This is a genomic window from Streptomyces sp. NPDC026417, from assembly GCF_055567695.1.
On sequence record NZ_JBVHPY010000001.1, the window covers coordinates 564839 to 621935 of the forward strand.

Here is a 57097-nt window from a genome sequence, read left to right on the forward strand (position 1 = left end):
CACGCGGCGCCGGGTTCGCCGACCGGCCTGGCGTGCGCGGGGTCGCCGGGTGCCGTGGAGGCGGTGGGGGGTGTGCCGTGCGGGACGGGGGCGCCTGCGCGGCGCCGGGTTCGCCGACCGGCCTGGCGTGCGCGGAGTCGCCGGGTGCCGTGGAGGACGGTGGGCGTGCGTGCCGGACCGGAGTGAGCGCCGGGTGCAGCCCCGGCGGTGGGGGTGCGTGCCGGGCGAGGCCGGCGACCACCGCCTCGGCCCGCCGGCGCCCGGCGACCGTAGAATCGCCGGGTGAACGCCCCCGCCTCCCCCGCCGAAACCCTGCGCACCGCCCTCGCCGGGCTACTCGACGGCCTGCCCCCGAAGGCCGCCGCGCAGTCGGTCGAGCGGCTGATCGCGAACTACCGGGGCACCACCCCCACCCACGCCCCGATCCTGCGCGACCGCTCGGACGTGACGGCGTACGCCGCCTACCGGATGCCGGCGACGTTCGAGGCGGTGCGCGCGGCGCTCGACGCGTTCGCGGACGCCGTGCCGGGGTGGACTCCCGAAAGCCACGTGGACGTCGGCGGCGGCACCGGCGCGGCGACCTGGGCGGTCAGCGCGACCTGGGAGGGCGACCGCCCGGTGACCGTGCTCGACTGGGCGGAACCGGCGCTCGCGCTGGGCCGCGACATCGCCGCGGCGAACCCGGCGCTGAAGTCCGCCGAGTGGCGCCGCTCTCGTATCGGAGCGGCGCTCACCATCGAGAGCACTGATCTCGTCACCGTCTCCTACGTCCTCGGCGAGCTCACCGAGACCGACCGCGCCTGCGTCGTGGACGCCGCCGCGACCGCCGCCCGAACCGTCGTGATCGTCGAGCCGGGAACCCCCGACGGGTACGGGCGCGTCATCGCGGCCCGCGACCGCCTCGTCGCCGCCGGCTTCCGGATCGCCGCGCCCTGCCCGCACAGCGCCGCCTGCCCCCTCGTCCCCGGCGAGGACTGGTGCCACTTCTCCGCCCGGGTCAGCCGTTCGTCCCTCCATCGCCAGGTCAAGGGCGGCTCGCTGGCATACGAGGACGAGAAGTTCAGCTACGTCGCCGCCACCCGGCTCCCGGCGGCTCCGGCCGCCTCCCGTGTGGTGCGCCGGCCCCAGATCCGCAAGGGCCAGGTGCTTCTCGACCTGTGCGGGCCGGACGAGTCCCTGCACCGGGAGACCGTGACCAAGCGCCACGGTTCCCTCTACCGCGCCGCCCGCGACGCGGACTGGGGAGACGGCTGGCCCCCGGCCGAGTAGACCGACGGGCCCCGGCCGGCAGACCCCCGACGGGCCTCCGCCGAGGGCCCGCCACCGTGCGCCCCCGACGGGCCGCGCCCGAGCCCGGCCCACGCCCCGAGCCCGGCCCCCATCGATCGGGCCGGGCTCGGGCGTCACCCCCGTTCACTTCTCCGGCGCCCCTACTCCGCCGGGTCCCCCCGCTCCTCCGCCCCGGGCCCTCCCCGGTCCGGGGCCGGCTCTCCCGGTCCCTGTGCCGCCGGGTCCCCGTCGCGGCCTTCCTGCAGCCTGCGGAGCAGCTCCCGCTTCTGGGCCTGTGGGTCCGCCCCGCCGCCGATCCGGCCGCCGCGGCCGCCGCCGCGCAGCGCCGTCCGGCCGAGCTTCCGCCGGGCTCCGCCGACGCCCAGCATGTTCCCGTCTCCACCTCGCGCCATCACCGGCTCCTCACTCGTCGATCACCGTGGTCGTACCGCCTCCAATACGAGACGTTCCGTCTCGCAGAGACACGCCTTCACTGTCCGGCGAGACGTACCGTCTTGTCAACCTGTTACATTCGACCCATGGTCCAGAAGCCCGCCCCCGACGCCACCCGCCGCAGCGAGAGGTCGCGCCGCGCGATCTACGACGCCGCCCTCGCCCTCGTCGCGGAGGTCGGCTACCCGAGGACGACGATCGAGGGCATCGCCGCCCGCGCCGGGGTCGGCAAGCAGACCATCTACCGCTGGTGGTCCTCCAAGGCCGACGTCCTGCTGGAGGCCTTCCTCGACCTGAGCGACCAGGCCGCCCGGGCCGCCACCCCGCCGGGACAGGACCCGCGGCAGCCGTACGCGATCCCGGACACGGGCGACCTCGCCGCCGACCTCAAGCTCGTCCTGCGGGCCACCGTGGACGAACTGCTCGACCCCCGGTTCGACGCCCCCTCGCGCGCGCTCGCCGCCGAGGGCCTCGTCGACGAACAGCTCGGCGCCGAGTTCGTCGGCAAACTGCTCGAACCGCAGCTCCAGCTCTACGTGCAGCGCATCCGCTCGGCACAGGAGCAGGGCGAGGTGCGCCCCACCGTCGACCCCCGGATCGCCCTCGAACTCTTCGTCTCCCCGCTGGCCCAGCGCTGGCTCCAGCGCACCGGACCGATCAGCCACGCGTACACGGACACCCTCGTCGACTACGCCCTTTACGGAATCGCCCCGCGCTGAGCCGTCCGCAGCACCCGCAGGGTGTGCCGCGCGCCGAGCGCCCTCGCGGTCCTCGCCGCCCGGGCCGCCCGGGCGGCGCTCACCGGGTGGCGGGCCAGCCGTCCCGGCGCGTCGGTGATGATCCCGTTGCAGCCGAGGCCGAGGGCCCGGTCGCGCTGCGCCGGGGTCACCACGGTGTGCGCCCACACCCGGGGGATGCCCGACCTCGCCGCCCGTACGAGATCCGCGGCACGCGCCTTGTGGTCCACGTCGAGCAGATCCACGAACGGTGCCCAGCGCTCCGGCCGGTCCCGGCGCATCTGGTCCGCCGAGCGCCAGAGCTGGGCGATCAGGCCCAGGCGGTGGGCGCGGAGGGCGACCTCGGGCCGGTTGGAGTTGACGAACACCGAGCGGGTCAGCCCCCTGGCCCGCAGCAGTCCGGCGAGCGTGCGCAGACTCTCCGGGTCCTTCGCCTCCAGCATCAGCACGATCCGGCCGCCGAACCGGTCGAGCACCTCGGCGACCGTCGGCGGCCGTTCCGAGCGCCAGCTGCCGGGCAGGACGTCCTTGGGCCGCAGCCGCACGCCCTGCCAGTCCCGCAGGCTCAGGTTCCGCACCGGGCCGCCGAGATAGGTCGTGCGGTTCAGGGTCTCGTCGTGCATGACGACCAGGTGCCCGTCCCGCAGCCTGCGGGTGTCGAAGTCGAGGACCTGGGCCGTACCGCGTTCGTAGGCGGCCATCAGACCCGACATGCTGTTCTCCGGGACCTCGCGGGCGCCGCCGCGGTGGGCGGCGTAGACGACGCGGGGGAGTGCGTCCACCGTCAGCGGGCGGGCGCCCCACTCCAGCGGGGCCAGGGTGCCGCCGTGCGCGGCGAGGGCCAGCGAAGTGAGACCGGCGATACCCGTGAGCGCAGTCCGTGTGACCATGGCGACCACGGTAGGGGGACAAATCCCATCAAAGTATGCAATGACACTCGATCCGGGTCGGAGGTCGGGCTGCGCCGTCCACCCCGGATGCGGGCTCCGGCCACCCAGGGCGCAGGATGGTGGGACCATGAAGCAAAGCTGTCCGCACCACAGCGAGGCGAGGGGATAGATGAGCGCGGAGTTCGGCGGCCGTTCCGGCCGGCAGGGCAGGATCTCCCAGTGGCTGCGCGGACGTCGCCCCAAGGAGGCGGTGGCCGACGCGGGCAGCCGCGAGGATCTGCTGCTCGCCGCCGCCGGTGCCGGACTGCCGCTCGCGCCGGCCGCCCACCCCGCCGGCTACCGGTGCTCCTGCGACCGCGTCGGCTGTCCCACGCCCGCCCGGCACCCGGTCTCCTTCGCCTGGCAGACGCAGTCCACGACCGACCGCGGCCAGATCGAGCGCTGGGCCCGGCATGAGCCGCAGGCCAACTTCATCACCGCCACCGGCATGGTGCACGACGTCCTCGACGTGCCGCTGGAGGTGGGGCGCGAGGCCCTGCAGCGGCTGCTCGCCGCCGGTGTCGAGGTGGGCCCCGTCGCCGAGACCGGCGACGGACGGATGCTCTTCTTCACCCTCACCCGCGGCACGCCCGAGGACGAGGACGAGTGGTGGCCCTGCGAGCTGGACTGCCACCCGGAGACGGCGGACGAGCACCCCGGACTGCGGTGGCACTGCCGTGGTTCGTACGTCCTCGTGCCCCCGGCGCAGCTGCCGGGCGGCCTGTCCGTCGACTGGCTGCGCGGCCCGGAGCACGCGCTGCCCGACCCGCTCAGCCTCCTCGAAATCCTGACCGACGAATGCTCCCGCTCCGCGGCGGACGGCTCGGGTCAGCTGGCCGCCTGGCCGCACGGCGGCTGAGCCCCGCGGGTCGGCCGCACCGGAGGCCGAGCCCTCGCGGACCCGGCCGGGCACTGCCCCGCGGGCGTGGCTACTCGCCGTGGGCCGCCGTCAGCCCCTGGATCCGGCTGACGAACTCCACCTTCCGGTCCGGCGCCGTCCGCGCCGGGTCGAGCACCGCCTGGTTGGAGACGAATTCGAGGGTGAGGGACTGCTTGACCTCGCCGTTCAGCAGGGCCTTGATGTTCGGGTCGGCGACGTTGAGGTCGACGCCCTGCGCCGCCGTCTGCTTCTCGAAGTGCCGCGTGCTGAAGAACACCAGCGCGCCGCCGTCCGTGGTGCGCAGCCCCACCGGTGCGTAGTCGCCGGACGTCAGCGACTCGTCGACGTACTGCCGGGCCAGACCGGGCTTCACCGCGTTCTTCTTGCGCAGGGCCCGCCAGTCGGACGTGTGCGTGCCGGGCGCGAAGCTCTCGCCGCCGTCCTTCAGGTACGTGGCGTAGGACGCGCTCAACTTGTCGGGCCGCACGGCCAGTCGCGCGTCGTCGGCGGTGACCGGCTCGGCCCAGCCGTCGCGGTCCTTCGCGAACTGCGGCACGTCGTCGGCGGCCACCACGGTCAGATACGCGACCTGCCATGCGTCGTCCGCGTCGCCACGGGTGAAGACCAGCAGCCAACGGGACTCCGCCGCGCCCTTGTTGGCCTTGGTGTCGGCGACGAACCAGCGCGGCCAGCCCGCCTTCTTCGGAATGGCGAACTTCGCGTCGGTCAGCTTCAGCGGCCGGTGTCCCGGGTTGCCCGAAGGGTGGTTCGCGTGACCGGCCTTGAGCTTCGCGCCGTCGATGTCGGCGAGCGGCCCGGTGACCCGGTCGGCGTCCAGGGACGCGTCGTAGGCCTTGTCGGCCTTGTTGTACGCGGACGTGAAGTCGTCGAGAGCGCGCGCTGCTTCGGACTTCTTCGCTCCGGGGAGGACCTCGCGCTCCCCGTGCACCACCACGCATCCGCTGACCGTCACGGTCAACGCGATCCCGGCCGCCACGACCGGCACGGACCGCCTCAGCCTTCCAAGCCTGCTCATCGGGTCCCTTCACCTTCCCCGTTCCCGGGCCCGAACCCTACCGGGGAGCGGCCGGGCCCCGGGCGCGGGTACCCGGAACCGGGCCCGCATCGTGACCTCGGCCGGCTCGGCTCAGCCCCGGTCGGCCACCGGACCGCCGGCCGCCGGCTGCGGCTGCTCGGGAGTCCGCGCGGCCTTCTTCGCGCCGGGACGGGGCGGCCACAGGAAGATCAGCAGCGTCGGCACCAGGTACAGCGCCCACACCAGGACCTGCAGGACGGTCGGGTCCGGCTGGAAGTTGAAGACGCCCTTCAGCAGGGTGCCGTACCAACTCGTCGGCTCGATGGTGCCGCTGATGTCGAACGCCAGGTTCGTCAGGCCCGGGATCCAGTCGGCCTCCTGCAGATCGTGGACTCCGTACGCGAGCACGCCCGCGGCGACCACGACCAGCATGCCGCCGGTCCAGGTGAAGAACCTGGCGAGGTTGATCTTCAGTGCGCCCCGGTAGAAGAGCCAGCCGAGCAGGACCGCGGTGGCCAGGCCCAGGGCGACGCCGACCAGCGGGCGCGGCGTCCCGTCGCTCGCGGCGTGCACCGACGCCCAGACGAACAGCGCCGTCTCCAGGCCCTCGCGGCCGACCGCGAGGAACGCGGTGGCGACCAGCGCGCCCGTGCCCATCGCCAGTGCCGCGTCCAGCTTGCCGTGCAGCTCGGCCCTCAGGTGCCGGGCCGTGCGCCGCATCCAGAAGACCATCCACGTCACCAGGCACACCGCCACGATGGACAGCGAACCGCCCAGCGCCTCCTGCGCCTGGAACGTCAGCTCCTGCGAGCCGAACTCCAGCGCGCAGCCGAAGCCCAGCGCAAGCACGACCGCGACACCGATGCCGGCCCAGATGGGCTTCAGGGCGTCCCGGCGGCCGGTCTTCACCAGGTACGCGATCAGGATGCAGACGACGAGGCTGGCTTCCAGCCCCTCGCGCAGGCCGATCAGATAGTTGCCGAACACGGCTACGCCTCCTCGGAGAACAGCGCCCGGCCCCACCAGTCGTCCTTGTCCCGGACGCCGGGGGGAACCGCGAAGACCGCCGAACCCACGTGCTGGATGTACTCGTTGAGCGCGTCGGTGCGCGACAGATTGCGCTGCACGGGAATGAAGCCCTTGCGGACGTCGCGCTGGTAGGCGAGGAAGAACAGCCCCGCGTCCAGGCGGCCGAGGCCGTCCGTGCCGTCGGTGAAGGAGTAGCCCCGGCGCAGGAGCGTCGCCCCGTCGTTGGAGTGGGGGTGGGCGAGCCGGACGTGCGCGTCGGGCTTCATCGCCTTCAGGAACGGTTCGTCGCGCTCCTTCGCCTTGCCGACGGGGGCGCCCTCGCCCTTGTCGCGGCCGAAGACGTCCTCCTGCTCCTGCAGCGAGGTGCGGTCCCAGGTCTCGATGTTCATCCGGATGCGGCGGGCCACCAGGTACGAGCCGCCGGTCATCCAGTCGGGCCCCTCCCCGTCCACCCACACGAACTTCTTCAGCCGGTCGGTCTCGGTGCCCGCGATGTTGCGGGTGCCGTCCTTGAAGCCCATCAGGTTGCGGGGGGTCTGCGCGTCGGGCGTCGTCGAGGACGTCTTGCCGAAGCCCAGCTGGGACCAGCGGACGGCGACCTTGCCGAAGCCGATCCGGGCGAGGTTGCGGATCGCGTGCACCGCGACCTGCGGGTCGTCCGCGCAGGCCTGGATGCACAGGTCGCCCCCGCTGCGGGCCTTGTCCAGGTTGTCGCCGGGGAACTTCGGCAGGTCCACGAGCGCCTCGGGACGCCGGTCCCGCAGGCCGAACCTCTCGAAGAACGAGGGCCCGAACCCGATCGTCAGCGTCAGCCGCGACGGCTTGAGGCCCAGCGCCTCGCCGGTGTCGTCCGGCGGGGCCTCGGCGAGCCCGCCGTACGCGCCCTCGCCGACCGCGTGCCCGGCGGTCATCCGGGCGGCGGCCTCGGTCCAGTCCTTCAGGAGCTGGACGAAGGCGGCCCGGTCGTCCGTCTTCACGTCGAACGCGGCGAAGTGCAGCCGGTCCTGGACCGCGGTCGCGATGCCGGCCTGGTGCGTGCCGTGGAAGGGGACCGCGGCCCCCGTCTCGGCGCCGGCCGGATCCACGTCGTTGCCGGCGCGGCTCATCGCCACCGCGCCGCCCGCCGCGACGGCGCCCAGTGCGAGCCCGGCACCGCCCCAGCCGATCAGGGAACGGCGGGACGGGGCCTGCGCGCCGTCGTCGGCGGCGGTGGGAGTGGTCTCGGTGGTGTCCGTCATGGGGCCCCTCGCTACTTCACGACGGCGGCGGCGAGCTTGGACAGGGGCTCGGCGAGCGCGTTGACCGCGTCCTGGAGGTCCTTGACGTCGGACTTGCCGAGCTTCTCGTACGAGACGAAGTCGTACGAGGTCTTGTCCGAGCGGTACTTGTCGAGCAGCGTGTCGAGCGCGGCGAACTGCTTGTCGAGCTCCTTGGTCAGCGCCGCGTCGTTCTCCGCGGCGACCGGCTTCAACAGCTCGTAGGCCTTCTGGGCGCCCTCGACGTTGCCCTTGAAGTCGACGAGGTCGGTGTGCGAGTAGCGCTCCTCCTCGCCGGTGACCTTGCCGGTGGCGACCTCGTCGAGCAGTTCCTTGGCGCCGTTGGCCATGGAGGTCGGGGTGATCTCGGCCTTGCCGACGCGCTGCTGCCAGTCGGTCAGGTCGGCGACGAGCCGGTCGGCGAGCTTCTTCTCGGTCGCGCCGATCTTCTTGTCCTGCCAGAGCGACTTCTCCAGGCGGTGCCAGCCCGTCCAGTCCTTCTCCGGGTCCTGGCCCTCCTCCAGGCCGTCCTCGCGGACGTCGACCTTCGGGTCGATGTCGCCGAAGGACTCGGCGACCGGCTCGGTGCGCTCCCAGCCGAGGCGGGAGTCCGCGTACTGCTTCTTGGCGGCCTCCAGGTCGCCGTCCTTGACGGCCTTCGCGAACGCCTCGGCCTTCGGCAGCGTCGCGTCGGCCTGCTCCTGCGCGTACGCGCGGTAGGCGGCGACCGCCTTGTCGAGGCGGGGGTCGCGCTTGGCGACCTTGCCGCCCCCGGTGACCGTGAGCTTCTGGCGGACGCCGTGGCCCTTCATGCCCGGACGGCAGGCGATCTCGTAGGAACCGGCCTTGACCTCGGCGGTCAGCGTGTACTTGGTGCCGGGACCGATGTTCTCCTTCTCGGAGACGATCCGGTCGTCGGGGAAGAGGATCTCGACCTCGGTGGCCTTGGAGCCCGTGTTCTCGATCTTCAGCGTGACCTGGCCGGCCGGGACCGACTTCGAGGAGGTGTCGCACTTGGCGTCCGCGGCGGTCACTTCGATCGCGTCGCTGCCGCCCTTGGCGTCGCTCTTCTCGGTGCAGCCCGTGACGGCGGTCAGAGCGGCCGCGGTGACGGCTGCGGTGACGACTGAGAGTCGGACGGCTCGCATGAAGGCTCCAGAGTGAGGGACGGACCCGGCGCACGGGAACGGCCCGCGCGATAAGGGGTGAGGCTGGCCTAACTTATCTGAGGCTTGCCTCAGTGATACCCGCCCGTCCGGTGATTCAGCTCTCACAGGAGGCGCATGGACACGGCCTGATCACGGTGGCCAAAAGTCGACCCCATGGAAAGGTCAAGCGAGAGTCAAGTGGTGTGCTTTACGGCCCTTCCGCCCCGGGGAAATCGGCCGTGTCACGGCGGGCGCACGGAGGCGCGACCGGGCGCGCGGCCGACGGCCCGGTGCGCACGAGGCCCGGGCTCGCCGTGCGGGTGGTGTTTGAATGCGAGGGTGACTGATTTCGACGTACTGCGCGTCTTCTGCGGACCCGGCGGCGGCCACGGGAACGAACTCGGCGTCGTCCGCGAGGGATCGCTGCTGCCGGACCGCGGGGAGCGGCAGGACTTCGCCGCCAAACTGGGGTTCAGCGAGACCGTGTTCGTCGACGATCCCGAGCGCGGAGTCGTCGACATCTACACGCCGACCCTGCGGCTGCCCTTCGCCGGGCACCCCTGCGTCGGTACGGCCTGGCTCCTCGACGTGCCCGAACTGGTCACCCCCGCCGGGGTGGTGGGCGCCCGCCTGGACGGCGAGTTCAGCTGGATCGAGGCGCGGCCGGAGTGGGCGCCGCCGCGCACGCTGCGCCAATACGCCTCGGCGTCCGAGGTCGACGCGCTCCCCGTGCCGCCGTCCGGTGAGTGGATCTACGCGTGGGCCTGGGAGGACGAGGCCGCGGGCCGGATCCGCGCCCGGGCCTTCCCCGGCCGCGACGACGGTATCGAGGAGGACGAGGCCACGGGGGCGGCGGCCCTGCTGCTGACCGCTCGGCTGGGCCGGGCGCTCAACATCGTTCAGGGAGCCGGTTCGCAGATCCTCACGGCGCCGCAACCGGGGGGATGGGTCGAGGTGGGAGGCCGGGTGCGGCTGACGCGCCCCTGAGGGTGCCGCCGGGGCCCCTCGGGCTGCCGGACGGGAGGTGGGCGAGGAGGTGCCGTCCGCGCCCGGGTCCGCAAACCGCGGGTGTCCCGGGGCCGGTGTCAGGCGGTGAGGGGGAACTCCTCGCCGAGGGCGCGGAAGACCGCGGTGTTCAGAGCGAAGGCGCGCTTGCACTCGGAGACGATCCGCTGCTTCTCCAGGTCGTCCGCCCGGATCCCGTCCAGCAGCTCGCGGTAACTCCGCTTGAAGGCGGCCGGGTTGGCGATGTCCTCGAACACGTAGAACCGGACGCCGTCGCCCTTGCGCGCGAAGCCCCAGGTCCGCTCGGCCTTGCCGCGGATGATCTGGCCGCCGGAGAGGTCGCCGAGGTAGCGGGTGTAGTGGTGGGCCACGAACCCGCCGGGCCACTGCCGGGCGCACTCCTCGACCCGTGCCGCGTAAGCCCGGGTGGCCGGCAGTGCGGTGAGGGTCGAGCGCCAGTGGGGGCCGCGGAGGTGGGCCAGGTCCCGCTCCAGGGCGGCGCGGCGGAGCAGTTCGGGGCGGACGAAGGGGCCCGCCACCGGATCCGTCGCCAGCCGCTCGGTGTCGGCCTCCAGTGCCTCGTACACGAACCACAGTTGCTCGGTGTAGCGGGCGTACGCGTCGACGCCGAGCCGGCCGCCGAGCAGGTCGCTCATGAAGGTCGAGGTCTCGGCCTCCGTGTGCTGCTCGTGCGAGGCGGTGCGGATCAGGTCGGAGAACGCCGCGTTCGCCGTGCCCGTCGTGGCCGACGCGTTCATGGAGGACCTCCGGGGCCGAGGGGGACGAGGACGGTCAGCTCTTCCATGGTGGCGATCTTCCAGGTTAGGCTTACCTAAGTCAACCTGCTTCCCGACACCCTGTCGGTAAAACCCTACCCGGATCACGCTCCCGGCACCCGTGCTCGCGCGAAAGAAGGCCCACCCTGCGAACAGGGCGGGCCTCGGGTCGTGCGGAACCGCGGTGGGGCTACGGCAGCGTGAGGATCTCGGCGCCGCTGTCGGTGACGACCAGGGTGTGCTCGAACTGGGCCGTCCGCTTGCGGTCCTTCGTGACGACCGTCCAGCCGTCGTCCCACATGTCGTAGTCGTGCGTACCGAGCGTCAGCATGGGCTCGATGGTGAACGTCATCCCGGGCTGGATCACGGTCGTGGCGTGCGGGCTGTCGTAGTGCGGGACGATCAGCCCGGAGTGGAACGACGAGTTGATGCCGTGGCCGGTGAAGTCCCGGACCACCCCGTACCCGAAGCGCTTCGCGTACGACTCGATGACCCGTCCGATGATGTTGATCTGACGGCCGGGCTTGACCGCCTTGATCGCCCGGTCGAGCGACTCACGGGTCCGCTCGACGAGCAGCCTGCTCTCCTCGTCGACCTCGCCGACCAGGTAGGTGGCGTTGTTGTCGCCGTGCACCCCGCCGACGTACGCCGTCACGTCGAGGTTGATGATGTCGCCGTCGCGCAGGACGGTGCTGTCCGGGATGCCGTGGCAGATGACCTCGTTCAGCGAGGTGCACAGCGACTTGGGGAAGCCCCGGTAGCCGAGCGTCGACGGATAGGCCCCGTGGTCGCACATGTATTCGTGCGCGACCCGGTCCAGCTCGTCCGTCGTCACACCGGGGGCGATCAGCTTGGCGGCCTCGGCCATCGCCCGCGCCGCGATGCGGCCGGCGGTCCGCATCGCCTCGATGGTCTCCGGGGTCTGCACCTCCGGGCCGGTGTACGGCGTCGGGGCGGGCTTGCCCACGTACTCGGGACGCCGGATGTTTCCCGGCACGGAACGGGTGGGAGAGAGCTCCCCTGGTACGAGCAGCGACTGGCCAGACATGCCAGCGAGTCTAACCAGCGGCCATGGGGGAACATGTCTCTGGCGAAAGGAGCTGGTCATGGCCTTGTTCAAGAAGCGGACCGTCGGCAAGCCCGGCGAGTGGTACTACTGCCTGGAGCACAAGAAGGTCGAGGAGGGCCCCGAGTGCCCGGCCAAGGACCGGTTCGGCCCGTACGCCTCTCGTAGGGAAGCCGAGCAGGCGATGGAGACCGCCCGGGAGCGGAACCTCGAATGGGAGAACGACCCGAAGTGGCACGACTCCACGGCCCGAGGCACGGACGAGAGCTGACGGATCCGCGGAACCCCGCCACCCCGGGCCGCGGTCGCGTCCCGGGCCGTGGCGGGCTCACCCACCCCCGTCCCCGGGGGAGGCCCGCCGGTGGCGGCAGTCGCGGGGTCACACGGGACTCGCAGCGGTCGCCCCTTCCTCCCGCCGGGCGCGCAGCCGCACCGCGTGCTCGTTCGTCCGCACGTCGTACGTCATCAGCTTCGGCAGGCACAGCGCCAGCAGCCCCACCGCGCCCACGCAGACGACCCCGCCCGCCCACACCGACGTCCGGACGCTCGTCCACGCGGCCATGCCGCCCGCGCGGACCTGCCCCAGCTGTGGCCCGGCGGAGTAGGAGAGCAGCTCGATCCCGGCCAGACGGCCGCGCAGCTCGTCCGGGATCGTCTGGTTCCACATCGCCGCGCGGAAGATCCCGCTGACCATGTCGAAGCAGCCGCCGAGGACGAGGAACAGCAGGACCAGCCAGACGTCGTGCACGGCGCCCGCCGCCACCATGGCGAGCCCCCAGCAGGCTGCCGCCAGGGCCACCATCCGGCCGTGGCGGTGGACCCGCGAGGTCCACCCGCTGGTGAGGGTCACGAGCAGTGCGCCGGCGGGCAGCGCCGCGTACATCAGTCCCAGCGACCACTCGGCGTCCAACTCGTCGGCGAGGAACGGCAGCAGGGCGAGCGGCATGGCGAAGAACATCGCGGCGAGGTCGACGGCGTAGGTGCCGAGCAGTTCCTTGCGGCTCCAGGCGTACCGCGCCCCCTCGGCGATCGACCGCAGCGACGGCGCGGCGGCCTCGCGGGAGGCGGGGGAGGCGGCGAGCCGGACGACCAGCGCCACCGACACGGCGAACGTGAGCAGGTCCACGGCGTACGCCCAGCCGAGTCCCGCGTACGCCACCACGACGCCCGCGAGAGCCGGTCCCGCGACCCCGCCGACCGTCCAGCGCAGCGAGTTGAGCGAGGCCGCGGCGGGCAGGTGCTCGTGCGGGACGATCCGCGGCACCAGGGAGTCGAGCGCGGGCCGCTGGATCGCGCCGAGCGCGGAGGAGAGCGCGGCGACCGCGTACAGCGGCCACACCGCCGGCTGCGGCAGCAGCGAGTTGACCAGGAGCCCCGCGCACAGCAGGCCCTGCCCGGCCTCCGTGCGCACGATCAGCCGGCGCTTGTCCAGGGCATCGGCGAGCGCCCCGCCGTACAGCCCGAAGACGATCATCGGGACGAGTTCGACGGCGCCGATCGCCCCCACCGCCACGGCCGAGCCGGTGAGCCCCTTCATCTGCACCGGCAGGGCGACGAGGGTCAGGAAGCTCCCGAAGTTCGTGATCAGTCCCGCCAGCCACAGCCTGCGGAAGTCGGCCGACAGCCGCCACGGCGCGAGGTCGGGCAGCACCGAGCGCAGGCCCGGGGGAGCGGCGGTTTCCCCGGCGGCGGGGGCGTCATCGGTCACAACGGGCCATGCTCAGCGGCGGCCCCGCCCGCGGGCAACCGGTTTTTCCCGCCCGTCCCGGCTCCCGCCCGTCCCGGCTCCCGCCCGTCCCGGCGCACCGGGCCCTCCCGCCCCCCGCCCGTCCTACCAGCGGGCGGGCGGTGGTGATGTCAGCTGGTCCGCCAGCCGCGACAGCCGGTCGCGGAACCGCCGTCGCCCGCGGCGCACCGGCAGCGAGTTCTCCCCGGCCGCCGCGCTGACCAGGTGCTGCACCGTGTCCAGATCGAGCTCGGGTCCCGCGGGAACGGAGAGCGACTCGTGGGCCAGCGACCGCAGTTCGCCGTCCCCCTCGTCGAGGGCCAGCACCGTGGCCCCGGCCCGCCGGGCGTCGGACACCCGCTCCAGGAGCCGCGCCCCCGGCGCGTCCGGCGACACCACCAGCAGGGTCTCCCCCCGCCGGGCCGCCTCGATCCGGCCCAGCCCGACCGCCAGATGCGCGGGATCAGACGCCCGCGCCCCGTGCCGCACCAGCGTCGGCGACAGCTCCGGCGTCCCCGACCACGCGGCCTCGTCCACCAGATGCGCGGCCAGGTGCCAGGGCTCGTAGTCGGCCGTGCCCACCAGCAGCAGCCCGCCTCCGTGGGACACCACCGCCCCTCTCAGGGCCCCGGCGAACCGCCGCGTGGCCCCGAGCCATTCGGTCCCGGCGAGCACTTCGCGCAGCAAGGCGACCCGTACGGCGTCCATGGCCCCGCATCCTGCCCCAATCGACAGCTCGTCAGGCCGAGTTCACCGCGAATTCGCCCGACCGGGGAATGGGCAACGACCGCTGCCCAGCCGGGCAGCCCGACCCAGGAGCCGCCCATGACCGAGGCCAGCATCCCCTTCCGCGCCGGCCGCGAGGGATACGCGAGTTTCCGCATCCCGGCCGTCGTCGCCACCGGCGCCGGCACGCTCCTCGCCTTCTGCGAGGGCAGGGTGGGCTCCGCGAAGGACCACGGGAACATCGACATCGTGCTGAAGCGGTCGGCCGACGGCGGCCGCACCTGGGGCCCGCTGCAGGCCGTCGCCCGGAACGGGGACCACCTCGCGGGCAACCCCGCCCCCGTCGTCCTCGACACCGGCCGGGTGCTGCTCGTCCACGTCCGCAGCGCGGCCACCGCGACCGAGGACGCCCTCCTGCGCGGCAAGGTGAAGGCCGCGGACGGCCGCCGGGTCTGGGTGCAGCACAGCGACGACGACGGAGCGGCCTGGTCGGAGCCGCGCGAGATCACCGCCCAGGTGAAGAAGGCGGGCTGGCGCTGGTACGCGACCACGCCCGGGCACGCGGTCCAGCTCACCACCGGCCGCGTCGTCGTGCCCGGCAACCACACCCTCCCGCCCACCGGCCGGGACAACGGCACGGAGGCCAGGTACAACAGCGGGCACTGCCTGCTGAGCGACGACCGCGGGCAGACCTGGTACCTCGGCTACATCGACGAGAACACCGACGGCCGGATCAACGTGAACGAGACCACGGCGGCCGAACTCCCCGACGGGCGCGTCTACTTCAACACCCGCAACGACTCGCCGTCCCCCGGCAACCGCGCCGACGCCCACTCCCGGGACGGCGGCAGAACCCTGGAGAAGCCGTTCCGTCCGCAGGCCGGCCTCGTCACGCCCGTCGTCCAGGGCAGCCTCCTGCAGCTGCGCGACCCCGACCTGCTGCTGTACTCGGGCCCGGCCGACCCCGCCTTCCGCGCCCTGATGACGGTCCGCGCCTCCGCGGACGGCGGCACCACCTGGCGGCCCGCGCACACGGTGGACGGGCTCCCCGCCGCGTACTCCGATCTCGTCCGCGTCGACCCGTCCACCGTCGGGCTGCTCTACGAGACCGGTGACTTCGGCGCGTACGAGACGATCACCTTCCGCCGCATCCCCGTGGCGGCCCTCACCTGAGCGGCAGGGCCGCGAACCGCGCACGTAAAGTCGGCCCATGACCTCTACCGACAGTGCGTCCACCGCCAGTGCCAAGAAGGCTCCCGCCAAGGACCCCTGGGACCTTCCCGACGTCTCCGGACTCGTCGTCGGCGTCCTCGGCGGCACCGGCCCGCAGGGCAAGGGCCTCGCCCTCCGGCTCGCCGGGGCCGGCCAGAAGGTGATCATCGGGTCCCGTGCCGCGGACCGTGCGCGCAGCACCGCCGAGGAGCTCGGACACGGCGTCGAGGGCGCCGACAACGCCGAGTGCGCGCGGCGCAGCGACATCGTGATCGTGGCGGTGCCGTGGGACGGGCACGGCAAGACACTGGAGGCGCTGCGGGAGGAGCTGGCCGGCAAGCTCGTCGTCGACTGCGTCAACCCGCTCGGTTTCGACAAGAAGGGCGCCTACGCCCTGAAGCCGGAGGAGGGCAGCGCCGCCGAGCAGGCCGCCGCCCTGCTGCCGGACTCCCGGGTCACCGCCGCCTTCCACCACCTCTCCGCGGTGCTCCTGCAGGACCCGGAGATCAAGGAGATCGACACCGACGTGATGGTCCTCGGCGAGGAGCGGGCGGACGTGGAGATCGTGCAGGCGCTCGCCGGACGCATCCCCGGTATGCGGGGGATCTTCGCCGGACGGCTGCGCAACGCCCACCAGGTCGAGTCCCTGGTGGCGAACCTGATCTCCGTGAACCGGCGCTACAAGGCCCACGCGGGGCTGCGGCTGACCGACGTGTAGGGCGGGCCCGGGCATGGGGGACACTGGGATGTCGTCACACCAGTCCGTATGTCAGGAGCCGACCCCCATGCCCCGCCTCGCTCTGTACGCCCTCGTCGTCTGCGTCCTCTCCGTCACCGCGGCCGTGGTCTCCTTCGTCCAGGGCAGCCTGCTGGGCATCGTGTGGGTGCTGCTGGCCGGTCTGTCGTCCAACATGACCTGGTACTACGCGCGCCGCGCCCGGATGCGGGACGGCTCCGTCACCGGCTAGCACCCGCCTCAGCGGACGCAGAGCTCGTCGGTGCCCCGCCAGAACCGGTAGAGGTCCTGACCGCAGTAGCGCTGGAGATCGTCGATGCCCAGTCCGTGCAGGATCGCGTAGACAGCGTCGAAGAACGCGATGTTCACCGACGGGATCCACAGCACGGCGAACACGGCGAGCAGACCGAACGGCGCGAACGGCTCCACCTGCCGCCGCACGCCGTACGACAGCCAGGGTTCGATCACCCCGTAACCGTCCAGGCCCGGGACCGGCAGGAAGTTCAGGATCGCCGCGGTGACCTGGAGCAGCGCCAGGAACGCCAGCGCGTACCGGAACTCGGCGGGCACGCCGTCCAGGGCGTGCAGCCAGAAGGGGGCCGTGCACACCACGGCGAACAGGACGTTGGTGAGCGGGCCGGCCGCCGAGATCAGGCTGTGCTTCCAGCGGCCCCGGATCCGGCCCCGCTCGATGAAGACCGCGCCGCCCGGCAGACCGATCCCGCCCATGATCACGAAGATCACCGGCAGGACGATGCTCAGCAGCGCGTGCGTGTACTTCAGCGGGTTGAGCGTCAGGTAGCCCTTGTCGCCGACCGAGATGTCCCCGCTGTGCAGGGCGGTGCGGGCGTGCGCGTACTCGTGCAGGCAGAGCGAGACGATCCAGGCGGCCGTCACGAAGAGGAACACCGCCACACCGGGCTGCTCGGCGAAGCCGGTCCAGGTCGCCCAGCCGGTGACGGCCGTGACGGCCAGGATGCCCAAGAAGACGGGGCTGATCCGCCGGTCGCTGCGGCGGGACGCGGCGGTGGTCATGGGGCTCCCTGGGCTGCTGGCGGCCTGCTCGTCATGCCGGTTGGTCTGCCCGACCGTACCGGGCGCAATCCGAAAACGTCTCGCGATCGCCCGCCGGTTCCGGAGAAGGTGGGGGCATGCGCATGCGGCAGGACACGGTTCGGCGAGGGGCCAACCGGGAGACAGGCCCCGGCACCCCCACCGGGCGAACCCGGCCCACCGGGGAGCCCCGGCCCACCGGGGAAACCGGGTGCATCGTCCCCGCCGGGGAGGCCCCGCTCACGGTCCTCGCCGGGCGGACCCGGCCCACGGTGCCCGCCGGGCGAACCCGGTCCACGGTGCCCGTCGCGGTGGCCCGGTCCACCGTCCCCGCGGGGGGACGAGCGCCGCTCACCGTTACCGCCCACGGGGACAGCGCGGCCGGTCTCCGTTCCGGGCGGTCTCCGGGGGCCGCCGCGGACCGTCCCGGCTCCGGGCGGTGCGGCCGGCCGTACGCCCGTACGCTCCTGTCGGGGCCCCGGCCCGCCCGAGCACCGGGTATCGCCCCGGACGCCGCGGGCCGTCCCGGGCGACCCGGGCGGCCCCACCCCCACCCGCCCGGAACGGCGCCCCACGCCGTCCGGGCGTCCGGCATCCAACCCTGACGTCACCGGAGACAATGGACCCCGTGCGCTACCGCGTCCTCGGCACCACGCAGGCACTCCGCCCCGACGGCAACCCCGTCCCGGTCGGCGGAGCGCGGCTGCGTGCCCTGCTGACGGTGCTCGCCCTGCGGGCCGGCCGGACCGTACCGGCCGCCCACCTCGTCGACGAGGTGTGGGACGGCGAGCCGCCCGCCGACGCCACCGGCGCGCTCCAGGCGCTGGTGGGACGCCTGCGCCGGGCGCTCGGCCCGGACGCGGTCGCCTCGATCGACGGCGGCTACCGGCTGGCCGCCGCCCCCGACGACGTGGACCTGCACCGTTTCGAGCGGCTGTCCGGCGAGGGCACCCGCGCGCTGGCCGACGGCGACCCCGCCAAGGCGGCCGTGATCCTCGACGACGCCCTCGCCCTGTGGCACGGACCGGCACTCGCCGACCTGCCCGACCGCACCGCGGAGTCGGCCCGCTGGGAGACCCGCCGCCTCGACGCGCGCCGCGCCCGCCTCACCGCCGCCCTCGCCCTCGGCCACGCCGCGCAGGCCCTGCCCGAGCTGACCGCCCTGTGCGACGCGCACCCCCTGGACGAGCCCCTCCAGGCCCTCCGGCTGCGAGCCCTGCGCGACGTCGGCCGCCCCGCCGAGGCCCTCGCCGCGTACGACTCCGTACGCCGCGCCCTGGCCGACCGGCTGGGCTCCGACCCCGGACCGGAACTGCGCGCCCTGCACGGCGAACTCCTGCGGGCCGGGGAGACGCCCGCGGCGCCCGCCGCCCCCGTCACCCCGCACCCCGGCAACCTCCGCGCCCGCCTCACCTCCTTCGTGGGCCGGGAGGCCGACATCGATGCCATCCGCGGCGACCTCGCGGCGGCGCGGCTCGTGACGCTGCTCGGACCGGGCGGGGCCGGCAAGACCCGCCTGTCGCAGGAGGCCGCGGAGACGGTCGGGGACGCGGCCCGCGACGGGGTGTGGCTGGCCGAGCTGGCGCCCGTCGACGACCCCGGGGCCGTCCCCGAGGCCGTGCTCACCGCGCTCGGCGCCCGCGAGACCGTGCTGCGCGGCGCCGGAGCCGAGGAGCTGCGGGCGGTGGCCGACCGGCACGACGACCCCGTGTCCCGGCTCGCCGAGCACTGCGCCAAACGCCGCCTGCTGCTCATCCTCGACAACTGCGAACACGTCGTCGACGCCGCCGCCCGGCTCGTCGAGCAGCTGCTGGAGCGCTGCCCCGGCCTGACCGTCCTCGCCACCAGCCGCGAACCCCTCGGCGTACCGGGGGAGTTGCTGCGTCCCGTGGATCCGCTGCCCGAGCCCGTCGCGCTGCGGCTGCTCGCCGACCGCGGAGCCGCCGCACGGCCCGGATTCCGTGTCGAGGACGACCCGGACGCCGCCGCCGAGATCTGCCGCCGGCTCGACGGGCTGCCGCTGGCCATCGAACTCGCCGCCGCCCGGCTGCGGATGCTCACGCCGCGGCAGATCGCCGACCGGCTGGACGACCGCTTCCGGCTGCTGACCTCGGGCAGCCGTACGGTCCTGCCCCGGCAGCAGACCCTGCGCGCCGTCGTCGACTGGTCCTGGGACCTGCTCGACGAGGAGGAGCGCGAGGTGCTGCGACGGCTGTCCGTCTTCGCGGGCGGCTGCGACCTGCCCGCCGCGGAGGCCGTGTGCGGCCCGGCCGCGCTGGAGGTCCTCGGCTCGCTCGTCGACAAGTCCCTCGTCGTCGCGGCGCCCGCGGGGGACGGTGCGATGCGCTACCGGCTCCTGGAGACCGTCGCCGAGTACGCGGGCGCGCGCCTCGACGAGTCGGGCCGGCGCCCCGCCACCGAGCGCGCCCACCTCACGTACTACCGCGAACTCGCCCGCACCACCGACCCCGAACTGCGCGGACCGGGCCAGCTCGCCGCCATCGAGCGGCTGCAGCGCGAGTACGAGAACCTCCGCACCGCCCTGCGGCACGCCGTCGCCGAACGCGACGAGCAGGAGGCGCTCTGCCTCGTCCTCTCCCTCGCCTGGTACTGGCAGACCCGCGACCAGCGCGTCGAGACCCGCGCCTGGTCCCGCGAGGTCATGGCGCTCGGCCCCGACCCCTTCGCACCGCCGCCGCAGCCGATCGCCCCGCTCTACGAGAGCTGCACCGCCGCCCCGCCGCCGATGCGCCCGGACGTCCTCGAAGAGGCCCGGCGCGGAGTCCACCTCATCCACCTCGCCTGCATGGACATGGACCTGAAGGCGTGGGAGACGCCCGAGGCCCAGGAGAAACTGCGGGCCATCAGCGAGGCCTACCGGCCCGGGCTGCCGCAGACCTGCCGCAGCCCCGGCTACCTCTGGTTCTACGCCGTCCTGCTGACCGGTGACATGGACCGGATGCGCACGGTCATCGACATGACGGTCGCCACCTGCCGCGACCTGGGCTACTCCTGGGAACTCGCCGTCGCCCTGCAGATGCGCGCCAACATCCTCGCCAACCGCTCCGACTGGGCGGGCGACGCCTCCCGCGACGCCGACGAGGCACTGCGGATCTTCGTGCGCCTGGGCGACGCCTGGGGCGCGGCCGAGGCCCTCTCGGCGCGCGGAGAGGCCCACGAGCGGCAGGGTTCGTACGCCCTCGCCGCCACCGACTACACCGAGGCGATCACCTACGCCGAACGGCTCGGCGCCCACGCGCAGTCGGCGGTGCTCAGCGCCCGGCTCGGCAGCGTCCTGGTGGAGTCGGGGGAGCCCGAGCGGGGCGAGCGGATGCTGCGCGACGTGCTGGCGGCCGGCCACGGCGCGGTCAACGAGGCGATGCCCGCCTCCCGCCTCTTCCTCGCGGTGTGGCTCGGCCGCACCGGCCGGGTCGAGGAGGCACGCGAGCAGATGCGCCTGCTGCGCACCGACTTCGAGGCCGTCACCTTCGTGGTCTTCGACGGGTTCGTCGTCGGCGTGGAGGCCTGGCTGGACACGGTCGAGGGGCGGTTCGCGAGCGCCCGCGAGAAGGCCCGGACGGCCCTGGCGCGGTCCACGGACCCGCTGACGCAGATGATCGCCCCGCACATGACCTCCACCCACCTGATCACGGCCGCCATCGCCCTCGCCGGAGTCGACGCGGGCCGGTACGCCCGGGACGCGGCCCGGCTCATCGGGGCGGCCGACGCCATGCTGCCGCCGGGGCACTTCGCCCGTCCCACGGAGGACGAGGTGCGGGCGCAGGCCGAGGCGGGTGTGCGGGCCGTGCTCGACGACGCGGCGTACGAGGCCGCGTACCGCGAGGGCGGCGGGCTCTCCCTGGAGGAGGCCGCCGCCCTCGTCTGACGCTGTCCGGGCCGCCGCCCGGCGGGCGTCAGCTCTTGGTCCGGAACTTGTGGATCGCGATGGGGGCCATCACCAGCGTGAGGGCCGCCGTCCAGCCGAGGGTCACCCACAGGTCGTGCGCGACCGGTCCGCCGACCATCAGACCGCGAGCGCTGTCCGCGAGGGCGGACAGCGGGTTGTAGTCCGTGAAGGTCTGCAGCCAGCCGGGCATCGTCTGGGGCGGCGAGAAGATCGACGAGCCGAACTGCAGGGGCATCAGCACCAGGAATCCCATCGCCTGGACGGACTGCGCGTTCTTCATGGTGACGCCGAGGACCAGGAAGATCCACATCAGGGCGGAGCCGAAGAGGGTGGCGAGTCCGACGGCGGCGAACAGGCCGGGCCAGTTCTCGATGTCGAAACCGACCAGCACACCGACGACCATCAGGATCGTGGTCGCCACGAGCATCCGCATCAGCTCCACCACGATCTTGGCGAAGAGCACCGAGCCCTGACCGATCGGCAGGGTGCGGAAGCGGTCCATGACACCGGTCTGGAAGTCCTGGTTGAAGCCGGTGCCGACGGCCGTGGCGATGTTCATGCCCATCATGGCCATCAGGCCGGGCACCACGTACTGCACGTACTGCTGCTGCCCGCCGCCCAGCGACTGCCCGATGGACCCGCCGAAGACGTACACGAACAGCAGGGTGAAGACGACGGGCATCAGGACGGCGTCGAACATCGACTCCGGGTCCTGGCGGATCCACAGCAGGTTGCGGCGGACCAGCGCCCCGATGTGGCGCGCGTGGGCGCGGGGTGTGATGCGGGAGTCACCCTCGACGGCGAGGGGGGCTTCGGCGACGGCGGTGGTCATGCGGAGACCTCCTCGTAGGCGCGGGCGGGGGTCTCGTCCTGCGGGGCACTGGCCTTGTGGCCGGTGAGGGACAGGAACACCTCGTCCAGACTGGGCAGTTCGGTGGAGATGGAGGCGATGGTGATGCCGCGTGCGGTGACCGCGCCGACCACGGCGGTGAGCTGCTCGTCGCTGAGGATCGGGACCAGCACGCTGCCGGTCTCGGCGTCCACGATCGTCGAGGCGAGGCCGGTGAGCCCCAGGTCGTCGAACATGGCGGCCAGCGGGCGCAGTTGCAGCGGGTCCACCGGACGGATCCGCAGCGTACGGCCGCCGACCCGTGCCTTCAGCTCGTCGATGCGGCCGTTGGCGATGACCTTGCCGCGGTCGATGACCGTCAGCTCGGAGGCCAGCTGCTCGGCCTCCTCCATGTACTGGGTGGTGAGCAGCACGGTGACGCCGTCGGCGACCATGCGCTTGACCTCCTGCCACACCTCGTTGCGGGTGCGCGGGTCGAGGCCGGTCGTCGGCTCGTCCAGGTACAGCACGGCCGGGCTGCCGATCATGGAGGCGGCGAGGTCGAGCCGGCGGCGCATACCGCCGGAGTACGTCGACGCCGGGCGCTTGGCGGCGTCGGTGAGCGAGAAGCGCTCCAGGAGCTCGTCGGCCCGTCGGCGGGCGTCCTTGCGGGACAGGTCGAGCAGCCGCCCGATCATGTACAGGTTCTCCCAGCCCGGGAGCTTCTCGTCGACCGAGGCGTACTGGCCCGTGAGGCCTATCACCCGGCGCAGCTGCCGGGGCTGCTTCAGCACGTCGTAGCCGGCGACCGTGGCCTGTCCGGCGTCCGGGGTGATGAGGGTGGACAGGCAGCGCACCAGGGTGGTCTTGCCGGCGCCGTTGGGACCCAGCACACCGAGGACCGTGCCCTCGCGCACCTCCAGGTCGACCCCGTCCAGTGCCTTGGTCGCGCCGTAGTGCTTGACCAGCCCCCGTACGGTGACGGCGCTTCGTGCGCCGCCGGTGGGGTTGTCGTCGATTCGCGTCATGCAGCCAAGCTCCCACCCTCCACCGACAAACCACCGACAGAGCACCGACAGCTCACCGACACCGGGGTTCCGGCCCGTCGGGGACCCGGCCCGTCGGGCATTCCGCCTCGCCCGGGAACGGCACAGCCCCGCCGACGGGGGAAGATCGGCGGGGCTGCTCGGTGCCGCAGTGGTTCGGTGGGGCGTACGACCGGTCCGGCCGCGCGCCCGGATCGGGGAGGCGTTCCCCGGAGGGCGCCGGGGCTCAGTGCACGGAGTGCTCGTCGAGCGGGAACGTCCCGCCGACCACGTCGTCGGCGAACGCCTTCGCCGCGTTCCCCATGACCTCGCGCAGGTTCGCGTACTGCTTGACGAACCGGGGCATCCTGCCTCCCGTCAGGCCGAGCATGTCGGTCCAGACGAGGACCTGCGCGTCGGTCTCGGGACCCGCGCCGATGCCCACCGTGGGGATGTGCAGCACCCGCGTGACCTCGGCAGCGAGCTCCGCCGGCACCAGCTCCAGGACGACCGCGAACGCACCCGCGTCCTGCACCGCCTTGGCGTCCCGCAGCAGCTGCTGGGCCGCCTCCTCGCCGCGTCCCTGTACGCGGTAGCCCATGGAGTTCACGGACTGCGGGGTCAGGCCGATGTGCGCCATGACCGGGATGCCGGACTCCACGAGCAGCTCGATCTGGCGGTGCGACCGCTCGCCGCCCTCCAGCTTCACCGCGCCGACGCCGGCCTCCTTGACGAGGCGGGTGGCCGACCGCAGGGCCTGCACCGGCCCCTCCTGGTACGAGCCGAAGGGCAGGTCGCCGACGATCAGGGCGCGGCTGGTGCCGCGTACGACGGCCGCCGACAGCATGGTCATCTCGTCGAGGGTGACGGGCACGGTCGTCTCGTACCCCAGGTGGCAGTTGCCCGCCGAGTCGCCGACGAGCATGACCGGGATGCCGGCCTCGTCGAAGACGGACGCGGTCATCGCGTCGTACGCGGTGAGCATGGGCCACTTCTCGCCGCGTTCCTTGGCGGTGGTGATGTCACGCACGGTGATGCGGCGAGTGCCCTTGCCGCCGTACAGCGCCTTGCTGTCGGACTTCTGGCCAGACTCCTGACCCGGCTTCGGGGCAGCCGAAAGCTGCGTCATCGCAACGGCTCCTTCTGTCTGTCATCTCGAGGCGCCCTGACGGCGTCCCCGGATCACCCCCATGGTGGCACCTCGTGCCACGGGAGGCCAGACCGCGGGGAGCGAGGTGCGTCTCCCGGCCCGTCTGCGGTCCGGCGCGGGCCCTCGTAAGTTGTTGGTAAGTTCTCCGTAAAGTACTTTCGATACGAGACGGTGCCGTATCGAATCTAGTTAGGCTGGCGGGCATGACAACTTCCGCTCCCTCCACCGAACGACGGGTGCCAGAGGCGGTGCACCGGCGCCGCTGGGCCATCCTCGGTGTGCTCATGCTCAGTCTGCTGATCGTCGTGCTCGACAACTCGATCCTGAACGTCGCCATCAAGACGATCTCGACACCGGCGCCCACCGGCCTGGGCGCCACCCAGAGCGAGCTGGAGTGGGCCATCAACGCCTACACGCTCGTCTTCGCCGGCCTGCTGTTCACCGCGGGCCTCCTCGGTGACCGGCTCGGCCGCAAGAAGGTGCTGCTCGCCGGTCTCGCCGTGTTCGGCATAGGGTCCGCACTCGCCGCGGAGTCCGGCTCGCCGGTCCAGCTCATCGTGTTCCGCGCGGTCATGGGCCTCGGCGCCGCCTTCGTGATGCCCGCGACCCTCGCCGTCCTCATGAACGTCTTCGAGCGCGACGAGCAGCCCAAGGCCATCGGCATCTGGGCCGGCGGCGTCGGCCTCGCCATCGCCATCGGGCCGATCACCGGCGGCATCCTGCTCGACCACTTCTGGTGGGGCTCGGTCTTCCTGATCAACGTGCCGATCGTGGTGCTCGCGCTGGGCCTGATGCTCTGGCTGGTCCCCGACTCCCGCGACCCGAACCCGGGCCGGCTCGACCCGGTCGGCGTGGTCCTCTCGGTCGTCGGACTCGTCCTGCTCGTCTACGGCATCATCAAGGGCGGCCAGCTCGCCGACTTCACCGACCCGAAGGTGCTCGCGACCGTCGCGGCCGGACTCGCCGTCCTGGTCGTCTTCGTCGTGTACGAGAAGCGCAGCGACCACCCGTCCATCGACGTGACGTACTTCCGGAACAAGGTCTTCTCGGCCGCCATGTCCGCCATCGCGCTGGTCTTCTTCGCGCTGATGGGCGTGACCTTCTTCTCGGTCTTCTACACCCAGAGCGTGCGCGGCTACTCGCCGCTGCAGACCGGTCTGCTGATGCTGCCGCTCGCCGCCGCCCAGATCATCTTCGCGCCGCGCGCCCGGCTGGTGGTCGACCGCTTCGGCAACCGCGCCACCTGCACCGCCGGCCTCGTGATCATCGCCGCGATGCTCGCCGCGTTCGCCACCCTGGAGGCGGACACGCCGATCTGGATCCTGGAGGTCATCTTCTTCCTGATGGGCACCGGCATGGCGCACATCATGACGCCGACCAGTGTCGTCATCATGCAGGCGCTGCCGCGCGAGAAGGCGGGCTCCGCGTCCGCGCTGAGCAACACCTTCCGCCAGGTCGGCGGTGCCCTCGGCATCGCGGTGCTCGGCTCGGTGCTGTCGACGGCGTACCGCAACGGCATCGAGGACGATCTCACCGCGCTGCCCGCCGGTCTGCGGCACACCGCGGGCGAGTCCATCGAGGCCACGCTCGGCGTCGCCGCCAAGCTCGGCCCCCGGGGCGAGGCCCTCGTCGCGCCCGCCAACGACGCCTTCCTGCACGCCATGCACGTCACCGCCCTGTGCGGCGCGGGCGTGGCGGTCATCGGCGCGGTCGTGGTCGCCCTGTTCCTGCCGGGCCGCCCGCCGGCCCCGCAGGAGGGCGAGGAGGAGACGGAGTTGGTCACCGCGGAGCACTAGATCCCGGACGGCCGGACCCGATCCGGGAGAATCACCCCAGCGCAACGGAGAAACGGAGTCGACGTGGGCCTCGCGGACAGCCGAGCCGGACAGGAGGTGACCGCCTCCCGGGGACGCCCCCGCAGCGAGGCAGTGGAACGGGCGATCATCGAGGGCGTGATGAAACTCCTCGAGGACGGCGTCCCGTTGGGGGAGGTCTCCATCGAACGGGTGGCCCGCACCGCGGGAGTCGGCAAGGCGACCATCTACCGCCGCTGGCGCGGCAAGGAGGAACTCTTCGTCGACGTCCTGCGCGCCGCCGAACCCTCGGAACCGGATCTGCCCGGCACGTCGATGCGCGACGACCTCGTCGTCCTCGTGGAGGGGCTGCGCCAACGGGGTCTGATGAACCGTTCGTCGGCAATCATGCACAACGTCTACGTCCAGATGAAGAGCAGTCCGAAGATCTGGGCGGCGTACCACGCGATGGTCGTCGAGCCCCGCCGCAGGCTCACCGTCGAGGTCCTGCGCCGCGGACAGCTCAGCGGTGAACTCCGCGACGACCTCGACGTGGAGCTCATCAACGACATCGTGGTCGGCCCCATGCTCGTGCGTTCCGTCATGCGTCCCGACGCCGACCTGCCCGACGACCTCGCCGCACGGATCGTCGACGCGGTGCTCACGGGACTGCGGCCGCCCACGCCGTAGTCCCGTGGCCCGCGCGGTAGTTCATCGGGCAACCAGATGCCCGTATGTGCGTGTTTCGTCACAGAGGCGGGGCAGAACGCCGAGGTCCGGAACTCCGAAGGGCGAGTTGTACGTCCTCGTGCCCGTACGGCCGTCGCGGGACGGCAGGAAGGGCACCGATCATCCCCTAGGGTCGTAGACGCGGGACAGACGGTGTGCACGGCAAGTGGTGAGGCGACGGTATGGCGCAGGCGTATGTGACGGAGACGGGCAGCGGCGGCTCGGGACCCGACCGCCGAGGATCCCGGCTTCGGCGCCTGACCGACGGCTGGCGCGGCGACCGGGGCATCTGGCGCCGCGGTCTGGTGCTCGCCGCGCTCGCGCTGATCCTCGCCCTCGTCATGCTGCTGCACGCGCAGATCCCCAACACCATCGGCAACCTCGGCAGCCTCACCGAGACCTTCCTGCCCTGGCTCGGCGTCCTCGTGCCGGTCCTGCTGGTCCTCGCGGTGGTCCGGAAGTCCGCGACGGCCCTGATCGCCGTGCTGCTGCCCGCGGTCGTCTGGCTGAACCTGTTCGGCGGGCTGCTCTCGGACAAGACCGGGGGCGGTGGGGACCTGACCGTCGTCACCCACAACGTCAACGCCGACAACCCGGATCCGTCCGGCACCGCGCGCGACGTGGCCGCCTCCGGCGCCGACGTCGTGGCCCTGGAGGAGCTCACGGCCGCAGCGGTCCCGGTGTACGAGAAGGCGCTCGCGTCGACGTACAAGTACCACTCGGTGCAGGGCACCGTCGGGCTGTGGAGCAAGTACCCGCTGACCGGTGCCGGTCCCGTGGACATCAAGCTGGGGTGGACGCGCGCGATGCGGGCGACGGTGACGGCGCCGGCCGGGCAGGTCGCGGTGTACGTCGCCCACCTGCCCTCGGTCCGGGTGAAGCTGGAGGCCGGGTTCACCGCCCGCCAGCGCGACAAGAGCGCGGACGCGCTGGGTGAGGCGATCGCCGACGAACAGGTGCAGCGGGTCGTCCTGCTCGGCGACCTCAACGGCACCATGAACGACCGCGCGCTCAACGCCGTCACCGCGCAGATGCGCTCCGCCCAGGGTGCGGCGGGCAGCGGGTTCGGCTTCAGCTGGCCCGCGTCGTTCCCGATGGCCCGCATCGACCAGATCATGGTCAAGGGGATCGAGCCGGTGACCTCCTGGACGCTGCCCGAGACCGGCAGTGACCACCTTCCGGTCGCCGCGCGCGTCAAGGTGGACGCAACCGCTTCCTGACGGCCTGGAATACTGGGCCAGGGGAGTTTGTTCCTGCACTGAACTTATGGTGCCCGTGCACAGCGACGTGCACGGGCACGACCGTGTGCCCGGACCTGTCCCCGCACGGGAGTCCGCGCGCCCCTCCGCTCCACTGAAAGGCCCCTCATGCCCCTGGCCCTGCTCGCCCTCGCCGTGGGCGCCTTCGGCATCGGTACCACCGAGTTCGTGATGATGGGCCTGCTGCCCGACGTGGCGGACGACCTGGGCGTCTCGATCCCCACCGCCGGCCATCTGGTCTCCTCGTACGCGCTGGGCGTCGTCATCGGCGCCCCGCTGCTGGCCGCCGTGACCTCCCGGATGTCCCGCCGTACGGTCCTGATCGCGCTGATGGGCCTCTTCGTGGTCGGCAACGCGCTGTCCGCCTTCGCGCCCGACCATCACTGGCTCCTGGCGGCCCGTTTCCTCAGCGGCCTGCCGCACGGCGCCTTCTTCGGGGTCGGCGCGGTCGTCGCCACGAGCCTGGTCGCGCCCGAGCGCAAGGCGCGTTCCGTCTCGCTCATGTTCCTCGGCCTGACCGTGGCCAACATCGCCGGTGTGCCCGTCGCCACGCTCATGGGGCAGCACCTCGGCTGGCGTGCCACGTTCCTCGGCGTGAGCGTGATCGGCGTGGCTGCCGTGGCCTCGCTCGCGCTGCTGATCCCCCGCGACCACGCGCCCGCCCCGGCGGGCGGCCTGCGCGGTGAACTGGCCGCGCTGGGCTCGCTGCCGGTCTGGCTCGCGCTGGGCACGACGGTCGCCGGCTTCGGCGCCCTGTTCTCCGCGTACAGCTACATCACGCCGATGCTGACGGACGCCGCCGGGTACGCCGACGGCAGCGTGACTCTGCTGCTCGCCCTCTTCGGCGTCGGCGCGACCGCGGGCAACCTGCTGGGCGGACGCCTCGCCGACCACTCCCTCCGGGGGACCCTCTTCGGCGGCCTCGCGTCGCTGGTCGCCGTACTGGCGCTCTTCCCGGTCCTCATGGCCGCCCAGTGGAGCGCGGCCGTCGGGGTCACCCTCCTCGGCGCGGCGGCGTTCATCACGGGGTCGCCGCTGCAGCTGATGGTCATGGAGAAGGCCGCGGCGGCGCCGTCCCTGGCGTCCTCCGCGAACCAGGCGGCGTTCAACCTGGCCAACGCCGGCGGAGCGTGGATCGGGGGGCTCGCCCTCGCGGCGGGCTTCGGGGCGACGTCGCCCGCGGTGGCGGGGGCGTTGCTCGCGGTGCTGGGGCTGGGGGTCGCGGCGGTGGCGTACGCCGTGGACCGGCGGCGGGTCGTTCCGGCGGACGGGGCTGGGGTCGGGCGCCTGGTGGCGACCCACGTCCCCCACCACCAGGAGTCGGCCCACCACTGAGCCCGTCCCCGTCCCCGGCCGAGGTCCCCCCCTCACGGCCATCGGCCTGGCGGCCTCGTCCTCAAGTGCCGGACGGGCTGAATATTCCTCCCGTCGGCCGCGGGGGCGGGGCTGAGGCGCGTCCAGCGTCCGTCACGGCTGTTGGCCTGGCGGCCTCGTCCTCAAGCGCCGGACGGGCTGAATATTCCTCCCGTCGGCCTTGCGGGGGCTGTCTCGTCTTCAAGTGCTGGGTGGGCTGAATCTGCCGTCCCGTCTGTCAGGGGGCGGGGCCGAGGCGCGTCCAGCGTCCGTCGCGGCTGTTGGCCTGGCGGCCTCGTCCTCAAGCGCCGGACGGGCTGAATATCCGTCCCGTCGGCCGCGGGGGCGGGGCTGAGGCGCATCCACCGTCCGTCACGGCTGTCGGCCTGGCGGCCTCGTCCTCAAGCGCCGGACGGGCTGAATATCCGTCCCGTCGGCCTTGAGGGGGCTGTCTCGTCTTCAAGTGTTGGGCGGGCTGACTATCCGTCCCGTCGGCCGCGGGGGCGGGGCTGAGGCGCGTCCAGCGTCCGTCGCGGCTGTTGGCCTGGCGGCCTCGTCCTCAAGCGCCGGACGGGCTGAATAGCCCTCCCGTCGGCTCTGCGGGGGCTGTCTCGTCTTCAAGTGCTGGGCGGGCTGAATCTGCCGTCCCGTCTGTCAGGGGGGCGGGGCCGAGGCGCGTCCAGCGTCCGTCGCGGCTGTTGGCCTGGCGGCCTCGTCCTCGAGCGCCGGACGGGCTGAATATTCCTCCTCGCCGGACGGACTGCGAGTTTCCGTCCCGTCGGTCGTGAAGGGGGTGGCCTCGGCGCTGCGTGGGCCGGAAGGGGCTGGCCTCGTTGGCGGCCCGACTCCCTGGGGCTGGGGTCTGACCTCCGTTGGGGGCGGTCTGTGGGCGCTGTACGGCCGGAGGGGACGGGGCGGTACATCAGATGCCTGTCGCGGGGTGGGCACGTAACGCGGGGAGCCTAGGGAGCTGGCCTGGGTGCCCGGCCCGCGACAGGCGGATGTACCGCCCCGGCCCCGCCCCACGGACCACCTCTCGCGCCCCACCCCCGACCGGTCACCCGCCCACCGGGCTTAGCCGGGACCATCGCCCACCGGTCACCTGCCCACCGGGCCCAGCCGGGACCATCGCCCACCGGTCACCTGCCCACCGGGCCCAGCCGGGACCATCGCCCACCGGTCACCTGCCCACCGGGCCCAGCCAGGACCCTTCCGACCGGTCACCTGCCCACCGGGCCCAGCCAGGACCCTTCCGACCGGTCACCCGCCTACCAGGCCAGGACCCTCCCGACCGGTCACCCGCCCACCGGGCCCGGCCCGGACTACCCCCGAACCGTCCCGGCCACCCGCCCGCGCGGCCCATCCCCGCCGTACCCCGACGTGCCCTCCGACCCGGGCCCGCCGATCATGTGACCCATGACGACGTCGTCCCGCTCCCGCAGCGACAGCCGTGACCGACGTGACCGCCTCGCCGTCGCTCTGCTTCTCGGGCTCGGGGCTCTCGCGTACACCGCGTGGACGCTGGAGGCCGTCCTGCCGACAGGGCTCGCGCCGGCGCGGACGTACGTCAGTGAACTGGCCGCGCGGGACCAGCCCCACGGCGGCCTGTTCCGGACGACGGACCTGCTCGCCGGGGTGCTCCTGTGGGCCGGCGCCCTCTGGGCGCTGCTCCGACTGCCGTCCCGGGGCCGGTGGAACACCGCCGGCTGGACGACCGTCGTGCTCTTCGGCGCGGCCACCGCCGTGGACTCACGACTCCCGATGAGCTGCACACCGACCGTCGACCGGCTGTGCGCCCAGCGCGAGCACGCCGGCCTCGTCCCGGTGACCCACACGGCGCACGCCACGAGCAGCACGATCGCGGTCGGCGGCGCCCTCGTGGCGATGCTCGCCCTGACCCACGCCGCCCGCCGCACCACCCCCACCTCCCTCCTCGCCCGCCTCGGCCCTCCCCTCGTCGTCCTCGAACTGGCCTCGACGCTCTGGACCCTGGCGGCCGTCGCCGCGTTCGAGGAGGGGTACGGCGACTGGTCCCTGGGCATCGCCCAGCGCCTCCAGGTGGGCCTGATCGCCGTCTGGCTGGGAACCCTGGCGCTCACCCTCACCAGGCCCGCCCCACCCCCGAAGGCTCCCGCGAAGGCCACTACCGCGACCACCGCCGCCGCGACCACTGCCCCGACGCCCCGATGACCTTCGTACGCATCGACGGCGTCCCCCACCACGTGCAGGTGGACGGCACAGGCCCCGTCTGCGTCCTGGGCGCGGGTCTCGGGTTGTGCTGGTTCGACTGGGACCCGGTGATGCCCCTGCTCACCCCGCACCGCACGGTCGTACGGTTCGACCGCCCGGGGCTGGGACTCAGTGGCCCCGGGCCCAGGCCCGGAGCCGCCCGGGCCTGGCCCACGCTGCACGACGAGGCGCGGCGCATCGCGCACGTCCTGGACGCGCTCGGGCTCGACACCCCGGCGACCGTGGCCGGACACTCCCTCGCGGGCTTCCACGCGGAGGCCTTCGCCCGGCTCTTCCCGGCCCGCACGGCGGGGCTCGTCCTGCTGGACACCAGCGTCGAGGAGGAACCGCGCCCCCGCAGAGCACGGGCAGCCCGGAACGCGTGCACGCGCGCGTGCGGCACGCTCCTGGCCGCGGCGGGTGCACCCCGGCTCCTTGGCCCCCCGCTGCGCCGCACGGTGGTACGGGCCGGCCGCAGGACGGGCGGCGACCCCGCCTCCTACGATCTGGTCCGGCGGGCGTACTCCACCAGCCGCTCGCTGCACGCGGTCCTGGCCGAGAACGCCACGTATCGCGACGAGGCGGTCGAACTGGCCTCGCTGCGAAGGAACTTCCCGCTCCCGGCCGTCCCCGTCACCGTCCTCTCGACCGGTTCCCGACGCTGGCTGGCCCGGCAACAGGCCCTGGCCGAGCGGCTGGACGCCGACTTCCGTGTGGCGCACCGCCCCTGCGGTCACCTCCTCATGCTCGACCGCCCCGAGGACGTCGCGTCAGCGGTGCTCGCGCCCGACCCCCAAGTCAACGAGCACCCCTGACCACCAGGGACGCGCCGACGCCGACGCCCGCCCCTCAGGGACGCACCGATGCCGACGCCCGCCCCTCAGGGAGGGGCGGGCGCAGACCTGGTGACGCGTCGTCAGCGAACGCGATACGAGTCGACGTATCCCGCCGCGGGCGACCCCACGCCGGTGACGTCGTCGTACCCCTTGACGGCCTTGAGCGAGCCGTCCTTGCCGAGGCTGCGGACGGACGTGAGCAGCCCCTCCGTCGCGTCGTAGCCGTTGGCGAAGTCCACGCGCGCCACGGCGAGTCCGGACCCCGTCGGGTTGTCCGTCACGTCGTGGTAGACCTTCGAGCCGTACTTGGCGTAGACCGACGGGTTGGCGAAGCCGATCGCCTTGCCGCCGCGCGCCTCCTGGGCGAGGGCCTGAACGGCCGCGATCACCGGCGCGGCGAGCGAGGTGCCGCCGATCCGGTACTCGTCGTACTGCTGCGACCCGTCCGGGAAGGTCTGTGTCTGACCGACCTTGAAACCGGTGTTGGGGTCGGCGATCGCCGCGATGTCCGGCACGGTCCGCATGGCCGTCGTACCGTTCGCCTTGGCGAGCGCGTCCGGCACCGTGCCCTTCTGGTAGAAGGGCTGCGACACGGTCCGGCTGGTGCCGCCGCCCGCGCCCGAGGTGAACGCCCCGGGGAAGCCGGTCCAGCTCTTGCCGTCCTCCGAGAGGGCGGCCTTCTCGGTGCCCCAGCCGGTCTCGAAGAGGTACTTGTCGTCCTTGCCGACGGCCAGCGAGGTGCCGCCGACCGCGGTCACCCAGGCCGAGTTGGCGGGGGTGTCGACCTGCTTCGTGCCGGTGTTGGCGACCTCGTCGCCGTTGTCGCCGGAGGAGAAGTAGAAGCCGATGCCCTCGACGGCGCCGAACTGGAAGACCTGGTCGTAGGCGGCCGCGATGTCGGGCGTCTCGTTGGCCTCGATGTCGCCCCAGGAGTTGGAGACGATGTCGGCGAGGTGACCGTCGACGATCTTGTTCAGCGAGTCGAGCAGATCGTCGTCGTAGCAGGAGGCGGCGCCCACGTACGTGATGTTCGCGGCGGGCGCGACCGCGTGCACGGCCTCGACGTCGAGGGTCTCCTCGCCGTACCAGCCGGCGGCCCCGCACTCCTCGGTCTTCGTGTACTTCCCGGGCAGCACCTGACGCAGCTGACCGCCGACGTACCTCGCGTCACCGTGCTTCTTCGCGTAGGTGGCCGCGTCGAAGGCGATGGTCGGCGAGGCGTACGCGTCGGTGATGGCGACCCGCACTCCCTTGCCGGTGCGGGTGCCCGCCCCGTAGGCGGCGCGCAGCTGCTTGCCGGTGTACCCCTTCACGGCGTACGGGATCTTCTTGCCGTACGCGGACGGCAGGGTGCTCGCGATGTTCGAGCCGTGGTACGAGGAGAAGGGCCCGGAGTTGCGGAACACGGCGTCCGGCGGCGGAAGTTGGTCCTGGTGGGTCGCCTTGTGCGGGGCGCTGTCCAGGCCGGTGACGGTCAGGACGGCACCGTTCAGGGCGGCCGGTGCGGAGGCCGTCCGCGACGGCGCCCGGTAGGTCTTCCTGCCCTTGGCGTAGTTGTGCAGTTGCGTGCCGAACGCCTTCTCGGCGGCGGCCACGTCACCCGTCACGGAGACGTAGTGCCGCGTCGTGCCGGTGACCCTCAGGCCCGCCGACCTCAGCCAGGAGGTGACGGCGGTGACCTGCGCCCTGGTCGCGCCGAAGCGGGCCTGGGCCCGTCCCGCGCTGAGGTACTTGCCGTACGAGGCCGAGTGCGGGTCGGACACGGCCTTGGCGTACGCGGCCAGACCGGAGGCGTCCCGGCCGGCGAGGTAGACCCGGGCGGAGACCCGGGAGCCGTCGGAGGCGGCCCCCTGGTCCGCGGAGGCCGTGGCCCAGGCGGGCTTGGTGCCGGTGAGGGTGTCGCGGGCCGGGCCGTCCGCGGCCTGGGCCGCGGGTATGCCGAGCGCCAGCGCACCGGCGAGCAGCGGCAGTGTCGCTGCCAGGCTCACTCCGGCGCGCCCTGTGGCGCGGTTGGATCTCATAGAACCCCCTGCGATGCGGTTCGTCGCATGTAGTGGTCGGTCCGTGATCCGCGTAGACCCCGTGCGGTCAGGGGGCACGGGGAAAGGATCACGCTCGGGCCACTCTCGCGACGAACCGTTCATGCCAGGGGAATGCATGGGCCAAGAAGAGCCCAAGGAACCGTATACGTAAGGGAATTGGGATGTCCTGCCCGTCATGTACGGTCTTGCGCCCGGGAGTCCGGCCGACCGGGGCGCGGCGCTGCTCCGTAGTCCGGCCACCGGCGTGCGCCCGCCCGGGAGCCCGGCGCTGCTCGGTAGTCCGGCCGCCGGCGTGCGGCCCGCCCGGGAGCCCGGCGCGCGGGTACACCCGTCAGGCGCGGGACGGCACGGGTCCCGGCGGCCTACGGCCGTCCGCCGGACACGGAGTTCTCGGCCGGTCCGACCGTCCGCCTGACGCGCCGCGGCGTGGCGCGGGGTTCGTTCAGTCCGACGGCGCGGAGCCGCGCTCCTTGAGCATGCCGGTGATGAGCTCCATCTCGGAGCGCTGACCCGCCACCATGCCCTTGGCCAGCCGGCGTTCGACGCCGACCCGGCACCTCTTCACGCACCCCTCGGCCATGTGCACCCCGCCCGCGTGGTGGGCGTACATCAGCCGCAGGTAGGTGATCTCGGCGTCCTTGCCGCTCTTCCTGCCGAGGTCCTTCAGCTGGGTGTTGGTCGCCATGCCGGGCATCAGCGCGCCGTCCTTGCCGGAGGCCATGCCGCCCATGTCCATCCACGTCATGGGCGGCTCGGCGGAGACCTTCGGCAGCTCCCACAGGTCGAGCCAGCCGAGCAGCATGCCGCGCTGGTTGGCCTGGGTCTGCGCGATGTCGTACGCGAGGCGCCGCACCTCCTCGTCCTCGGTACGGTCGCGCACGATGTACGACATCTCCACGGCCTGCTGGTGGTGGACGGCCATGTCCCGCGCGAAACCCGCGTCCGCGGAGTCCGCGGCGGGCGCCGTCATGCCGGACTCGCCGCCGTCGGCCACCGAGTACGTGATCGCCCCGGCCGCGACGAGGACGGCCGCGGCGGTCCCCGCGATCCAGCCGGTCTGCCTCATCCGGCTCACTTCGACAGGCCGTTGGTGCAGGCGGCCCCCGGTTCGGGCGTCTGCTTGCCCTGCACGTACGCCGAGAAGAAGGTGTCGACGTCCGGGTCGCTCGCGCCGGTGACCGTGCGCTGCTTGCCCCAAGCGCTGAGCATGATCGGGTCCTTCTGGTCCTCGACCGGGCTCATCAGCGTGTACGGGGTCTTCTTGACCTTCGCGGCGAGCGCCTTCACGTCGGCGTCGGAGGCCTTGTCGTTGTACGTCACCCACACGGCGCCGTGCTCCAGCGAGTGGACCGCGTTCATGTTGCCGACCGGCTTGGTGTAGACGTCGCCGTTGCAGTTCATCCACACCTGGTTGTGGTCACCGCCCACCGGCGGCTCCATCGGGTACTTCACCGTCTTGGTCACGTGGGTGCGGCCCAGTGTGCCCTTCCAGGTCTTCACCCCGTCCTTGCCGGTGACGAAGTGGCCCGACGCCGCCTTCGAGTCGCTCGCGCCGTCCTTGTCGGACTGCGACATGACGAGGTACGTCCCGCCGGCGACGAGACCCGCGACGATCACCACGCTCGCACCGATGGTCAGGATCCGGTTGCGGCGGTCGCGGGAACGCTCGGCGCGACGCATCTCCTCTATACGCGCCTTGCGCGAGGCATTGCTGCTGTTCTTGGCGGAACCCATGGCGAGTCCTTCGGAGAATGGTGGAAGTGGGACGGTCGGGTTTGCTGATCGTAGTGGGATCGGGGGCGGGGTATGCAGGGAGGTCACAGGATTGTCCGAAGGTGCCCCGGCGCCGCCCGCCGCCGCACCGGAACCGGGCCCCGCCCGCGGTATCGCCGGACCCGGGTGAGCAGGCAGTATGGGCAGCGGCGCGGTACACCTGCCGTACGCCGGGCGTTCAGACCATGGCCGGTCGGCCGATCATGGTCCGCAACGCGCATGAAATGGTGTTGTGGTGGGATGCTCATGTGCCCCGATCGTCCCCGAGACGTGGGAGCAGGCGGCCTGACCAGCAAGGATGGGTGGAAGCGGAAGATGGACAAGCAGCAGGAGTTCGTGCTCCGGACACTGGAGGAGCGTGACATCCGGTTCGTGCGCCTCTGGTTCACGGACGTGCTCGGCTTCCTGAAGTCGGTGGCCGTGGCCCCGGCCGAGCTGGAGCAGGCCTTCGACGAGGGCATCGGGTTCGACGGTTCGGCGATCGAGGGCTTCGCCCGGGTCTACGAGTCGGACATGATCGCCAAGCCGGATCCGTCGACGTTCCAGGTGCTGCCGTGGCGTGCGGAGGCCCCCGGGACGGCCCGGATGTTCTGCGACATCCTCATGCCGGACGGCTCGCCGTCCTTCGCGGACCCCCGCTACGTCCTCAAGCGTGCCCTCGCCAAGACCTCCGACCTCGGCTTCACCTTCTACACCCACCCCGAGATCGAGTTCTTCCTGCTGAAGGACCGCCCGCTGGACGGTTCGCGGCCCACCCCCGCCGACAACTCCGGCTACTTCGACCACACCCCGCAGAACGTCGGCCAGGACTTCCGTCGCCAGGCCATCACGATGCTGGAGTCGATGGGCATCTCGGTCGAGTTCAGCCACCACGAGGGCGCCCCCGGCCAGCAGGAGATCGACCTGCGCTACGCCGACGCGCTCTCGACGGCCGACAACATCATGACCTTCCGGCTGATCATGAAGCAGGTCGCGCTGGAGCAGGGGGTGCAGGCCACCTTCATGCCGAAGCCGTTCTCGGAGTACCCGGGCTCCGGCATGCACACCCACCTCTCCCTCTTCGAGGGCGACCGCAACGCGTTCTACGAGTCCGGCTCGGAGTACCAGCTCTCCAAGGTCGGCCGCTCCTTCATCGCGGGCCTGCTGCGGCACGCGGCGGAGATCTCCGCGGTCACCAACCAGTGGGTCAACTCCTACAAGCGCATCTGGGGCGGCTCGGAGCGCACCGCGGGCGCCGGCGGCGAGGCCCCCTCGTACATCTGCTGGGGCCACAACAACCGCTCGGCGCTGGTCCGCGTCCCGATGTACAAGCCCGGCAAGACCGGCTCGGCCCGGGTCGAGGTCCGCTCCCTGGACTCCGGCGCGAACCCCTACCTCGCCTACGCCCTGCTGCTGGCGGCCGGCCTCAAGGGCATCGAGGAGGGCTACGAGCTGCCCCCGGGCGCCGACGACGACGTCTGGGCCCTGCGCGACGCGGAGCGCCGCGCGCTGGGGATCGAGCCCCTCCCGCAGAACCTGGGCGAGGCGCTGACCCTCATGGAGCGCAGCGAACTCGTCGCCGAAACCCTCGGCGAGCACGTCTTCGACTTCTTCCTCCGCAACAAGAAGAGCGAGTGGGAGGAGTACCGCAGCGAGGTCACCGCCTTCGAGCTGCGGAAGAACCTGCCGGTGCTGTAGGCGCGTGAGGGCGGGTTCCGCCCTCGGTACGGCACAGGGGCCGACGGTCGTGGACCGTCGGCCCCTTCGCGTGGGAACGGGGTGGACGCCCGTCCGCAGGCCCGGCGAAAAGAGGTTGACGTCTGCCGGGCGAGGCGGTCGGATGGCGCCTCATGGGTGTGGGGGAGATGCGACCCGTCGACGACGGTCTCGTGCGCCGGCTGGTGGCCGGGCAGTTTCCGCGGTGGGCCGGGCTCGGGGTGGAGCGGGTGCCGTCCGGGGGCACGGTGAACGCCATGTACCGGCTGGGCGAGGACATGGTCGTCCGGCTGCCGCTGACGGCGGGCGGGGCCGGGGACGTGTTCCTGGAGCGGGAGTGGCTGCCGCGGCTGGCCCCGGCGCTCCCGGTGGCCGTTCCCGAGGTGCTGGGGGCCGGAGAGCCCGCCGAGGGCTGGCCGTGGCCGTGGTCGGTGTACCGGTGGCTGGCCGGCACCCTGCCCGAGGCGGGGGCGTTGAGCGCGCCGGAGCCGCTGGCCGAGGACCTGGCCGGATTCGTGACCGCGATGCGGGGCGTCACCCTGCCGGGGGCGCCGCGGGCCCACCGCGGGGGACCGCTCGCCTCGCTCGACGAGGAGACGCGGGCGGCGATCACGGCGCTGCGCGGGATCCCGGAGGAGGGCGTCGACTGCGACGCCGTGACTGCCGTGTGGGAGGACGCGCTGCGTACCCCCGGCCCCGACGGGCCGCCGGTGTGGCTGCACGCCGACCTGATGCCGGGCAACCTGCTGGTCGACGGGGGCCGGCTGACCGCGGTGATCGACTTCGGGTGCATGGGGGCGGGCGACCCGGCCTGCGACCTGTTCCCGGCCTGGAACCTGCTGCCCGCCGGGGCCCGGAAGGTCTTCCGCGAGGCCCTCGGGGCGGACGAGGCGTCCTGGACCCGCGGCCGGGCGCGCACGCTCTCCCAGGCGGTGATCGCCCTGCCGTACTACCGCACGACGAACCCGTCGATGGCCCGCAACGCCCGGCACGTGATCCGGGCGGTGCTGGAGGAGGTCCGCTGATCCGCGCGTCCGGGGACGGGTGGGTCAGGGCAGGAACGCCGGGGACACGGCCGCGGGGGTGGTGCGCCGCGGCCTGCCCGTGCCGTCGGACGGGACGGCGTAGAGGTCGGCCCCGTAGTCGCCGGGGAGGGCGTAGACCAGGGTGTGCGCGTCCTGCCAGACGGCCTGGTCGTCGACGCTGCGGGGTTCCGCGAGCGGCGTCTCGCGCATCGTCCGCAGGTCCAGGACGTGCAGGCGCCAGGGCGCGTCGGCCGGGAGTCCCTCGACCCGCTTCTTGAAGGCGACGCGGGTGCCGTCGGGGGAGAGCGACGGGCACTCCACGTTCGTACGGAGCGTGGTGACCGTACGGGCGCGCAGGTCCCCCCGGACCAGATGGGTCCGCCCCCTCGTGGCCAGCGTGGCGTAGAAGTGCCGGTCGTCCGCGGCGAAGGTGACGCCCCAGAAGTTGACGTCCGCGGCGCGGTGGCGGCGGCCGTCCATGACGATGCGGAAGGCCTCCAGGGACGGGGTCAGCCGGCCCGTGCGCGTGTCCACGATCGCCGTGCGGGTGGAGAAGTCCGTCCCCGCGTACGAGTCGCCGCCCACGAATGCCGTCCAGGCGGCGAACCGGCCGCTGGGGGAGACCCGCGCCCGGGAGGGGATGCCCGGCACGTCGTAGCGGGCCCTCTCGTGCAGAGCGGCGTCGAGGATCACCGCCCGGTAGGTGTCCTGGACGGTGCCGTGCACCGCCTGGAGGCAGACCCCGGTGCCCGAGGCCGCGTGGAAGCGCAGGCACTTCACCTTCGACGCGGTGCGCGGTCCCGCGGGGTCCGACGCGGAGACCGTCGTCAGCTCGTCCCGGTGCGGGCCCCACGCCATGTTGCGGAAGACCAGGCGGCGGTCCGGACCGGTCAGCGCGACCGGGCCCGGGGTGATCCTCGGGCCGCCGGGCTGTGCCCGGTCCCGGCGGTCGGCGCGGGCCGAGGCGTGCAGCACGGACGCCATGGCGACACCGGCCAGCAGCAGCAGCGCGAGGGCCAGGACGAGGACGCGGGCGCGGGTCGTCATACGGGAACCTCCGGAGTCGTCGCCCTCGGCCGGAGGCGGAGCGCCCACAGCGCGCAGCCGGCCAGCGCCACGGCGGACGCGGTGAGCGCCGTCCGGTCGCCCCACGCCGTCCAGGCCGTGCCGAAGCCGAGCGAGCAGACGAAGCGGGCCAGCGCCTGCCCGGTCTGGACGAGGGCCAGCCCGGAGGAGCGCAGCGCCTCCGGGACGCTGTCCGACGCGGCGGCCATCAGCACGCCGTCGGTGGCCGCGTAGAAGCCGCCGTGCAGGAGCAGTACGGCGTACGGCAGTGCGGTGCCGTGCCAGGACGAGAGCAGCAGGCCGTACGCGAGGAGCAGGGCGCCGTGGCCGGCCAGGAACACCCGCCACCGTCCGGCGCGGTCCGCGAGCCGGCCCAGCGGGACGGCGAGCAGCAGGAAGGCGGCGGCGGTGCCGAGGGGGAGCAGCGCGAACCAGCGGTCCGGTACGCCGAGGCGCCGCTGGAGCAGCAGGTACACGAAGGAGTCGCTGACCGTCGCGAGGCCGAGCAGCAGGGCGCAGACGGTGATGCGGCGCAGCCCGCGCTCCCGGAGGAGGCCGAGGGCGGCACGGAGCGTGGGCCGCGACGGGACCACCCCGGCGCCGACCCCATCCACGCCACCGCTGCCGCGACCGGTTCCGGAATCAGCACCGGCTCGGGCTCCGGCACGACCCGGTACGGATCCCGCCGCCGGGGCATACGTTCGGGCTCCGGCACGACCCGGTACGGGGGCATCCGCCGGCCCCGCGCGTCCCCGCGAAGCGGCTCCCGGCACGAACAGCACCAGGACCAGCACGCCCGCCACGGCCACGCAGAAGCTGACCGTGAACACCGCGTCGTAGCCGTCGACCGTCGCCCGCAGGATGAGGAAGGCGGCCAGGGGGCCCAGCAGGGCGCCCGCCGTGTCCATGGCCCGGTGGACGCCGAAGGCGCGGCCCCGCGTCGCGGGTGTGCTCGACAGGGAGATGAGCGCGTCGCGCGGGGCCGTGCGCAGCCCTTTGCCGGTTCGGTCGGCCGCCAGGACGAGGCCGATGGGGGTCAGCGTGTGGGCCAGCAGGAGCAGGGGTTTGCAGGCCGCCGACAGTCCGTAGCCGAAGCCGGCCACCCATTTGTGGCGGCCGCCCCCGCGGTCGGCGAGGTGCCCGCCGGCCAGCCGGACCAGCGCCGAGAACCCGTTGTAGATCCCGTCGAGCAGGCCGAAGCCCAGCGGCGACAGGCCGAGGCCCGCCACCAGGTACAGCGGCAGCACCGCCGTCACCATCTCGGAGGAGACGTCCGTGATCAGGCTGACCGTGCCGAGCGCGAGCACCGTGGGGGCGACCGCGGCGGAGCGCCGCCCGGCGCGGGGCCGGGCGGCGCCTTCCGCGGACGCCGTCGCCGGGGTGCCGGCCCGGCTGTCCGCTACGTACACGTCAGGACGTCCAGATCCCGGTGATGTCCTTCGCGGAGGCGGCGTTGCCCGCGTGCGGGAGGCCGTGCATGTCCTCCAGGGTGCGGAGCAGGTCGTAGTGGTTGTAGCTGGTCGAGGAGCTGGAACCGGCCGTCACCTGCCGGCCGTACAGCACCGTCGGGATCCGGTTGCCGCTGAGCCGGTTGTCCTCGTCGAAGGTGACGACGAGGAGGCTGTTGTGGGTCCTGGCCCAGGTGGCGTACGCGCCCAGCTTGTTCTTGAGCCAGGTGTCGCCGGTGGACACCGAGCAGTCGTGCATGTCGCTGCACAGGTTGGGGACGACGAAGGAGACCTGGGGGAGCGTCGCGTAGTCCGTCGGGAACTGGGCGAAGGTCTTCGCCGAGGAGGTCGGCACGTTGCTGAAGCCGAACCACGGGTTGTGCTTGCGGGCGTACGAGCCGCTGCTGCACGTCGTCGAGCCCTGGCTGGGCAGCGTCTCGTTGTAGCTCGCCCAGCTCTTGCCGGCCGCGATCAGCTCGGAGGCCAGGTTCGGGGCGGAGGAGAAGCCGGGCGTGTAGCAGCTGTCGTCGGTGACGCCCTGGGTGGAGCCGCTGAAGAGCGCGAAGTAGTTGGGCTGGCTCGGGTGGGTCTCGGCGTAGGACTGGGAGAGGCTGGCGCCGCCGGTCCTGAGCGAGTTGATGTACGGGGCGCTGGAGGAGCCGATGACCTGGCTGTAGGCGTGGTTCTCGAAGACGACCACGACCACGTGGTCCGGGGTCGGGACCCCGGCCGCGGCCCGCGCCGGGGAGGAACCCCCGAACCCGGTCCAGAGCCCGGCCGCGGCGGCGGCGAGGGCGAGCGCGGACGCCACGAGGGCACGGCTGCGGCGGTACACGGTTCTGCCGGACACTTCAGACCTCCGGTGTGGGGGACGAGGACGGGAGCGGTGCGGACAGAGCATGCACACGCCAACATTCCCGTGGCCCACGTCCCCCAACCCGAGGAGTGAAGAGCGGGTGAACTACTGTCGCCCGGCGGCCAGCTCCGCGAGCAGCTTGTGCAGCGGCTTCGCCGCCCGCTGCCGGTACTCCTGGATCGCCCAGCCGTTCCCGTCCGGGTCAGTGAAGTACATGAACGTGGCGCCGTCCTGGGGAGCGAACGCCTGCGGCTCGCTGACGTCGAGTCCGCGCTCCCTCAGCTCCTCGTAGGCGGCCTTGGCGTCCTCCACGCACAGCTGCATGCCGTGGTAGGTCCCCGGCTGCGGGGTCCCCGTCGGGATCCGCAGCCCGTCGACGAGCGCGATGGAACACCCGGAGCCCGGTGGTGTCAGCTGCACGATCCGCACTCCCTCCATCACCTCGCCGTCCAGATCGACGTGGAAGCCGACCTTGTCCCGGTAGAACTCCTTGGCCCGGTCCACGTCGGAGACGGGCAGCAGGATCACTTCGAGGGTCATGTCCACTGGATGCATCCCTTCGTCGCGCGCCGGCCGGGGCGCCTGTGCGTCCGGCCGCGTTCCGCTCCCCTCACCGAAGCCGAATGCGGGCCGCCGCGCCACCGCTTGCGCCGAAGAGACCGGCCCGGTTACCGGCGGCCGCCCCGGAGCCGCCCCCGCACTCTGCGGTTAGGCTCAAACCCGTACGACCTTGATCCGACAGGAGGCCGAGGATGACGGCGCCGGGGCGCAGAAGCAGTACCTTCTCTCGGCTGCTGCGGCACGGTTTCACCGATCCGTCCGCGGCCGAGCGACTGCTGGACGGCGCCGAGCTGGCGCCCGTCCGGGCCGACCCCGTCCTGCTCGACGCGCTGGGCGCGACCGCGGACCCCGATCTCGCGCTGCTCGGGCTGGTCCGGCTGGTGGAGGCGCAGGACGGCCACACCGCCCAGCGGGAGCTGCTGGACACGCTCATAGCGTCGAAGCCGCTGCGGGACCGGCTGCTCGGCGTGCTCGGGGCCTCGTCCGCGCTCGCCGACCATCTCGCCCGCCACCCGCAGGACTGGCAGGCGTTCGTGATGTACGAGCCGCGCGACCTCCATCCCGGAGTGGAGGAGTTCGAGCGGGGACTGGCGGAGGCGGACGACCCCGTCCGGCTGCGCGTCGCCTACCGGCGCTGCCTGCTGTCCATCGCCGCCCGGGACGTGTGCGGCACCACCGACCTGGCCCAGACCGCCGCCGAACTCGCCGACCTCGCGACGGCCACCCTGCGCGCGGCCCTCGCGATCGCGGGCGCCGCGGCGCCCGACGACGCCGCGCTGTGCCGGCTCGCGGTCGTCGCGATGGGCAAGTGCGGCGGCCACGAGCTGAACTACGTGTCCGACGTCGACGTGATCTTCGTGGGGGAGGCCGTCGAGGGCGCCGACGAGGGCAAGGCGATCCAGGCCGCGACCCGGCTCGCCTCCCACATGATGCGCATCTGCTCCGAGACGACGGTCGAGGGCACCATCTGGCCCGTCGACGCCAACCTGCGCCCGGAGGGCCGCAACGGCCCGCTGGTGCGGACCCTGAGCAGTCACCTCGCCTACTACCAGCGGTGGGCCAAGACCTGGGAGTTCCAGGCGCTGCTGAAGGCGCGGCCGGTCGCCGGGGACCTCGCGCTCGGCCGGGAGTACGTCGCCACGCTCGCCCCGCTCGTCTGGCACGCCGCCGAACGCGAGAACTTCGTCCCCGACGTGCAGAAGATGCGCCGCCGCGTCGTGGAGAACATCCCCGTCGCCGAGATCGAACGCGAGCTGAAGCTCGGCCCCGGCGGCCTGCGTGACGTCGAATTCGCCGTGCAGCTCCTGCAGTTGGTGCACGGGCGGGCCGACACCTCGCTGCGCAGCGGCACCACGCTGGACGCCCTGAAGGCGCTGGCCGCCGGCGGGTACGTGGGGCGCGCCGACGCGGTGCAGCTCGACGCGGCGTACCGCTTCCTGCGATCCATGGAGCACCGGATCCAGCTCTACCGGCTGCGCCGGACCCACCTCGTCCCCGAGGGCGAGGCCGATCTGCGGCGCATCGGCCGCTCGCTCGGGCTGCGCACCGACCCGGTCACCGAGCTGAACCGCGAGTGGAAGCGGCACGCGTCCGTCGTACGACGGCTGCACGAGAAGCTCTTCTACCGGCCGCTGCTCGACGCCGTCGCCCAACTCGCACCGGGCGAGCACCGGTTGAGCACGGACGCGGCACGCGAACGGCTGGTCGCCCTCGGGTACGCCGATCCGGCCGCCGCGCTGCGGCACCTGGAGGCGCTGGCGTCGGGTGTCACCCGCAAGGCCGCGATCCAGCGGACCCTGCTGCCGGTGCTGCTCGGCTGGTTCGCGGACTCCGCCGACCCGGACGCGGGTCTGCTCAACTTCCGCAAGGTCTCGGACGCGCTGGGCAAGACGCCCTGGTACCTGCGACTGCTCCGGGACGAGGGGGCCGCCGCCGAGAACCTGGCGCGGGTGCTGTCGGCGGGACGGCTCGCGCCCGACCTGCTGATGCGGGCCCCCGAAGCGGTCGCCCTCCTCGGGGACGGCGCCGCCGGCGGACTGGAGGCCAGGTCGCGGGCCCACCTGGAGCAGGAGATCCTCGCGGCGGTCGGCCGGGCCCCCCACGGCGAGCAGGCCGTCACGGCCGCGCGCGGGGTGCGCCGGCGCGAGCTGTTCCGCACCGCGGCCGCGGACATCGTCGCCTCCTACGGCACCGAGGAGACACCCGCCGTGGCCGATCAGGGAGCGCTGGTGGACCGGGTCGGCGCCGCGATCTCGGACCTCACCGCGGCCACCCTGTCCGGCACCCTGCGTGCCGTCGTGCGGGACGGGTGGGGGGACACGCTGCCCACCCGGTTCGCCGTGATCGGGATGGGCCGCTTCGGGGGCCACGAACTGAACTACGGCTCGGACGCCGACGTGCTGTTCGTGCACGAGCCGCGCGAGGGCGTCGACGAGCAGGAGGCCTCGCGCGCCGCGAACGCCGTCGTCTCCGAGATGCGGCGGCTGCTGCAGCTGCCGAGCTCGGATCCGCCGCTGCTCATCGACGCCGACCTGCGGCCCGAGGGCAAGTCGGGCCCGCTGGTGCGGACCCTCAACTCCTACGCGGCCTACTACCGCCGCTGGTCGCTCGGCTGGGAGTCGCAGGCGCTGCTGCGTGCCGAACCCGTCGCGGGCGACGAGGACCTCGGGCGCCGCTTCGTCGAGCTGATCGATCCGCTGCGCTACCCGGCGGACGGGCTGGGGGACGACGCCGTGCGGGAGATCCGCCGCCTGAAGGCGCGGATGGAGGCGGAGCGGATGCCGCGCGGCGCCGACCCGACCCTGCACACCAAGCTCGGCCGGGGCGGGCTCTCCGACGTGGAGTGGACGGTCCAGCTGCTGCAGCTGCGCCACGCACGGGCCGAACCCGGGCTGCGCACGACGCGGACGCGGGCCGCCCTCGCCGCCGCGTGCGCCGCGGGCCTGCTCTCCGAGGAGGACGCGGGCATCCTGGACGAGGCGTGGGTCCTCGCGACCCGGGTGCGCAACGCGGTGATGCTGGTGCGCGGGCGGGCCGGGGACACCTTCCCCTCGGACGGGCGGGAGCTGGCCGCCGTGGGGCGGTACCTGGGCTACGAGACCGGGCACGTCGGGGACCTGCTGGAGGGGTACCGGCGGACCACGCGACGGGCACGTGCCGTGGTGGACGAGCTGTTCTACGCCGGCTAGCAGCCGGGGCCCCGGGACCCCGGCTCAGACGCCGGCCGGCTCCCGGGGTTCCCTGCCGGGCTCCGGGACCCGGCGCGGCAGGGAGTAGGGCAGCGCCCCGTACCACAGGCCGGCGACCGCGAAGCCGAAGGCCAGGCAGAGCACGCCGCCCACCGCGTCGAGCCAGAAGTGGTTGGCCGTGGCGACGATGACCACCAGGGTGGCCGCCGGGTAGAGGAGGCCGAGCACGCGGGCCCAGGGGGCCGAGGCCAGGGCGAAGATCGTGAGGCCGCACCACAGCGACCAGCCGATGTGCATCGAGGGCATCGCCGCGTACTGGTTCGACATGTTCTTCAGGTCGCCCGACGCCATGGAGCCCCAGGTCTGGTGGACCAGGACCGTGTCGACGAAGCCGCTGCCGCTCATCAGCCGGGGCGGCGCGAGGGGGAAGAAGTAGTAGCCGACCAGTGCGACGGCGGTCGTCGCGAAGAGCGCCGTGCGGGTGGCCGCGTACCGGCCCGGGTGACTGCGGTAGAGCCACACCAGAACACTCAGCGTCACCACGAAATGCAGTGTCGCGTAGTAGTAGTTCATGCCGACGATCAGCCAGGTCACCGCGTTCACGGTGTGATTGACCGACTCCTCCACGGCGATGCCGAGCTGGTGCTCGACCCGCCAGATCCAGTCGGTGTTGCGCAGCGCCTGCGTCCGCTGCTCCGGGACCGCGTTGCGGATCAGCGAGTACGTCCAGTAGCTCGCACCGATCAACAGGATCTCGAACCAGAAACGGGGGCGTCGCGGGGCGCGCATCCGGCGCAGCAGGACACGGTCCGCGCGGGCGTTCGAGCCGTCCTCGACGGACTGTGGAGTGGCCTGCTCCCGGCCTTCCAGTGTCGTCACGGTCTCACCCATAAGGACAGAGTCTGCCAGAAAAGCCTTCCCTCCCCGATGATCCCCGAGTCGGGTCCGGGCCGCATGTCCAGCTCTCCACGGCGCCGGGGCCCGCGGATTCACTCTCAGGGGCGACTGCGGTCCCCGGGCGCGGACGCGGTCGAGCCGCGCACCACCAGTTCCGGCATGAAGACGAATTCGCTGTGCGGGGCGGGCGTCCCGCCGATCTCCTCCAGCAGCGTGCGCACCGCCGCCTGTCCCATGGCCGGCACCGGCTTGCGGACGGTGGTGAGCGGCGGGTCCGTGAAGGCGATGAGGGGCGAGTCGTCGAAGCCGACGACCGAGATGCCCTTCGGCACGTCCAGGCCGAGCTGCCGTGCCGCCCGTATCGCGCCCAGCGCCATCATGTCGCTGGCGCACACCACCGCGGTGCAGTCCCGGGCGATGAGGGCGGTGGCGGCGGCCTGTCCGCCCTCCAGCGTGTACAGGGAGTGCTGGACCAGTTGCTCCTCGATCTCGGCGGGACGCAGGCCGAGCTGCTCCTGCATCGTGCGCACGAAGCCCTCGATCTTCCGCTGCACCGGTACGAAGCGCTTCGGGCCGAGGGCGAGACCGATCCGGGTGTGGCCGAGCGAGACGAGGTGGGTGACCGCCAGGCTCATCGCCGCCCGGTCGTCGGGCGAGATGAACGGGGCCTGGACCTTCGGCGAGAAACCGTCGACGAGGACGAACGGCACCCCCCGGGCGCGCAGCTGCTCGTAGCGCTGCATGTCCGCGGAGGTGTCCGCGTGCAGGCCCGAGACGAAGATGATGCCGGCGACGCCCCGGTCGACGAGCATCTCCGTCAGCTCGTCCTCGGTGGAACCGCCGGGGGTCTGGGTCGCCAGCACCGGGGTGTAGCCCTGACGCGTCAGCGCCTGGCCGATGACCTGGGCCAGCGCCGGGAATATGGGGTTCTCCAGCTCCGGGGTTATCAGCCCGACCAGTCCCTCGCTGCGCTGCCGCAGCCGGACCGGGCGTTCGTAGCCCAGCACGTCGAGGGCGGCCAGGACGGACTGGCGGGTGGTCGCGGCGACGCCCGGCTTCCCGTTCAGGACGCGGCTGACAGTCGCCTCACTGACCCCCGCCTGGGCTGCGATGTCGGCAAGCCGTGTGGTCACGGGATTGGACTGTACCGGCCGGGTCTCGCGTTGCCCACCAACCAGGCGCCGTGCGCGGCCGGTTGAACGGCTCGCTCCGGGCTGCTGCGTCATCGGGCTCCCTCGTGTTCTGGTCGGCTCGGCGTCCCGTGCGTGCGCCGCGGGAAAGGGGTGGCTCCTGCAAGGCGCTGACGGGCCGATGATCCTCGTATACGGCAGCGGTGGCAAGAGCTTGCAGAGTCTTGCACAGACGCCCGGGGGTCCGCTGATCGGCCCGGTACGGGGTTCCCGGGCGGCAACGGCGAGGTCACGGGGGCGTAACTCTCGGCAGTCCTTGCATTTTTTTGCTGCAAGCTCTTTCGCGGCGCTTTCAACGCTGTTACGTTCACGTCGCCCGGCGGACGCAACGGCGCAGTCGGCAAGTCGGCAAGGGGTGCGGGCGGGACCGCCTCCCCAACCACTCGGGCTTTCACCCTCAAGGAGATCTCATGCGGCGTGGCATAGCGGCCACCGCTCTGGTGGCGTCCATCGCCCTCACGGCGACGGCGTGCGGCGGCGACGACAGCGGCGACAAGTCGGACGGCCCCACCACCATCACGTGGTGGGACACCTCGAACGCCACCAACGAGGCCCCGACGTACAAGGCCCTCGTCAAGGAGTTCGAGAAGGCCAACCCCGACGTCAAGGTCAAGTACGTCAACGTGCCGTTCGACCAGGCGCAGAACAAGTTCGACACCGCCGCGGGCTCCAAGGGTGCACCGGACCTGCTGCGCTCGGAGGTCGGCTGGACCCCCGCCTTCGCGAAGAAGGGCTTCTTCCTGCCGCTCGACGGCACCGAGGCGCTCGCGGAGCAGGCCAAGTTCAAGTCCAACCTGATCGAGCAGGCCAAGTACGACGGCAAGACGTACGGCGTGCCGCTGGTCACGGACACCCTCGCGCTCGTCTACAACAAGGCGCTCTTCGAGAAGGCCGGCATCAAGGAGGCCCCCACCACGTGGGCCGACCTCCGGACCGCCGCCGCGACGATCAAGAAGAAGACGGGCGTCGACGGCTACTGGGGCTCCACCCAGGCCTACTACGCGCAGTCCTTCCTGTACGGCGAGGGCACCGACACGGTCGACGCCGACGGCAAGAAGATCACCGTGAACTCGCCCGAGGCCAAGAAGGCGTACGGCACCTGGCAGGGGCTGTTCTCCGGCAAGGGCCTGCACAAGGCGGACACCACCGCCGACGCGTACGCCCACATCCAGGACGCGTTCGTCAACGGCAAGGTCGCCGCGATCGTCCAGGGTCCCTGGGAGATCACGAACTTCTACAAGGGCTCCGCGTTCAAGGACAAGGCGAACCTCGGTATCGCCACCGTCCCGGCCGGCTCGTCCGGCAAGGCGGGCGCCCCGACCGGCGGCCACAACCTCTCCGTGTACGCGGGCTCGGACAAGGCCCACCAGGACGCCTCGCTGAAGTTCGTGAAGTTCATGACCTCGGCGAAGTCCCAGGAGAAGATCGCCCTGAAGAACTCCACCCTGCCGACGCGTGACGACGCCTACACCACGGCCGTCAAGGCCGACCCGGGCATCGCCGGCTACCAGACGGTGCTCGCCGCCGCCCAGCCGCGCCCGGCGCTGCCCGAGTACAGCTCGCTCTGGGGTCCGCTCGACACCGAGCTGCCGAAGATCGCCGGTGGCAAGGAGTCGCTGGACAAGGGCCTGAGCAACGCGGAGACCGCGATCGCCAAGCTGGTGCCCGACTTCAGCAAGTGACCCGCGTGGCCGTCGGATCCGCCTGCACCGGGGGGACGGATCCGACGGCCATCCGGCCTGCGCGCCACGGCGGAGCCGCCGCCGGCGCCGGACGTGCGCCCAACCCCTGAACTTCCAGAAGGTGTCGAATCATGACAGTCGCCATCGACAGAGCGACCGGCAAGCGGCGTGGTGACCGCGGGCACCGGCCCGGTCGGATCGAGCGCCTCAAGCACTCGTACCAGAAGTACTGGTACGCGTACGCGATGATCACCCCGGTGGTCGTCGTGCTCGGCGTGCTCGTGCTGTACCCGCTGGCGCGGGGCCTGTACCTGACGCTGACGGACGCCAACAGCCTCAACTCGGCCCGCACGATCGGCGTCAACCACATCGACGCCACCTACAAGTTCATCGGCCTCGACAACTACGCCGACATCCTGTGGGGCCCGACGTCGTACGACCGGTTCTGGTCGCACTTCATCTGGACGATCGTGTGGACCGCGCTCTGCGTCACGCTGCACTACGTGATCGGCCTCGGCCTCGCGCTGCTGCTCAACCAGAAGCTGCGCGGCCGCACCTTCTACCGTCTGCTGCTGGTCCTGCCGTGGGCCGTGCCGACCTTCGTCACCGTCTTCGGCTGGCGCTTCATGCTCGCCGACGGCGGCATCATCAACTCCGTGCTCGAATCGGTGCACCTGCCGACACCGCTCTGGCTGGAGGACACCTTCTGGCAGCGGTTCGCCGCGATCATGGTCAACACCTGGTGCGGTGTGCCGTTCATGATGGTCTCGCTGCTCGGCGGCCTGCAGTCCATCGACTCCACGCTGTACGAGGCCTCCGAGATGGACGGCGCGAACGCCTGGCAGCGGTTCCGGCACGTCACCCTTCCGGGCCTGCGGTCCGTCAGCTCCACCGTCGTCCTGCTCGGCGTCATCTGGACGTTCAACCAGTTCGCCGTCATCTTCCTGCTGTTCGGCAACACCGCCCCGGACGCGCAGATCCTCGTCACCTGGGCCTACTACCTGGGCTTCGGTCAGCAGCCGCGCGACTTCGCGCAGTCGGCGGCCTACGGCATCCTGCTGCTGGCCATCCTGATCGTCTTCACCTCCTTCTACCGCCGCTGGCTGAACCGCAATGACCAGCAGCTCGCGATCTGAGGCGGGAGCCCCCATGAGCACCACGACTCTTCCGACAGCCGCCCCCGCGGACCAGGGCGCCCAGGCCGCCGCGCCGCGCAAGGGCCCCCGGCGGGGCGAGAACACCCGCTCCGGCTCGGTGCTGTCCCACGGCATCCTGATCGTCGCGAGCCTGATCGCGCTCTTCCCGATCGCCTGGCTGGTCTACCTGTCCCTCGGCCCGGACAAGGACGACTACCTCCACCCCGGGCGCATCTGGGACAAGATGACGTTCGACAACTACGCGTTCGTGCTGCAGCACACGAACTTCTTCGCGTGGATGAAGACCTCGCTCATCGTGTCGTTCGGCACCTCGCTCGTCGGTGTGATGGTCGCCGCGACCACCGGCTACGCGGTCTCCCGCATGCGCTTCCCCGGCTACCGCAAGTTCATGTGGGTCCTCCTGGTGACCCAGATGTTCCCGATCGCCGTCCTCATCGTGCCGATGTACCAGATCCTCTCGGACCTGCAGCTCATCGACACCTACCTCGGCCTGATCCTCGTCTACTGCTCGACCGCGGTGCCGTACTGCGCCTGGCTGCTCAAGGGCTACTTCGACACGATTCCCTTCGAGATCGACGAGGCGGGACGCGTCGACGGGCTGAACCCCTTCGGCACCTTCCTGCGGCTGATCCTGCCGCTCGCCAAGCCGGGCCTGGCCGTCGCCGCCTTCTACAGCTTCATCACCGCGTTCGGCGAGGTCGCCTTCGCCTCGACGTTCATGCTGTCCGACACGAAGTACACCTTCGCCGTCGGCCTGCAGAGTTTCGTCAGCGAGCACGACGCGCAGCGCAACCTCATGGCCGCCACCGCGGTGCTGGTCGCCATACCGGTCTCCGCCTTCTTCTACCTTGTGCAGAAGAACCTGGTGAGCGGCCTGACCGCGGGCGGCACCAAGGGCTGACGCCCGTCAGGACTCCCGTGCGCGCATCGCGCGCGGGTGGCGGCCGCGACGCCCATCCGACCCCGCCGGCGTCGCGGCCGCCTCATCACCCGCCTCCATGACCCGAACTGCTCCCCCCGCTCCCGGCGACGCCCGGCCGGGGGGACCCCCCATCGCATCAAGGACGCCATGAGCCAGCACTCCGCCGACCAGGCCCCGACCTCCGCGCTCGCCACCGTCGCCGCACACCGCGACTGGTGGCGCGACGCGGTGATCTACCAGGTCTATCCGCGCAGCTTCGCCGACAGCAACGGCGACGGCATGGGCGACCTGGAGGGCGTACGTTCCCGACTTCCGTACCTGCGCGACCTCGGCGTCGACGCCGTGTGGCTGAGCCCGTTCTACGCCTCGCCGCAGGCCGACGCCGGCTACGACGTCGCGGACTACCGTGCCGTCGACCCCATGTTCGGCAACCTCCTCGACGCCGACGCGCTGATCCGCGACGCGCACGAGCTGAGCCTGCGGATCATCGTCGACCTGGTGCCCAACCACTCGTCCGACCAGCACGAGTGGTTCAAGCGGGCGCTGCGCGAGGGCCCGGGCTCACCCCTGCGGGACCGCTACCACTTCCGGCCCGGCAAGGGCGCGGACGGCGAACTGCCGCCCAACGACTGGGAGTCCATCTTCGGCGGCCCGGCCTGGACCCGGGTCACCGAGCCCGACGGCACCCCCGGCGAGTGGTACCTGCACCTCTTCGCCCCCGAGCAGCCCGACTTCAACTGGGAGCACCCCGCGGTCGGCGACGAGTTCCGCTCGATCCTGCGCTTCTGGCTCGACATGGGCGTCGACGGCTTCCGCATCGACGTCGCGCACGGCCTGGTCAAGGCGGACGGCCTGCCCGACCTCGGCGACCACGACCAGCTGAAACTGCTGGGCAACGATGTCATGCCGTTCTTCGACCAGGACGGCGTGCACGAGGTCTACCGGCAGTGGCGCACCATCCTCGACGAGTACTCCGGCGAGCGCATCTTCGTCGCCGAGGCGTGGACGCCGACCATCGAGCGCACCGCCAACTACGTGCGCCCCGACGAGCTGCACCAGGCCTTCAACTTCCAGTACCTGGGCACCCACTGGGACGCCGCCGAACTGCACTCCGTCATCGACCGCACCCTGGACTCGATGCGCCCGGTCGGCGCCCCGGCGACCTGGGTGCTGTCCAACCACGACGTGACCCGGCACGCCACGCGCTTCGCCAACGAGGCCGGCCTCGGTACGCAGATCCGCACCGCGGGCAACCGCGAGCTGGGACTGCGGCGGGCGCGGGCCGCGACGCTGCTGATGCTGGCGCTGCCCGGCTCCGCCTACGTCTACCAGGGCGAGGAGCTCGGCCTGCCGGACGTCGTGGACCTGCCGGACGAGGTGCGCCAGGACCCCGCCTACTTCCGTGGCGCGGGCCAGGACGGGTTCCGCGACGGCTGCCGGGTGCCGATCCCGTGGACCCGCGCGGGCTCCTCGTACGGCTTCGGCGACGGCGGCAGCTGGCTTCCGCAGCCGGACGGCTGGGGCGAGCTGAGCATCGAGGCGCAGACGGGCGTGCCCGGCTCCACCCTGGAGCTGTACCGCACGGCGCTGGCCGTGCGGCGCGAGCGGGCCGACCTGGGCGCGGGTGACGCGGTCGAGTGGCTGCGGGCGCCCCAGGGCGTCCTCGCCTTCCGCAGGGGCGACTTCGTCTGCACCGCGAACACCGGCGGCGAGTCGGTGACGGTGCCCGCGTACGGGCGGGTGCTGGTCTGCAGCGGTGAGGTGACCATCGCGGACGACGAGGCGAAGCTGCCCGCGGACACCACCGTCTGGTGGGCCGTCTGACCGAAGGAGTGAGCCTCCTGCGCCGGGTCGGGCGGGGGGTGAGGGTGCGCCAAGGGGCCGTGTCGCGACGTGAGTTGGAATTTCTTGCGACATCTTGCTGAAACTTGTCTGCAAGCGCTACGGTCCCGACCACACCGGGGTTGTTCGGTCTGCAACCTCCGGCCCCGCACCCTCCCCCACCCGCACGACGAAGTGCAGGAGATCACATGGCCAGGAGAACTCCGGCCGTCATAGCCGCCCTCACGGCGGCCCTGGCGGCCTCGGTCACCCTCCCCACGGGAGTGGCCCAGGCGTCACCCCCCGGCACCAAGGACGTCACCGCCGTCCTCTTCGAGTGGAAATTCGACTCGGTCGCCAAGGAGTGCACCAACACCCTAGGTCCGGCCGGATACGGATACGTCCAGGTGTCCCCGCCCGCCGAGCACATCCAGGGCGCGCAGTGGTGGACCTCGTACCAGCCCGTCAGCTACCGGATCGCCGGCCGGCTCGGTGACGCCACCGCCTTCCGGAACATGGTGAACACCTGCCACGCGGCCGGTGTGAAGGTCGTCGCGGACACCGTCGTCAACCACATGTCGGCCGGGTCCGGCACCGGCACCGGCGGCTCCTCGTACACGAAGTACAACTACCCGGGCCTGTACTCGTCCAACGACATGAACGACTGCACGGCCACGGTCGCCAACTACGGCGACCGCGCCAACGTGCAGAACTGCGAGCTCGTCGGGCTCGCCGACCTGGACACCGGCGAGGAGTACGTCCGCGCCACCATCGCCGGGTACATCAACTCCCTGCTCGCTTACGGCGTCGACGGCTTCCGCATCGACGGCGCCAAGCACATCCCCGCCGCCGACCTCGCCAACATCAAGTCGCGGCTGACCAACTCGGGCGCCTACTGGAAGCAGGAGGTCATCTACGGTTCCGGGGAGGCCGTGCAGCCGGGCGAGTACACCGGCAACGGCGACGTCCAGGAGTTCCGCTACGCCTACGACCTCAAGCGGGTCTTCAACAACGAGAACCTCGCCTACCTGAAGAACTACGGGGAGGGCTGGGGCTACCTGAGCAGCGGTGTCTCGGGTGTCTTCGTCGACAACCACGACACCGAGCGCAACGGCTCCACGCTCAGCTACAAGGACGGCGCCAACTACACCCTGGCGAACGTCTTCATGCTGGCCTGGCCCTACGGCGCCCCCGACATCAACTCGGGCTACGAGTTCTCCGACGCGGACGCCGGACCGCCGAACGGCGGCAGTGTCACCGCCTGCTGGCAGAACGGCTGGAAGTGCCAGCACGCCTGGCCGGAGATCAAGTCGATGGTGGCCTTCCGCAACGCCACCCGCGGTCAGGCCGTCACCAACTGGTGGGACAACGGCGGTGACGCCATCGCCTTCGGCCGGGGCGGCAAGGGCTTCGTGGCCGTCAACCACGAGTCCGGTTCGCTCAGCCGCACCTACCAGACCTCCCTGGCGGCGGGCACGTACTGCAACGTGCAGAACAACACCACGGTGACGGTGAACGGTTCCGGCCAGTTCACGGCCACGCTCGGCGCCAACACGGCGCTGGCGATCTACTCCGGCAAGTCCTCCTGCTGATCCGGCGCCGCGCGCGACACGGCCCGGCCCGCCGCCCGCGGCAGGCCGGGCCGTGTCCACGGCCGCCCACCGGACGCCAACACCGGTGAAAGTTCTTTCCGTTGATTTCAAGCCTCTTGCTGTAAAGCTTGCGTAAGCGGTACGGTCACGCCGGCGCCCGGCATCGAAGCCGTGCCGCGGCGGTGGGGTCGGACCCAATCGAGCCGTATTCGCTAGGAGTTCACACCTGTGGCCCTGATACCGAGATGGCCGGCGCCCGGGGCGCGCCGCGCCGCGCACTCCGGAACGACCCCGTACAGCAGGCGGCTGGCCGCCGTCACCGTGGCCGCCCTCGCGGCCGCGCTGGTGCAGCCCGTCGCGGCGCAGGCCGCCGCCCCGCCGCCACCCCCCTCCGACGCGAAACTCGCCGCGGAGCCGTCCCGCCACGACGCCACCCGCGAGCAGTTCTACTTCGTCCTGCCGGACCGGTTCGCCAACGGCGACACCTCCAACGACCGCGGCGGCCTGACCGGTTCGCGTCTGTCGACCGGCTACGACCCCACCGACAAGGGGTTCTACCAGGGCGGCGACCTGAAGGGCCTGACCAGGAAGCTCGACTACATCAAGGACCTCGGCACCACCGCCATCTGGATGGCGCCGATCTTCAAGAACCAGCCCGTGCAGGGGAAGGGGGCCGACGCCTCCGCCGGCTACCACGGCTACTGGATCACCGACTTCACCCAGGTCGACCCGCACTTCGGCACCAACAAGGACCTGGAGACCCTGATCTCCAAGGCGCACGCCAAGGGCATGAAGGTCTTCTTCGACGTCATCACCAACCACACGGCGGACGTCGTCGACTATCAGGAGAAGTCCTACGGCTACCTGTCCAAGGGCGCCTTCCCGTATCTGACCGAGGACGGCCAGCCGTTCGACGACGCCGATTACGCGGACGGCACGGAGAGGTTCCCCGAGGTCGACGCGGACTCCTTCCCGCGCACGCCGACCGTGCCCGCCGCGAAGAAGAAGACCAAGGTCCCGTCCTGGCTCAACGACCCGACGATGTACCACAACCGGGGCGACTCCACCTTCGCCGGCGAGAGCTCCACGAACGGCGACTTCTCCGGCCTCGACGACCTGTGGACCGAACGTCCCGAGGTGGTGCGCGGCATGGAGCGCATCTACGAGAAGTGGGTCGGCGACTACGGCATCGACGGCTTCCGCATCGACACCGTGAAGCACGTGAACATGGAGTTCTGGACCCAGTGGGCGACGGCGCTGGACGCCTACGCGGCCAAGCGGGGCCGGGACGACTTCTTCATGTTCGGCGAGGTCTACTCGGCCGACACGTCCGTCACCGCGCCGTACGTGACCCAGGGCCGCCTCGACTCCACGCTGGACTTCCCCTTCCAGGACGCGGTCCGCTCCTACGCCTCCCAGGGCGGCAGCGCCGGGAAGCTCGCCGCGGTCTTCGGTGACGACTACAAGTACGCGACGGACAAGGCCAACGCGTACGAGCAGGTCACCTTCCTCGGCAACCACGACATGGGCCGCATCGGGTCCTTCCTGAAGCAGGACGACCCGAAGGCGAGCGACGCCGAACTGCTGAAGAAGGACCGGCTCGCCAACGAGCTGATGTTCCTCGGCCGCGGCAACCCCGTCGTCTACTACGGTGACGAACAGGGCTTCACCGGTGCGGGCGGCGACAAGGACGCCCGCCAGACGATGTTCGCCTCCCGCACCGCCGACTACCTCGACGACGACGAGCTGGGCACCGACCGCACCCACGCGAGCGACGCCTACGACACGAGCGCGCCGCTCTACCGGCGCATCGCCGCCCTCTCCAAGCTGCGCAAGGCCAACCCGGCCCTCGCCGACGGCGTCCAGACGGAGCGGTACGCGGCCGACGGCACCGGGGTGTACGCCTTTTCCCGCACCGACGCGAGGACCGGCGTCGAGTACGTCGTCGCCGTGAACAACGCGACCGGGGCGAAGGAGGCGACCTTCGCGACCGGCTCCGCGGACATGACGTTCCGCGGCATCTACGGCACGTCCTC

General features: G+C 72.2%; 47 protein-coding genes (1 of these 47 only partly in view). 24 read left to right on the forward strand and 23 right to left on the reverse strand.

The genetic code is table 11. The annotated features are described in order from the left end of the window. Nucleotides 1–282 precede the first annotated feature (282 nt). Complete coding sequence (locus ACZ4NT_RS02415) at nucleotides 283–1269, forward strand: small ribosomal subunit Rsm22 family protein (RefSeq protein ID WP_121403352.1); 987 nt, start codon at nucleotides 283–285, stop codon at nucleotides 1267–1269. Nucleotides 1270–1430: 161 nt separating this feature from the next. Here the strand turns inward: ACZ4NT_RS02415 and ACZ4NT_RS02420 are convergent, their stop codons facing one another. Beyond that, nucleotides 1431–1682 (reverse strand): DUF6243 family protein, encoded by a 252-nt coding sequence (locus ACZ4NT_RS02420; protein WP_121403353.1) that lies wholly within the window; start codon nucleotides 1680–1682, stop codon nucleotides 1431–1433. Nucleotides 1683–1808: 126 nt separating this feature from the next. Here ACZ4NT_RS02420 and ACZ4NT_RS02425 point away from each other — a divergent pair, with 126 nt between their 5' ends. Then, complete coding sequence (locus ACZ4NT_RS02425) at nucleotides 1809–2441, forward strand: TetR/AcrR family transcriptional regulator (RefSeq protein WP_467722812.1); 633 nt, start codon at nucleotides 1809–1811, stop codon at nucleotides 2439–2441. Here the strand turns inward: ACZ4NT_RS02425 and ACZ4NT_RS02430 are convergent. Continuing rightward, nucleotides 2420–3349, reverse strand: a complete 930-nt coding sequence (locus ACZ4NT_RS02430) for a glycerophosphodiester phosphodiesterase (protein WP_121404761.1) — start codon at nucleotides 3347–3349, stop codon at nucleotides 2420–2422. The two genes, ACZ4NT_RS02425 and ACZ4NT_RS02430, sit on opposite strands and share 22 nt — an antisense overlap. 169 nt (nucleotides 3350–3518) lie before the next feature. Here ACZ4NT_RS02430 and ACZ4NT_RS02435 point away from each other — a divergent pair, with 169 nt between their 5' ends. Then, on the forward strand, nucleotides 3519–4247 hold the full coding sequence (locus ACZ4NT_RS02435; RefSeq protein ID WP_121403355.1) for a bifunctional DNA primase/polymerase: 729 nt from the start codon (nucleotides 3519–3521) through the stop codon (nucleotides 4245–4247). A gap of 70 nt (nucleotides 4248–4317) precedes the next feature. On the opposite strand, the gene ACZ4NT_RS02440 is transcribed toward ACZ4NT_RS02435, so the two are convergent. From ACZ4NT_RS02440 to efeO, 4 genes are all read right to left on the reverse strand, one after another. Next, nucleotides 4318–5304 carry an SCO2278 family lipoprotein gene (locus ACZ4NT_RS02440; protein ID WP_467722814.1) on the reverse strand — a complete coding sequence of 329 codons (987 nt, stop codon included), beginning with the start codon at nucleotides 5302–5304 and terminating at the stop codon, nucleotides 4318–4320. 111 nt (nucleotides 5305–5415) lie between these two features. Then, the gene (gene efeU / locus ACZ4NT_RS02445; RefSeq protein WP_467722816.1) at nucleotides 5416–6291 is read right to left on the reverse strand and encodes an iron uptake transporter permease EfeU; all 876 of its coding nucleotides are present in this window, start codon (nucleotides 6289–6291) and stop codon (nucleotides 5416–5418) included. A 2-nt stretch (nucleotides 6292–6293) separates the two neighbouring features. Then, complete coding sequence (efeB, locus tag ACZ4NT_RS02450; protein ID WP_467722818.1) at nucleotides 6294–7571, reverse strand: iron uptake transporter deferrochelatase/peroxidase subunit; 1278 nt, start codon at nucleotides 7569–7571, stop codon at nucleotides 6294–6296. A gap of 11 nt (nucleotides 7572–7582) precedes the next feature. Continuing rightward, nucleotides 7583–8737, reverse strand: a complete 1155-nt coding sequence (gene efeO, locus ACZ4NT_RS02455; RefSeq protein ID WP_121403358.1) for an iron uptake system protein EfeO — start codon at nucleotides 8735–8737, stop codon at nucleotides 7583–7585. Nucleotides 8738–9076: 339 nt separating this feature from the next. Between efeO and ACZ4NT_RS02460 the strand changes: the two genes are divergently transcribed. Further along, a complete protein-coding gene (locus ACZ4NT_RS02460) occupies nucleotides 9077–9724 on the forward strand; it encodes a PhzF family phenazine biosynthesis protein (protein WP_121403359.1) in 648 nt (215 codons plus the stop codon). A 98-nt stretch (nucleotides 9725–9822) separates the two neighbouring features. Here the strand turns inward: ACZ4NT_RS02460 and ACZ4NT_RS02465 are convergent, their stop codons facing one another. Together ACZ4NT_RS02465 and map are read right to left on the reverse strand one after the other, a co-directional pair. Beyond that, the gene (locus ACZ4NT_RS02465) at nucleotides 9823–10500 is read right to left on the reverse strand and encodes a biliverdin-producing heme oxygenase (protein ID WP_121403360.1); all 678 of its coding nucleotides are present in this window, start codon (nucleotides 10498–10500) and stop codon (nucleotides 9823–9825) included. Nucleotides 10501–10708: 208 nt separating this feature from the next. Then, complete coding sequence (gene map / locus ACZ4NT_RS02470; protein WP_467722821.1) at nucleotides 10709–11566, reverse strand: type I methionyl aminopeptidase; 858 nt, start codon at nucleotides 11564–11566, stop codon at nucleotides 10709–10711. Nucleotides 11567–11624: 58 nt separating this feature from the next. Between map and ACZ4NT_RS02475 the strand changes: the two genes are divergently transcribed. Further along, on the forward strand, nucleotides 11625–11855 hold the full coding sequence (locus tag ACZ4NT_RS02475) for a hypothetical protein (RefSeq protein WP_121403362.1): 231 nt from the start codon (nucleotides 11625–11627) through the stop codon (nucleotides 11853–11855). A 108-nt stretch (nucleotides 11856–11963) separates the two neighbouring features. Here ACZ4NT_RS02475 and ACZ4NT_RS02480 read toward each other — a convergent pair whose 3' ends face one another. Together ACZ4NT_RS02480 and ACZ4NT_RS02485 are read right to left on the reverse strand one after the other, a co-directional pair. Continuing rightward, nucleotides 11964–13292, reverse strand: a complete 1329-nt coding sequence (locus ACZ4NT_RS02480) for an MFS transporter (protein ID WP_121403363.1) — start codon at nucleotides 13290–13292, stop codon at nucleotides 11964–11966. 123 nt (nucleotides 13293–13415) lie between these two features. Next, entirely contained in the window at nucleotides 13416–14018 is a 603-nt protein-coding gene (locus ACZ4NT_RS02485; RefSeq protein WP_121403364.1) for a hypothetical protein, read from the reverse strand. Between the two features lie 117 nt (nucleotides 14019–14135). Here ACZ4NT_RS02485 and ACZ4NT_RS02490 point away from each other — a divergent pair, with 117 nt between their 5' ends. Genes ACZ4NT_RS02490 through ACZ4NT_RS02500 form a run of 3 tightly spaced genes read left to right on the forward strand, consistent with a single transcriptional unit; the run spans nucleotide 14136 to nucleotide 16216 of the window. Further along, entirely contained in the window at nucleotides 14136–15209 is a 1074-nt protein-coding gene (locus ACZ4NT_RS02490; protein ID WP_121403365.1) for a sialidase family protein, read from the forward strand. 37 nt (nucleotides 15210–15246) lie between these two features. Then, nucleotides 15247–15966, forward strand: a complete 720-nt coding sequence (gene npdG, locus ACZ4NT_RS02495) for an NADPH-dependent F420 reductase (RefSeq protein ID WP_121403366.1) — start codon at nucleotides 15247–15249, stop codon at nucleotides 15964–15966. Nucleotides 15967–15979: 13 nt separating this feature from the next. After that, on the forward strand, nucleotides 15980–16216 hold the full coding sequence (locus tag ACZ4NT_RS02500; protein ID WP_467722825.1) for a hypothetical protein: 237 nt from the start codon (nucleotides 15980–15982) through the stop codon (nucleotides 16214–16216). 8 nt (nucleotides 16217–16224) lie between these two features. Here ACZ4NT_RS02500 and ACZ4NT_RS02505 read toward each other — a convergent pair whose 3' ends face one another. Further along, the gene (locus ACZ4NT_RS02505) at nucleotides 16225–17019 is read right to left on the reverse strand and encodes a site-2 protease family protein (RefSeq protein ID WP_467722826.1); all 795 of its coding nucleotides are present in this window, start codon (nucleotides 17017–17019) and stop codon (nucleotides 16225–16227) included. A gap of 637 nt (nucleotides 17020–17656) precedes the next feature. On the opposite strand from ACZ4NT_RS02505, the gene ACZ4NT_RS02510 reads away from it, so the two are divergent. Next, nucleotides 17657–20923 (forward strand): BTAD domain-containing putative transcriptional regulator, encoded by a 3267-nt coding sequence (locus ACZ4NT_RS02510; protein WP_467722828.1) that lies wholly within the window; start codon nucleotides 17657–17659, stop codon nucleotides 20921–20923. A 28-nt stretch (nucleotides 20924–20951) separates the two neighbouring features. On the opposite strand, the gene ACZ4NT_RS02515 is transcribed toward ACZ4NT_RS02510, so the two are convergent. The 3 genes from ACZ4NT_RS02515 to panB form a co-directional block, all read right to left on the reverse strand. Then, nucleotides 20952–21776 (reverse strand): ABC transporter permease, encoded by an 825-nt coding sequence (locus ACZ4NT_RS02515; RefSeq protein ID WP_121403370.1) that lies wholly within the window; start codon nucleotides 21774–21776, stop codon nucleotides 20952–20954. Beyond that, entirely contained in the window at nucleotides 21773–22801 is a 1029-nt protein-coding gene (locus ACZ4NT_RS02520; RefSeq protein ID WP_121403371.1) for an ATP-binding cassette domain-containing protein, read from the reverse strand. The genes ACZ4NT_RS02515 and ACZ4NT_RS02520 overlap by 4 nt, the downstream gene beginning before the upstream one ends. Before the next feature lie 244 nt (nucleotides 22802–23045). Continuing rightward, entirely contained in the window at nucleotides 23046–23927 is an 882-nt protein-coding gene (gene panB / locus ACZ4NT_RS02525; protein ID WP_121403372.1) for a 3-methyl-2-oxobutanoate hydroxymethyltransferase, read from the reverse strand. A 224-nt stretch (nucleotides 23928–24151) separates the two neighbouring features. Between panB and ACZ4NT_RS02530 the strand changes: the two genes are divergently transcribed. The 6 genes from ACZ4NT_RS02530 to ACZ4NT_RS02555 all read left to right on the forward strand — a co-directional run bounded on the left by ACZ4NT_RS02530 (nucleotide 24152) and on the right by ACZ4NT_RS02555 (nucleotide 32126). After that, nucleotides 24152–25744, forward strand: coding sequence for an MFS transporter (locus ACZ4NT_RS02530; RefSeq protein WP_467722831.1), 1593 nt, complete (start codon nucleotides 24152–24154; stop codon nucleotides 25742–25744). Between the two features lie 63 nt (nucleotides 25745–25807). Further along, nucleotides 25808–26431, forward strand: a complete 624-nt coding sequence (locus tag ACZ4NT_RS02535; RefSeq protein WP_467722833.1) for a TetR/AcrR family transcriptional regulator — start codon at nucleotides 25808–25810, stop codon at nucleotides 26429–26431. 221 nt (nucleotides 26432–26652) lie between these two features. Further along, nucleotides 26653–27690: an endonuclease/exonuclease/phosphatase family protein gene (locus tag ACZ4NT_RS02540; RefSeq protein ID WP_121403374.1), complete on the forward strand. Its 1038-nt coding sequence runs from the start codon at nucleotides 26653–26655 to the stop codon at nucleotides 27688–27690. A 147-nt stretch (nucleotides 27691–27837) separates the two neighbouring features. Beyond that, complete coding sequence (locus ACZ4NT_RS02545; protein ID WP_467722835.1) at nucleotides 27838–29064, forward strand: MFS transporter; 1227 nt, start codon at nucleotides 27838–27840, stop codon at nucleotides 29062–29064. A 1434-nt stretch (nucleotides 29065–30498) separates the two neighbouring features. Continuing rightward, nucleotides 30499–31272: a DUF998 domain-containing protein gene (locus ACZ4NT_RS02550; protein WP_467722837.1), complete on the forward strand. Its 774-nt coding sequence runs from the start codon at nucleotides 30499–30501 to the stop codon at nucleotides 31270–31272. Next, on the forward strand, nucleotides 31269–32126 hold the full coding sequence (locus tag ACZ4NT_RS02555; RefSeq protein WP_467722839.1) for an alpha/beta fold hydrolase: 858 nt from the start codon (nucleotides 31269–31271) through the stop codon (nucleotides 32124–32126). The genes ACZ4NT_RS02550 and ACZ4NT_RS02555 overlap by 4 nt, the downstream gene beginning before the upstream one ends. Before the next feature lie 101 nt (nucleotides 32127–32227). Here ACZ4NT_RS02555 and ACZ4NT_RS02560 read toward each other — a convergent pair whose 3' ends face one another. The 3 genes from ACZ4NT_RS02560 to ACZ4NT_RS02570 all read right to left on the reverse strand — a co-directional run bounded on the left by ACZ4NT_RS02560 (nucleotide 32228) and on the right by ACZ4NT_RS02570 (nucleotide 35923). After that, nucleotides 32228–34168 (reverse strand): S53 family peptidase, encoded by a 1941-nt coding sequence (locus ACZ4NT_RS02560; protein WP_467722841.1) that lies wholly within the window; start codon nucleotides 34166–34168, stop codon nucleotides 32228–32230. A gap of 463 nt (nucleotides 34169–34631) precedes the next feature. Next, entirely contained in the window at nucleotides 34632–35255 is a 624-nt protein-coding gene (locus ACZ4NT_RS02565) for a DUF305 domain-containing protein (RefSeq protein ID WP_467722843.1), read from the reverse strand. 5 nt (nucleotides 35256–35260) lie between these two features. Next, nucleotides 35261–35923 (reverse strand): DUF3105 domain-containing protein, encoded by a 663-nt coding sequence (locus ACZ4NT_RS02570; protein ID WP_121403380.1) that lies wholly within the window; start codon nucleotides 35921–35923, stop codon nucleotides 35261–35263. A 354-nt stretch (nucleotides 35924–36277) separates the two neighbouring features. On the opposite strand from ACZ4NT_RS02570, the gene glnA reads away from it, so the two are divergent. Both glnA and ACZ4NT_RS02580 read left to right on the forward strand, forming a co-directional pair. Further along, on the forward strand, nucleotides 36278–37639 hold the full coding sequence (glnA, locus tag ACZ4NT_RS02575; protein WP_121403381.1) for a type I glutamate--ammonia ligase: 1362 nt from the start codon (nucleotides 36278–36280) through the stop codon (nucleotides 37637–37639). 167 nt (nucleotides 37640–37806) lie between these two features. Next, on the forward strand, nucleotides 37807–38682 hold the full coding sequence (locus ACZ4NT_RS02580) for an aminoglycoside phosphotransferase family protein (protein ID WP_467722845.1): 876 nt from the start codon (nucleotides 37807–37809) through the stop codon (nucleotides 38680–38682). A 24-nt stretch (nucleotides 38683–38706) separates the two neighbouring features. On the opposite strand, the gene ACZ4NT_RS02585 is transcribed toward ACZ4NT_RS02580, so the two are convergent. From ACZ4NT_RS02585 to ACZ4NT_RS02600, 4 genes are all read right to left on the reverse strand, one after another. Then, on the reverse strand, nucleotides 38707–39729 hold the full coding sequence (locus ACZ4NT_RS02585) for a TolB family protein (RefSeq protein ID WP_467722847.1): 1023 nt from the start codon (nucleotides 39727–39729) through the stop codon (nucleotides 38707–38709). Continuing rightward, nucleotides 39726–41156, reverse strand: a complete 1431-nt coding sequence (locus ACZ4NT_RS02590) for an MFS transporter (protein WP_467722849.1) — start codon at nucleotides 41154–41156, stop codon at nucleotides 39726–39728. Before ACZ4NT_RS02590 ends, ACZ4NT_RS02585 begins: the two co-directional genes overlap by 4 nt. 1 nt (nucleotide 41157) lies before the next feature. Further along, nucleotides 41158–42045 carry an alkaline phosphatase family protein gene (locus tag ACZ4NT_RS02595; RefSeq protein WP_121403385.1) on the reverse strand — a complete coding sequence of 296 codons (888 nt, stop codon included), beginning with the start codon at nucleotides 42043–42045 and terminating at the stop codon, nucleotides 41158–41160. Between the two features lie 111 nt (nucleotides 42046–42156). Next, entirely contained in the window at nucleotides 42157–42597 is a 441-nt protein-coding gene (locus ACZ4NT_RS02600; protein WP_121403386.1) for a VOC family protein, read from the reverse strand. A 206-nt stretch (nucleotides 42598–42803) separates the two neighbouring features. On the opposite strand from ACZ4NT_RS02600, the gene ACZ4NT_RS02605 reads away from it, so the two are divergent. Beyond that, nucleotides 42804–45800, forward strand: a complete 2997-nt coding sequence (locus ACZ4NT_RS02605) for a bifunctional [glutamine synthetase] adenylyltransferase/[glutamine synthetase]-adenylyl-L-tyrosine phosphorylase (protein WP_121403387.1) — start codon at nucleotides 42804–42806, stop codon at nucleotides 45798–45800. Between the two features lie 24 nt (nucleotides 45801–45824). On the opposite strand, the gene ACZ4NT_RS02610 is transcribed toward ACZ4NT_RS02605, so the two are convergent. Both ACZ4NT_RS02610 and ACZ4NT_RS02615 read right to left on the reverse strand, forming a co-directional pair. Next, nucleotides 45825–46691, reverse strand: a complete 867-nt coding sequence (locus tag ACZ4NT_RS02610) for a phosphatase PAP2 family protein (protein ID WP_467722852.1) — start codon at nucleotides 46689–46691, stop codon at nucleotides 45825–45827. A gap of 104 nt (nucleotides 46692–46795) precedes the next feature. Continuing rightward, the gene (locus ACZ4NT_RS02615; RefSeq protein WP_121403389.1) at nucleotides 46796–47830 is read right to left on the reverse strand and encodes a LacI family DNA-binding transcriptional regulator; all 1035 of its coding nucleotides are present in this window, start codon (nucleotides 47828–47830) and stop codon (nucleotides 46796–46798) included. A 467-nt stretch (nucleotides 47831–48297) separates the two neighbouring features. Here ACZ4NT_RS02615 and ACZ4NT_RS02620 point away from each other — a divergent pair, with 467 nt between their 5' ends. From ACZ4NT_RS02620 to pulA, 6 genes are all read left to right on the forward strand, one after another. After that, on the forward strand, nucleotides 48298–49569 hold the full coding sequence (locus ACZ4NT_RS02620) for an extracellular solute-binding protein (RefSeq protein ID WP_121403390.1): 1272 nt from the start codon (nucleotides 48298–48300) through the stop codon (nucleotides 49567–49569). Between the two features lie 131 nt (nucleotides 49570–49700). Further along, nucleotides 49701–50705 (forward strand): carbohydrate ABC transporter permease, encoded by a 1005-nt coding sequence (locus ACZ4NT_RS02625; protein ID WP_121403391.1) that lies wholly within the window; start codon nucleotides 49701–49703, stop codon nucleotides 50703–50705. A gap of 13 nt (nucleotides 50706–50718) precedes the next feature. Continuing rightward, nucleotides 50719–51627, forward strand: a complete 909-nt coding sequence (locus ACZ4NT_RS02630) for an ABC transporter permease subunit (RefSeq protein WP_121403392.1) — start codon at nucleotides 50719–50721, stop codon at nucleotides 51625–51627. A gap of 168 nt (nucleotides 51628–51795) precedes the next feature. Beyond that, a complete protein-coding gene (locus tag ACZ4NT_RS02635) occupies nucleotides 51796–53472 on the forward strand; it encodes a glycoside hydrolase family 13 protein (RefSeq protein WP_467722855.1) in 1677 nt (558 codons plus the stop codon). A 206-nt stretch (nucleotides 53473–53678) separates the two neighbouring features. Next, entirely contained in the window at nucleotides 53679–55061 is a 1383-nt protein-coding gene (locus ACZ4NT_RS02640) for an alpha-amylase (RefSeq protein ID WP_467722857.1), read from the forward strand. 234 nt (nucleotides 55062–55295) lie between these two features. Further along, nucleotides 55296–57097 carry the beginning of a pullulanase-type alpha-1,6-glucosidase gene (pulA, locus tag ACZ4NT_RS02645; RefSeq protein WP_467722894.1) on the forward strand. 3628 nt of this gene lie beyond the right edge of the window, so only the first 1802 of its 5430 coding nucleotides appear in the window; the start codon lies at nucleotides 55296–55298; its stop codon lies beyond the right edge, outside the window.

Coding starts and splice junctions, on each gene's coding strand:
- ACZ4NT_RS02420 (WP_121403353.1), bottom strand. CDS start 1,682: ATGGCGCGAGGTGGAGACGGGAACATGCTGGGCGTCGGCGGAGCCCGG.
- ACZ4NT_RS02425 (WP_467722812.1), top strand. CDS start 1,809: ATGGTCCAGAAGCCCGCCCCCGACGCCACCCGCCGCAGCGAGAGGTCG.
- ACZ4NT_RS02430 (WP_121404761.1), bottom strand. CDS start 3,349: ATGGTCACACGGACTGCGCTCACGGGTATCGCCGGTCTCACTTCGCTG.
- ACZ4NT_RS02435 (WP_121403355.1), top strand. CDS start 3,519: ATGAGCGCGGAGTTCGGCGGCCGTTCCGGCCGGCAGGGCAGGATCTCC.
- ACZ4NT_RS02440 (WP_467722814.1), bottom strand. CDS start 5,304: ATGAGCAGGCTTGGAAGGCTGAGGCGGTCCGTGCCGGTCGTGGCGGCC.
- efeB (WP_467722818.1), bottom strand. CDS start 7,571: ATGACGGACACCACCGAGACCACTCCCACCGCCGCCGACGACGGCGCG.
- efeO (WP_121403358.1), bottom strand. CDS start 8,737: ATGCGAGCCGTCCGACTCTCAGTCGTCACCGCAGCCGTCACCGCGGCC.
- ACZ4NT_RS02465 (WP_121403360.1), bottom strand. CDS start 10,500: ATGAACGCGTCGGCCACGACGGGCACGGCGAACGCGGCGTTCTCCGAC.
- map (WP_467722821.1), bottom strand. CDS start 11,566: ATGTCTGGCCAGTCGCTGCTCGTACCAGGGGAGCTCTCTCCCACCCGT.
- ACZ4NT_RS02475 (WP_121403362.1), top strand. CDS start 11,625: ATGGCCTTGTTCAAGAAGCGGACCGTCGGCAAGCCCGGCGAGTGGTAC.
- ACZ4NT_RS02485 (WP_121403364.1), bottom strand. CDS start 14,018: ATGGACGCCGTACGGGTCGCCTTGCTGCGCGAAGTGCTCGCCGGGACC.
- ACZ4NT_RS02490 (WP_121403365.1), top strand. CDS start 14,136: ATGACCGAGGCCAGCATCCCCTTCCGCGCCGGCCGCGAGGGATACGCG.
- npdG (WP_121403366.1), top strand. CDS start 15,247: ATGACCTCTACCGACAGTGCGTCCACCGCCAGTGCCAAGAAGGCTCCC.
- ACZ4NT_RS02500 (WP_467722825.1), top strand. CDS start 15,980: ATGGGGGACACTGGGATGTCGTCACACCAGTCCGTATGTCAGGAGCCG.
- ACZ4NT_RS02505 (WP_467722826.1), bottom strand. CDS start 17,019: ATGACCACCGCCGCGTCCCGCCGCAGCGACCGGCGGATCAGCCCCGTC.
- ACZ4NT_RS02510 (WP_467722828.1), top strand. CDS start 17,657: ATGGACCCCGTGCGCTACCGCGTCCTCGGCACCACGCAGGCACTCCGC.
- ACZ4NT_RS02515 (WP_121403370.1), bottom strand. CDS start 21,776: ATGACCACCGCCGTCGCCGAAGCCCCCCTCGCCGTCGAGGGTGACTCC.
- ACZ4NT_RS02520 (WP_121403371.1), bottom strand. CDS start 22,801: ATGACGCGAATCGACGACAACCCCACCGGCGGCGCACGAAGCGCCGTC.
- panB (WP_121403372.1), bottom strand. CDS start 23,927: ATGACGCAGCTTTCGGCTGCCCCGAAGCCGGGTCAGGAGTCTGGCCAG.
- ACZ4NT_RS02530 (WP_467722831.1), top strand. CDS start 24,152: ATGACAACTTCCGCTCCCTCCACCGAACGACGGGTGCCAGAGGCGGTG.
- ACZ4NT_RS02540 (WP_121403374.1), top strand. CDS start 26,653: ATGGCGCAGGCGTATGTGACGGAGACGGGCAGCGGCGGCTCGGGACCC.
- ACZ4NT_RS02545 (WP_467722835.1), top strand. CDS start 27,838: ATGCCCCTGGCCCTGCTCGCCCTCGCCGTGGGCGCCTTCGGCATCGGT.
- ACZ4NT_RS02550 (WP_467722837.1), top strand. CDS start 30,499: ATGACGACGTCGTCCCGCTCCCGCAGCGACAGCCGTGACCGACGTGAC.
- ACZ4NT_RS02555 (WP_467722839.1), top strand. CDS start 31,269: ATGACCTTCGTACGCATCGACGGCGTCCCCCACCACGTGCAGGTGGAC.
- ACZ4NT_RS02560 (WP_467722841.1), bottom strand. CDS start 34,168: ATGAGATCCAACCGCGCCACAGGGCGCGCCGGAGTGAGCCTGGCAGCG.
- ACZ4NT_RS02565 (WP_467722843.1), bottom strand. CDS start 35,255: ATGAGGCAGACCGGCTGGATCGCGGGGACCGCCGCGGCCGTCCTCGTC.
- ACZ4NT_RS02570 (WP_121403380.1), bottom strand. CDS start 35,923: ATGGGTTCCGCCAAGAACAGCAGCAATGCCTCGCGCAAGGCGCGTATA.
- glnA (WP_121403381.1), top strand. CDS start 36,278: ATGGACAAGCAGCAGGAGTTCGTGCTCCGGACACTGGAGGAGCGTGAC.
- ACZ4NT_RS02580 (WP_467722845.1), top strand. CDS start 37,807: ATGCGACCCGTCGACGACGGTCTCGTGCGCCGGCTGGTGGCCGGGCAG.
- ACZ4NT_RS02585 (WP_467722847.1), bottom strand. CDS start 39,729: ATGACGACCCGCGCCCGCGTCCTCGTCCTGGCCCTCGCGCTGCTGCTG.
- ACZ4NT_RS02605 (WP_121403387.1), top strand. CDS start 42,804: ATGACGGCGCCGGGGCGCAGAAGCAGTACCTTCTCTCGGCTGCTGCGG.
- ACZ4NT_RS02610 (WP_467722852.1), bottom strand. CDS start 46,691: ATGGGTGAGACCGTGACGACACTGGAAGGCCGGGAGCAGGCCACTCCA.
- ACZ4NT_RS02620 (WP_121403390.1), top strand. CDS start 48,298: ATGCGGCGTGGCATAGCGGCCACCGCTCTGGTGGCGTCCATCGCCCTC.
- ACZ4NT_RS02625 (WP_121403391.1), top strand. CDS start 49,701: ATGACAGTCGCCATCGACAGAGCGACCGGCAAGCGGCGTGGTGACCGC.
- ACZ4NT_RS02630 (WP_121403392.1), top strand. CDS start 50,719: ATGAGCACCACGACTCTTCCGACAGCCGCCCCCGCGGACCAGGGCGCC.
- ACZ4NT_RS02635 (WP_467722855.1), top strand. CDS start 51,796: ATGAGCCAGCACTCCGCCGACCAGGCCCCGACCTCCGCGCTCGCCACC.
- ACZ4NT_RS02640 (WP_467722857.1), top strand. CDS start 53,679: ATGGCCAGGAGAACTCCGGCCGTCATAGCCGCCCTCACGGCGGCCCTG.